A 57,671-nucleotide genomic window follows, 5' to 3' on the forward strand; every position below is an offset into this window, starting at 1 on the left:
GATCTCGCCTTTGGCGATAGGAATGCCGTAGAAGGACAGCGCTCGGCCGATCGTCAGAAACATTTTCTCGAAGTCGACCAAATAATTCTGCGTCCGGCTTCCGTCTATCGGCAGCACGAGCGAGACGTTCGCGACGCCGGCGTCGAGCGGAACCGCCGCTCCCCCGGAATGGCGGACGAGCACGGAGTAGCCCGTGCTCCGAAGCCGTCGGGCCGCATCGGACGCGCCGGGCAGCCGGCCGTCTCTCGCCCCGATGGCGAAAGCGCGCGGATGCCGCCAGAGATGGCAGACCGGCGTCCCGCCGCTCCCGACCTCCCTGCCGAGCAGCTCGTCGATCGCGAAGGAATACGCGATGTCCTGTCCATGCGCAAGCTCCGCCGTCCGGTCCAGAATCCTCATTCCGTTCGTCCACGCATATTCGTTTTCACTCATTCGGTCCACTCTCCCGCAGGCTTCTATCGCTCAAGCATACCCGATACTTTCGCTCGGCGACAATCGTTCGGGCATTTGCCCGGCCTCAGCCTTATGTGGCCTTCTCCTCGACCTCAGCCTTATGTGGCCTTCTCCTCGACCTCAGCCTTATGTGGCGTTCACCCGGCCTCAGCCTTTCGGGACCTCAGCCTCTCGCAGCTTTCGCTCAGCCGCGTCAACCTCGCGGGGAGGTTGGGTTTCTTGCGCCGTTTCTGTTATCATGAATCGCATATCGACCATGCGCGAGGGAAGGCAACAGGATGAAACTCGGGAAGCTGTACCGCAACTATTTCCGCAACAATCTGTTCGTTAAGGTGATTCTCGTGTTCGCGCTGATCGTCAACGCCACGATTATCACGTTTTCTTATTTGCTGTACCGGCTGATGTCCGCATCGGTCGCCGAGGGCGAACTGAACAACCAGAAGCAGGCGATGGACCGGGTCAACCGCTATATCGAGCAGAAATACGATTGGCTGCAGGATACGGTGTCGGAGCTGTACCGCAACGGCGTGCTGGCGAGCAACGCGTCCTATTTTCTGAAGCATTCCTACAACGATTACGTGCAATACATGCTGGATCAGAATTACGAAGGCGGCGGTTCGACGGACGTCTTGAATTACTTGGCCGGACGGATCGAGTCGGATTCCGATATCCAGAACGTCATCCTGTACAGCTCGCGAAAGCAGTCGATGTACGTCTACGATTCCAAAGGAACGAAGCGGCTGTACGACGTGAACGCGACCCGCTCCTACGTGCCGGAGATCATGGCTGCGGAAGGGCCGGCCGCATCCGTGCCCAACGTCTGGATCCGCAAGACGATCAACCAATGGAACCCGCAGCTGTACGGAATGAGAATGCGCCTGAACGACAAAAACTCTCTCGAAAGCATAGGGCAACTGCTCGTCTATTTCGACGCGGGCATGGCCGGCAGAGCGCTGGAGGAGAATCGCGCCCCGCTCAAAGGCACGATCCTCGTCCTCACGCCGGACGGGCAGGTGATGATGGATACGTCCAACCGCTACTACGGCGCGCCCTTCCCCTACATGGAGCAAATCCAGTCCTTGAACGCCGTCGAGACGCTGGGCGAGCCGTCTTATATTTCCTCGCTGACGCAAAACAAAGCGGGCTACATCGTCGTCGGCATCGCGCCGGTCGATGAAATCGCCGAGGCTTACGCCGGACTCCGAAGGACGATCGTTCTCATTGCCGCGATCTGCATCGTCGTCGCCGTCGTCATTCCGTCGCTCGTCATCGTCAGCATCTCCAGAAGGACGAATCAGATCGTCCTGTTCATGAAGAAGGTCGAGGGCGGCAACCTGACCGCGCGCCTCCAGGATCCGCGCGAGGACGAGCTCGGGCAAATCTCGCACAGCTTTAACGAGATGCTGGACGAGCTGAACCGCCGAATCGACCGGGAGTACAAGGCGGAAATCCGCTTGAAGCAGACGGAGCTGTCTGCGCTGCAGGCGAGAATCAAGCCGCACTTCCTGTACAACACGCTGGAGGTCATCCGGATGCGGGCGGTGTCGCGGGGAGCCGAGGACGTCGCGGAGATGATCTACAGCCTGGCCGCGCTGTTCCGCAATTCGGTCAGCGCCAATCCGGAATGCACGCTGCGCGAGGAACTGGAGATGTGCCGTCTTTACCTGGAGCTGTTCCGCATCCGATATAAAGATAAGTTCGCGTATTCGATCGAATGCGAGCCGGAGCTGGCGGGCATCGTCGTCTTTAAGCTGCTGCTGCAGCCGCTCGTGGAAAACTATATCGTGCATGGGCTGGACCCGGAGCGCAAGGACAACGTGCTGGACATTCGGGCGTTCAGAGACGGCGGGCTGATCGTCGCGCGGCTGCGCGACAACGGCAAGGGAGTCGAGCCGGACCATTTGCAGCGCATTATAAGCGAGTTGGGTACATCGGAGGCCCCGGAAGGAAAATCGTTCGGTCTGCGCAGCGTCAACGACCGGCTGAAGCTGACGTACGGGCCGTCCTACGGAATAAGCATCGAGAGCGAGCCGGGCGAGGGCACGACGGTGACGGCGGTCTGGCCGGCGGAGAAGGAAGGGGAGGAAGCGGACGATGTATAACGTATTGCTCGTCGACGACGAGCCGTTTATTACGGAAGGGCTGATCGACGCGGTGGATTGGTCGGCGTTCGGTCTGGAAGTCGTCGGCAGCGCGGACAACGGCAAGCGGGCGCTGGAGCTGCTGCGTCAGGTGCCGGCCGACGTTCTGATCACCGACATTTCGATGCCGGTCATGGACGGTCTTACGCTGATCCGGAAGGCCCGTGAGCTGCTTCCCGCACTGAAGGTCATCATTCTGAGCGGCTACAACGAATTCGATTACTTAAAGGAAGGCATGCGTCTCGGCATCGAAAATTACTTGCTCAAACCGGTCAACTTCGAAGAGCTGCGCTCGACCTTGGGCGCGACGGCCGACAAGCTGAACGCCGCGAGACCGGAACGGGCTTTCGGCGAAGACGAGATCGGCATCTTGCGCGACAACGTCATGAAGCGGTGGCTGACCGGGCGCATCGGTCCCGCTGAGCTGGCGGAGAGGCTGGGGATGCTCGGCATCGGGGCGATGAAGCCGTATTCGGCGGCAGCGATCATCCGTTTCTCCGGGGACGAGGGAGATGCCTACGAGGAGACAGCGAGAGCGCTGGCCGGCGAGGAAGACGTCGTCTTATTCCGGGATACGGAAGGGGACGACGCGATCGCCGCGTTCGGCATGGACGATCCCGAGCTGGGCAGGAAGCTGGCGGAGAAGAAGCTGCTCGCGCTCGCCGAAGCCGGGGAAGGACGCATTCGCGTCGCGCTCGGCGGGGCGAAGCCGACCGCGGCGGCGGGAGAGAGCTACGAGCAGGCCCGGCGCGCGCTGCAGCTGTTCCTGATCGCGCCCGACCGCCGGTACATCGATTGCGACTCGCTGCCTTCGGCCTCCGCGATCTCGCTGCCCGAAGGCGTGCTGGAATGGGACGCCTACGCCAGAGATTTCGTCGCCAAGGACAAGCCGGAGCTGCTGCGCCGGATCGGCGCCGACTTTGCCGCCATTCGCGCCGCCGCCGATCCGATGCGCGCCAGGGGAGCCGCTGTCGAACTGATCATCCGCATGAAGCTGGAGACGGACAAGCTGAACCGGCCCGACGCGGCCGAAGCGTACCGGAGCGCCCTCGATCTGGCCGTCGGAGCGGAGTCGCCGGGCGAGCTGGAGGAAGCGGTGACGGCCGCGGCGACGTACTCCGTCGATTCGTTCGCCGGGGAAGACATGAGCCCGGTCGTCAAGCAGGTGCTGCGGCACATTCAGGAGCATTACGCCGAGCCGATGACGCTTAAGTCGCTCGGGCAGATGTACCATATCCACCCGAACTACCTCGGTCAGCTGTTCCACAAGCAGACGGGGGAGACGTTCGCGGATTACATCAACAAGTACCGTATCGGCAAAGCGAAGGAGCTGCTGCTGGAAAGCCCGCTGAAGGTGAACGAGATCGCCCGGCAGGTCGGCTACTGGGAGATCGGTTATTTCTACAAGCAGTTCAAGAAGCACGTCGGCATCGTTCCCAGCGAGTACAAGGGATTGATCTGAAGCCGGCCTCGCAATAGCGCATCATCTATAGCCATTCCAAGATAAACGACTCAGTCCCTGAAACTTCGACAGTTTTGGGAACGGCGTCGTTTATTTAGTTTGTCCATGGAATCTTTGGTTTCTCGTATTTTTGAAAATGGTTTCATCCTTTAATATTCAAGGTGCAGTTGCAACATACTTATGCAGACAGATAAGGGAGGCCATACAACATGAGCAGCACCCGTAAGAAATTAACGTTCGGTCTGACGTCGATTCTGGCCGCTTCGCTCGTTCTCGGAGCTTGCGGCAACAACAAAGCTTCCGACAACTCCGCCGCTTCCGGCAACGGTGACAAAGGCGAGACGGTCGAGCTGAGCTGGTACACGATCGGCACGCCGCAGAAAGACGTCGACAAGGTCATGGAAGAAGTCAGCAAGTACACGAAAGAGAAGATCGGCGCGACGGTCAAAATGACGATGATCGACTGGGGCGACTACAACCAGAAGATGCAGGTTCTGACCGCTTCCGGGGCTTCGATGGACATTATGTTCACTGCTTCGTGGGCTTTCGACTACGTGCAGAACGCGCGCAAGGGCGCATTCGCTCCGATCGACGAGCTGCTGGACCAATACGGCAAGGGCATCAAGGAAACGCTGGACCCGGCGTTCCTGGAAGGCTCCAAGGTCGACGGCAAAAACTACGGCGTTCCGGCCAACAAGGAGCTTCCGGCTCAAGAGGTATGGCGCTTTAACAAGAACATCCTCGACGAGAACAACCTGAGCTTCGAAGGCGTCCGCACGCTGGAAAGCCTGGAGCCGCTGCTGAAGACGGTCAAGGAAAACAATCCGGACGTCATTCCGTTCCAAGTGGACAAAAACTTCATGCCTTACGTGCCTTACGACTACTTGATCGAGAAATTCCCGCTGGCCGTCAAGCTGGACGACACGGAATACAAAGTCGTGAACGTATTCGAGACGCCGGAGATGAAGCAGGCGCTCGCGACGATGCACAAGTATTACAAAGCGGGCTACGTTCCGACCGAAGCGGCAACGCTCGAATCTTCGAGCGACGTGCAGGCGACGGGCCTCTGGTTCGCCGACAAGGCGACGACGCAGCCGTTCGCGGACAACGTCTGGTCGACGAGCTACGGCTATCCGATCATCTCCACGCCGCAGAGCGACGCGCTCGTGTACAACCTGTCCGTTATGGGTTCGATGCAGGCGATCTCGGCCAACTCCAAGCATAAGGAGAAGGCGATGGAGTTCCTGAACCTGCTGAACACCGATCCGGTATTGCGCAACATGGTCGACTCCGGCATCGAAGGCACGCACTACAAGAAAGTCGACGACACGCACATGGAAAACCTGCCCGAGTCGAAAAACTACGACATGCCGACGTTCTCTCTCGGCAACGTGATGCTGACTTACCTGAACCCGGGCGACCCGGACAACAAGTGGGAAGAGTTCAAGAGCTACAACGACGCGGGCCAACCGGCTATCCTGCTCGGCTTTAACTTCGATCCGTCGAAGGTGTCGACGGAGATCGCGGCCGTGCAGAACGCGAAGGAAGCGTTCTGGGCTCCGCTGATGACGGGTACGGTCGATCCGGAATCGTACGTGCCGAAAGCGATCGAGAAGCTGCAAGCGGCCGGTCTGGACAAGATCATGGCCGAAGCGCAAAGCCAGCTCGACGCCTGGAAAGCCGCCAACAACAAGTAAAAATCAATAGCGCGGGCGAATGATCGGCATTCGCCCGCTTTTCACAGTGATTCAGAAAGTATAAAATTCGCTATCCTTTTCTGAATCACCTCCGACAAAAACTCAATTTTGCGTCTGGAGGACGTCAAAGGCGTTTTTGCTTGATTAGGCTTGTCTTGCATTTCACAGCGCAAGGGGGATTGTTCATGAAAGCCTTAGGGCGCCATCTGAAAGATATTAACCGCAACAAGGCCATGCTGCTGATGGTTCTTCCCGCCAGCCTATGGTTCATCTGTTTTTCTTATTTGCCTATGCTCGGAACGATCATTTCGTTTAAGGAGTATCGTTTTAGCGGCAGCTTCCTGTCGAGCATCATCAACAGCAAGTGGGTCGGCTTCGACAACTTCAAGTTCCTGTTCCGCACCGACGACGCTTATATTATTACGCGCAATACGATTCTCTATAACGCCGTCTTCATCTTCATCGGCCTCGTGCTGGCCGTGGCGATGGCGATCGTGCTGTCCGAAATCGCAAACAAAAGACTGGCGAAATGGTACCAGACGGGGATGTTCATGCCGTACTTCCTGTCGTGGGTCATCGTCGGCTATTTCGTATATAGCTTCCTCAGCTACGACCGCGGCATGATCAACAAGATCGCCGTCACTCTGGGGGCGGATCCGACGCAGTGGTATTCCGAGCCGAAATATTGGCCGCTGATTATCGTGCTCGTCTTCCTGTGGAAATCGCTCGGCTATAACAGCGTCATCTATCTGGCCGCCATCATGGGCATCGACAAGTCGCTGTACGAAGCGGCGATGATCGACGGGGCGAACAAATGGCAGCAAATCCGCAACATTACGCTCCCGATGCTCACCCCTCTGATGACGATCCTGACGCTGCTGGCGATCGGCCGCATTTTCTACGCCGACTTCGGTTTGTTCTATCAGGTAACCCGGGATTCCGGCACACTGTATTCGGTCACGAACGTTATCGACACTTACGTGTACCGCGGCCTGAAGACGACCGGGGAGATCGGCATGAGCACCGCGGCGGGCCTGTACCAATCGTTCGTCGGCTTCGTGCTCGTCATTACTTCCAACTATATTGTCCGCAGATTCAACAAGGACAACGCGCTCTTCTAATCTCTGCAGAAAGGAGCAACCCTCATGGCCTCTTTGGCGAAATCGCGCGACTTTCACCGGCTTTCCCCGGTCTGGAACGTCACGTTTAATCTGATCGCGGGCTTGTTCTCGCTGGCTTGCGTATTCCCGTTCCTGTTCGTCATGATCTTGTCGTTCACCGACGAGAAGACGCTGGCGCGCAACGGCTATTCTCTGTTTCCGGAGAAATGGAGCTTGGCCGCGTACGAATATATTTTCAAGGCGGGCGATCAGCTGCTTCGTTCCTACGGGGTGACGATTTTCGTTACGGTCGTCGGCACGGCGCTCAGCCTGATCTTCATCTCGCTGTTCGCTTACGCCATCTCGCGTAAAAGCTTCAAATACCGGACTTATTTCGCTTTCTTCGCCTTTTTCACGATGCTGTTCAACGGGGGACTCGTCCCTACCTATATCGTTACGACCAAGCTGCTCGGCTTGCAAAATTCCATCTGGGCGCTTATACTGCCGCTGACGGTTAACGCTTTCTACATTATGATCATGCGGACGTTCTTCTCCACGATGATTCCGGACGCAATTATCGAATCCGGCAAAATCGACGGCGCGGGCGAGTTCGGCATCTTCTTCCGGCTGGTCATTCCGCTGGCGCTGCCGGGCCTGGCCACGATCGCTCTGTTCAGTACGCTGGGCTACTGGAACGACTGGTTTAACGCTTTGCTCTACATCGAGGATCCGAGCATCGTGCCTTTGCAGTCGATGCTGATGCGGATCGAGAACAGCATGCAGTTCATTTTGCAGAATACGAACAATCCGTCCCTTGGCATGGGGGTGCTGCAGTCGATGCCGCAGGATACGTCGCGGATGGCGATGGTCGTGCTGGCGACCGGACCGATCGTGCTGGCCTATCCGTTCTTCCAGCGCTACTTCATTCAAGGCTTAACCGTCGGCGCCGTGAAGGAATAACGGGGCTTCGCGCAGAATCGATAACGCTATGGAGGGATTCATACAATGGAACAATTCAGATTGCCCAAAATTTCCATGCCCAAGCTGGAACTGCCCCAATCGGTACAGGACGCGCTGACCGAGGCGGAGAGCAAGCTGGCTCATCGCCCCAAGCTGCTGAAGCTGTTCAAGAACTGCTTCCCGAACACGCTGGAGACGACGACCAAGCTGCAGGACGACGGCACGACGTTCGTCATTACCGGGGACATCCCGGCCATGTGGCTGCGCGATTCCGTCGAGCAAGTGATCCATTACGTGCCGCTGGCCAAGGACGACGCCGATCTGCAGCGGATTATCGCCGGACTCGTCAAGCTTCATATGAAGCTGATCCAGATCGATCCTTACGCCAACGCTTTTAATGAAATGGACAACGATTGGCATTGGAACGCGGACGACGTCACGGAGATGTCGCCGTGGGTGTGGGAGCGCAAGTTCGAGCTCGATTCGATCTGTTTCTCGATGCGGCTTGCTTACGCCTATTGGAAGGAGACGGGGCTGGCGGACATCTTCGACTCCGAGTTCAAGAAGGCGATGCGGGCGGCGGTCGATCTGTGGAAAAGGGAGCAGCGGCATTTCGAGCAGTCTCCTTACCGCTTCGAGCGGAATAACGGCATTGCCACCGACTCGCTCATGAACGACGGATTGGGCATGCCGGTCAACTATACGGGCATGGTCTGGTCCGGTTTCCGTCCGAGCGACGACGCCTGCGACTTCCATTACAACATTCCGGACAACATGTTCCTCGTCGTGACGCTGCGGCAAATGCGGGAAATCGCCGAATTCGTGTTCCGCGACCTGTCGTTCGAGAACGAGATGGCCAAGCTGGAGCGCGAGGTCGATCACGGCATCCGCCTGTACGGCGTCTACCGGCACCCGGAATTCGGCCCGATCTACGCGTACGAGACGGACGGCTTCGGCAATTACTGCCTGATGGACGATGCCGGAACGCCCGGCCTGATCTCGATTCCTTATCTGGGTTACGTGTCGGAGGACGATCCGATCTACGAAAATACGCGACGCTTCGCCCTGAGCAAGGAAAACCCGTTCTATTACGAGGGCAAGGTTGCCAAAGGCATAGGCAGCCCGCACACGCCGCCGGATTACATCTGGCATATGGCGCTGTCGATGCAAGGGCTGACGGCGAAGTCGGCCGAGGAGAAGCTGGAGATGATCGCCTTGCTGGAAGCGACGGACGCGGACACGGGCTTCATGCATGAAGGCTTCCATGCGGACGATCCGGGCACGTTCACGAGAAAATGGTTCGCTTGGTCGAACAGCTTGTTCTCCCAGTTGGTCTACAAGTCGATGAAGGCGGGATTGCTGGATGGCTAAAACGATCCTATTTTACGATCCTTCGTTTCCGGGCGCCGCGGCGCTCGGGGGCGAGGCGATGGAGAGGCTGCGGGCGATCGGTACGGTCGTCGACGCGGCCGATTTGGCAGCGGCGCTTAAGGCGGCGGACGGGGGAAGCTTCGTCACGCTGCACGCCCCTTATTTTCCGGCGGATGCCTGGGAAGAGACGGCGGCTTTCCTGAAACGGGGAGGCGGACTGGTCAGCGCGGGCGGAGCGCCGTTCCGCAGGCCGGTGCGTTCGGTCGAAGGCCGTTGGCACATCGAACCCGAGCAAACCGCATATCATCGGCAGCTTCGCATTCACGAGATGCTGCCGGTCCAATCGAAGCCTGTCGCGAAGCTGGAAGCGGCGGGCGATCTTCCGTTGTTCGGGGGCAGCGAGGCGCTGCTCGACGTTGCGGATACATGGAACCTCGTCCCGCACGTGACCAAGTCGAGCGACCTGCCGCACCAGATGGGCTCCGCCGGTCCGATGGACGCGGTTATTCACGCTCTGGTGAAGGGCATCTCGTCCGATGGACGGGAGGTTGCCGCTCCGGTCGTGCTGTGGGAGAACATGCGGGGCGAATTCGGCGGAGGGCGCTGGCTGTTCGTCAACCAGCCGCTCGGGCGCGGGTTCGCCGAGTCCGGCGGTTTCGAGGCGCTGGCTCGCTGGGCTTCGTTCTGCGCGGCGGGCGTGACCGAGCTGTGGGTCAAGCCGAGCTACGCCTCTTACGAGCCGCACGAGCGTCCGCTGCTGACGCTTCAGGCGCAGAAGCTCGGACGCGGCGGAGAGGCTCGCGAGTGGACGTTCTCGATGCGGGTCGTCCGGGAGAAGGACGGGGCCGTCGTATTCGAGCATCGGTTGGCAGCCAAGGTCGGAGAAGAGATTCGGTTCGAGCGCATTCCGGTGCCGATCGATCTGGAAGGCGGCTACTACGCGATCGTGTGCGAGGCCGAGGCTTCTGACGGCGAGAAGCGCATCTTGCGTCAAGGCTTCTGGGCCGTCGACGCGGAGCTGCTGAAATCGGGCAGTCCGATCGGCGTCGGCAGGGATTACTTCGAGAAGGACGGGCAGCCGCTGCCGATCGTCGGCATGACGTACATGACGTCGGACGTCGCGCGCAAGTTCCTGTTCCTGCCGAACGTCTCGGTCTGGGACAAGGATATGGCGCAGATGCGCAAGGCCGGCATCAACTGGATTCGCACGGGCATCTGGACCGCATACCGCAACGTGATGCAGGTGGACGGCCACGCTTCGGAGGAAGTGCTGCGCTCCATCGACGCCTTCTTCCAGACGGCGAAGAAGCATGATTTGCAGGTGACGTTTACGTTTTTCTCGTTCACTCCGGAGACGTGGGAAGGGAAAAATCCGTACCTTGACCCTCGCAGCGTGGAGGCGCAGAAGCGCTTCATTCGCTCGATCGTCAGCCGTCATCGGGAGACGACAAACGTCGATTGGGATCTGATCAACGAGCCTTCGATGTTCGATCCCGAGCAGATTTTCGCGGACGGTCCCCGGTCTTGTCGGGATGAATTCGAGCGGCAGGCTTATGTGGAGTGGCTGACCGAGCGGCACGGCACGGTCGAGGCGCTGCGCGAGCGCTGGGGCATGACGCGAGGAGAACTGCCGGACTTCGCCTCGGCAGCCGTTCCCGAAGCGCGCGACATCAACTTCGACATTCAGGATATGCATCAGGGCAAGAGAGGGACGCGCTGGCTGGATTACGTTCTGTTTTCCATGGAGATGCACAACCGATGGGCGAAGGAACTGTACGACGCGATCAAGGACGTCTGCCCGGACCAGCTTGTCACGGTCGGTCAGGACGAGGCGCTTGGGGCGCAGCGGCCCTCCCCGTTCTTCTATCAGGAAGCGGCGGACTACACGACGGTGCATAGCTGGTGGTTGAACGACCATCTGCTGTGGGACGGAATTTTTGCCAAGACGGCTGACAAGCCGAATGTCGTCCAGGAAACGGGCATCATGTATGTGGAGACGCCGGAAGGCTTCGCCAAGCGGAGCGAGGAAGAGCTGCGCGCCATGCTGGAGCGCAAGTACGCCTACGCGTTCTCGACGGGCGGCGCGGGCGCGATCCACTGGATCTGGAACACCAACTTCTATATGGACAACGCCAACGAATCGCATATCGGCGCTTTGCGCGCAGACGGCACGGAGAAGCCGGAGGCGGACGTGTCGTATCGGTTCGGCAGCTTTATGGAAGAGATTAAGGGGCTGTTCCGGGACCGCGAACTGGAAGACGTCGCCGTCGTGTTCCCGTATTCCAACGACTTCTCGAACCGCAAGCTGGCGTTCGACGCCACGACGCGGCTGACGCGGGTGCTCGGCTACGAGCTGAATGTGCCGTTCCGCGGCGTGTCGGAATACCATCTGCACGAGCTGGAGGCGGCCCCGGCCAAGCTGGTCATCGTGCCGTCCGCGCATAACGTCGACGACAAGGCGTTTGCCGAGTTGCTCGATTACGTTGCCCGCACGGGTGCGACTTTGCTGTTCACGGGGCCGATGGGAATCGACGCGTACTGGCGCTCGGCGGAAAGGCTGTCCGATGCGTTCGGGAAGCGGAAGCTGAGCAACGTCGTTCGCGAGGAGCGGCTGGTCATCGGAGGCGCATCCTATCCGGTGTCTTACGGCAATCGGAGGATCGCCCAGGTATTCAAGGAGATTGCCGTTGAGGGCAGCGGCTCGGGTTCGGCGGGCGATGCGGTCGTCGAAGCGGCTTACGGCCAAGGGCGCGTCATCTGGTGTCCGCTGCCGGTGGAGCTGAACGACCGGGTCGAACCGATCTCGGCGCTGTATGCCCATGCGCTGAAGGCGTCCGGGTACGAACCGGAGCTGGAGTGGCTGGAAGGCGACTTGCCCGGCGTATACGGACGCAGATTGAAGTTCCGAGACGGCTCGCTGTACGTGTTCGTGTCGGAGTACGCCTTCGACACGTCCGTTCGGGTGAAGGACGCGCTTACGGGTACGACTTACAGCTTCGAGCTGGAACGGGAAAGAGCGGTGCTGTTCGCAACGGATGGAGAGGGACGCATCGTATCCGTCTACCGGCCGGAGGAAGTGCGGATAACCGCAAATGCATAAACGGTGAGGAGCTTGCGGCATGACAGACAAGACGAATAGACGAACGGCTCATATCATTTCGCATACCCACTGGGATCGCGAGTGGTACTTGCCTTACGAGAAGCATCACGTTCGGTTGATCGAGCTGATGGATACGCTGATGGACACGCTGGAGCGCGAGCCGGAGTATCGCAGCTTTTTCCTCGACGGACAGACGATCATTCTGGAAGATTATTTGCAAGTTCGGCCCGACCGCAGGGAGCGGCTGGAGAAGCTGATTCATGAAGGCCGCATCCATATCGGACCGTGGTACATTCTTCAGGACGCGTTCCTGACGAGCGGCGAAGCCAACGTGCGCAACTTGCAGATCGGCCATCAGGACGCCGGGCGTTACGGGACAATCTCCAAGATTGGCTATTTCCCGGATACGTTCGGCAACATCGGGCAGGCTCCGCAATTGATGCGGCAGGCGGACATCGGCAACGCCGTGTTCGGCCGGGGCGTCAAGCCGACCGGGTTCAACAATACGGTCGCCGATTCCGACTACGAATCGTCCTTCTCCGAGCTGATCTGGGAAGGGCCGGACGGTTCGCGCGTGCTCGGCATCCTGTTCGCCAACTGGTACAGCAACGGCAACGAGGTGCCGGCAGATCCGGAGGAGGCGCGAGCCTATTGGGAGCGCAAGCTGGCGGACGCGGGCAAATACGCGTCCACCGGGGAGCTGCTGTTCATGAACGGCTGCGACCACCAGCCGATCCAGACCGATCTGCCGGAGGCGATTCGAGTTGCCCGCGAGCTGTATCCGGACACAGACTTCGTGCATTCCAGTTTCGCAGACTATCTGGCTTCTGTCGAAGGGGCGCTGAAGTCGGAGCTGTCGGTCGTCCGGGGCGAGCTGCGCAGCCAGCACACGGACGGCTGGTCCACGCTGGTTAACACAGCTTCGGCAAGGGTTTATTTGAAGCAGATGAACGAGCGCGGGCAGACGCTGCTGGAGAAGGTGGCAGAGCCGCTGGCGGCTTACGCTTCCGTGGCGGCGGGCCTTGCTTATCCGCACCATCTGTTCACGTACGCTTGGAAAACGCTGATGCAGAACCATCCGCACGACAGCATCTGCGGCTGCAGCGTGGACGAGGTGCACCGCGAGATGGTAACCCGCTTCGACAAGAGCCGGCACGTCGCCGAGACGGTTGTAGACGCGAGCGCGAAGGCGCTGGCGGAGGCGGTCGATACTTCGCCGTTCGCCGAGTACGGAGAAGATGCATTGCCGTTCGTCGTCTTCAATACGACGGGCTGGGAGCGCGCCGGCACGGTGGAAGTGGAGCTGGATGCCGAGCGTATCTATTTCCGCGACGGCGTCCCCATGGACGAGATGATCCGGAGAATGAACGAGGTGGACGTGACCGGCCGTGTCGTCGTAGACGTGGAAGGCCGTGTCGCCGTCCATACGCTGGAGGATCTCGGCCTGCAATTCGGCTATGATCTGCCCAGCGACAAGTTCCGCCAGCCTTACTGGGCGCGCCGGGTGAAGCTCGTGCTGCAAGCCGACCGCGTGCCTGCGCTGGGGCATAAGGCGTATGCCTGGGTGAAGGGCTCCGCGGGGGTTGAAGACGGCGCATCGCCCGAAGTCTCGGCTGAAGCTTCTCTGGTGTCGGAAGGGCGCGTGCTGGAGAACGAGCATCTGCGCGTCGAGATCGCGGACGACGGCTCGCTCTCGGTGACGGACAAGGCGTCCGGGGGCGTCTATCGCGATCTGCTCGTGTACGAGGACACGGGCGATATCGGCAACGAGTATATGTACAAGCAGCCAGACGGAGAGACTCCGCTCACGACCAAGGGGCTGGAAGCGGAAATTACGGTGCTGGAGAATACGCCGTACCGGGCTTCGATCGAGATCGTCCATTACTGGGCGGTGCCGGCTTCGGCGGACGAGCTGTTCGAGAAGGAGAAGCGGGAGGCGGTGTACTACCCCGAGCGCAAGGCTCAGCGGGTGGAGCATACCGTGCCGCTGACGATCCGCACCATGATTAGCTTGGAGCGGGACGGCAGAGGCGTCGGCGTTCGCGCGACGTTCGACAACCAGGCCAAGGATCACCGCGTCCGCGCGCTGTTCCCGACCGATCTGATCGCGGACTCTCACCGCGCGGACGCGATCTTCGAAGCAGCGGTGCGCGCCAACGAGCCGTCCGCTGAATGGGAAAATCCGAGCAACGCCCAGCACCAGCAAGCGTTCGCCGATGTCGGCGACGGCTCTCGGGGGCTTACGGTCGCTAACCGCGGATTGAACGAATACGAGGTGCTGCGCGACGGCCGCAATACAATCGCCGTGACGCTGCTGCGCTCGGTGTCCGAGCTCGGCGACTGGGGCGTCTTCCCGACGCCGGAGGCGCAGTGCCTGGGCGAGCATAGCGTTGAGCTGATGATTATTCCGCATGCCGGAGACGGAGCGGCTTCCGGAGCGTTCGCGCTGGCGTACCAGTTCCCGGTTCCGTGGACGGCCGCGCAGACCGGCGTGCACGACGGCAAGCTGGCCGCGATCGACGCGCCGCTGCATTGGGAGGGCGAAGGCATCGCCTTCTCCTCGATGAAGCTCGCGGAGGACAGCGGCGATCTGATGCTGCGCTGGTACAACCTGCAGCCGGAGGACGGAGAGCTGAGCGTCTACGCGACGGGCGACTTCACGCGCCTCTACAAGAGCGACGTGCTCGAACGCTCGGGCGAAGACGTCACGCCTTCCGATCGAGACGAACCGCTGAAGGTTCGCCTCGGCAAGTGCGAGATTTACACGCTGGGCGTAGCCGCAACCGAATAGGTCGCATCAACAGCAAGGGCTGTCGCTTCCGGTCATCGGAGGGGGCGGCCCTTTTCTGCGCGCGCCGAAAGCGTTTCTGCTTGGCGATTGCAATGGCGGGCGATTCAAATTAGAATCAACTCAGACACTTACGTTATCGGCACGAAGGGAGCACTCGGATTTGGAGTCCGCTTTACTCGGAAGTTTTATTTCGGCCATGGCCACCGTGCTCGGAGCCGCGCCCATCTTTTTTATCCGCAGGCTGTCCGAGAAGTGGAAGGACGTACTGGTCGCCTTCACGGCGGGAATTATGGTATCGGCTTCGACGTTCGGTCTGATGCCGCAGGCGATTAAGGAATCGGGGATACTGGGCTTGACGCTCGGTCTGCTGGTCGGAGTCGTCGCGCTCGATCTGATCGAGAAGAACATTCCTCATATCGACGTGGAGAACGACAGCAGGGTCAGCTCGTTCGATTCGAAGTCGCTGCTCGTCATTATCGCTCTGTTCATTCACAATATTCCCGAGGGTCTGAGCACCGGCTTCAGCTATGCGAGTCAGAATCAAGGGCTGGGACCGATGGTGGCGATCTCGATCGGAGCCCAGAATATGCCGGAAGGGCTTATTCTCGCCGTTTTCCTGATCAACTCGAAAGTGAGCAAGCTGCGGTCGTTCGCCATCGTTTTCCTGACCGGCTTGATGGAAGCCGTCTCGGCGGTCGTCGGCTATTTTACGGCAAGCGGCATCGCCGGGATGATCGGCTACGGATTGGCTTTCGCCGCGGGCGCGATGCTGTTCATCTCCTATAAGGAGCTGATCCCGGAAAGCCATGGGCACGGATACGAACGGTCCTCTACTTATTCTTTTATCCTGGGATTGTTGATCATGCTCTATATTAGTCAGTGGTTCGGATGAAGGGGGCGCGTCGGAGAAAATGAAGCTGTACGGCATGCGGTTAAATCCCGCGTTCGAGGGGCGCTTCGAGCGATTCTTGGAAGACAACTACGTCAGCATCGGCTACCCGGGCATCGGGGATTTGGAGGAAGCGGACAAGGACGAGATCGAGAGGAGACTGAGCGGTCTGGGCGGGTATGCCGGGCATGAGCTTCGGGCGGCTGCGGAGGAGATCCATCTGTTCGCGAGCGGAGTACGGGACGGCGATTATCTGTTGTTCGCAGATGGAGATACGGTCGTATTGGGCGATGTAGGAGATTATTTTTATGCAGAGTCGTCGGATGTTCCCGCGGACGGGGCTTGCCATCGCCGCGGCGTCACCTGGCTGCACCGGATCGCGCGCTCGGAGCTGAACGGTCTCGTGCAGGACCTGCTGGACGCTTCGGGCGTCATCCAAGCTTTTCCTTACCCGATTCAACTGGCCCAATTGGACCGATGGCTCTCTCCGCAGGGTGTTCAGCCGCCTGGCGCCGACCGTCCGAAGGTCGACGACGAGACGATCGCCGAAGCGCTGGAGGTGCTGAAGATGGCGCTTCGCAGCGACGACCCGGACAGGCGGGAGCGCGCCGCCGCAGCGATTTTGGGTTACGCCAAGTGAAACGTTGAGCGGGATGATGGAACGTGTGGAACATGATATAATATCCTTATACGCCGATGCGGAAGCACCGATGGAGCGTGGCATTTTATGCCGACTAACCATACGGGAGAGTGGATGTATTGGCTATCGTTCGTTTGAAACCGAAAAACGATTTTATATTCCGCCATCTGTTCGGAAAGCAAGCATCCGAGGAAAGCTTGAAGGCGCTGCTGAACGCGATTCTTCGGCCGGACGGGAAGGATCCGATCGCGTCGCTCACGATTGCGGGGAACATCGAACTGGGCAGCGATACGCCGGCAGGCAAAAACGGGCGCCTCGATATTCTGGCTGAGCTGTCCGGCGGAGAATTGATCAACATCGAAATGCAAATGGTTGATCGCGGCAACATGGTGAAGCGCACCTTGTTTTACTTGTCGAAGCTGTTCGCCTCAGCACTCACTGCAGGCAATCCTTACGAAAGCTTGAGGAAGACGATCACGATTAATCTCCTTAACTTCAACCTTTTCCCATATGATAGATTTCATAGTACGTACCACTTCTACGAGGATCACGAGGAACGCGCGCTGCTGACCGACGCGCTCGAAGTTCACTTCATCGAGTTTCCCAAGTTCGAGCGAATCGAGAAAGATACAAGCATCGCCTTGCACAGGTGGCTGATGTTCATGGACGAGAAGCTGCCTGAAGACCAATTGAAGGAGCTGATGGACATGGATCCGATCATTGCCAAAACGGAAGAGAAGCTGGAAGAGCTGAGCTTAGAGGAACGCTTCAGGGATTTTCTCGATGACAAGGAGAGGTATTTGCGGGATTGGGTGTATTCGGTGGACGTAACGGCGAAAAAAGCTGCGGAAGAGGCTCGAAAAAAAGCTCTTCTCGATAGCCGCACAGAGATGGCGCAAAAGATGCTGGCCAAAGGAATGGACCTCAAAACGATCGCCGAAGTCAGCGGGATGAGCGAGGAGCAAATCCGACAGCTGCAGGACAAGTAACGGCAGGCGGAATTCATCACGAATGGACGAGTCTCAAGGCGTCCGCATAAAAGGGAATGTCTCGAGCTATATACGAAAGGACCTCAAACTCCACCGCAACCGCGGAGGGCGAGGTCCTTTTTTCGTGCTTATATGGCTGAGGCTCAGCTCCGCTTGTCCGTCGAGTATTGATCGCCGTCCCCCAAGATTTCCCGCACGACATTGCGAACCATTCGAACCTGGTCGGGTTTCTGATCGCGCAGCGCCGACAAAATTTCCAGCAGATCGTTTCCCGAGTCGGTGCGCCGCTCTTCTCCGTCTACGTAGGCGAACAACTGCGACAAGCTGACCTCCAGCGCTTCGGAGATTTTCGCCAAGTTCAGCAGGGATACGTTCTTCTCGCCGCGCTCCACTTGTCCGATGTAGGAGTAGTGGAAGCCGCCCTTCTCCCCGAGCTGCTCCTGCGACAGTCCCCGTTCCTTGCGCAAGCTTCGTATGCGTTGGCCGACGAGCTTCAGAATATCGTTCGCCAATCGTTCACACCTCTCATTCGTTCCTTCTCAGTGTAGAAAAGTAGCGTGAGGGAATGAAGCGGTAGAAAGATACAGACCAAATCAAAAATAGTATTCATAAATCGTATTTAAAGCTATAATCAAGACATTGAGTTCCTGTTACTGCTTTAACTGCGATCTATATGTATCATCTCCGAGCCGAAATAACTTATGCGCTAGTGACCATCAAGGAGGGGGAGACGGATGCTGCTGCCGCTGCTGAACTCAAGAGGAGAGCATCGATTGCTCGATGTGAAAGAAATCGTGTACCTTCAAACGGACGGCGCCGGGAAGATGACGATCTACTCGTACGACGACGAGTACAAAATGATATCCACGGTCAAAGATTTGTCCGATCTGCTGCAGGAGTCGGGATTCGTTCGGACCGATCGGGGAACTCTCGTTCACCCGAAGCGCGTGGAGACGTTCGACGGGATTCTGAATATCGTCAAGCTGCGCACGAGGAACGGAGAGGTGATCGCTCCCGTGTCGGGCAAAGCCCAGAAGCAAATTATGAGCTACCTGAAAAGTTTGAGAGAAGTGAAAATGGACGAGGAATAATCGGCCGGTGAGCGGCCTGGGAGGGTTTAGCGGGCGCGATTCATGACCATTCTAGTAATGAATTCATATACTAGACGGGGTGATCGCATGATCTTGCTGTTATTCGCTGCCGGAATGGTTTCCGTCGCTTGCTTGATGGTGTTCGGTATCGGCTCCCGCTCTTCGGCGGGCAAAGCGTTGGGGATGCTGTCCGCTGCGATGGGAGTCGCGCTCGGCGTAACCGCCGGATCCGTGACGGCAAGCCTCGGAGCGGACGAGGGGACGGTGGCAGCCGTCGGCCTGCTCGGCTGCTCCTTGGTCATGATCGCGGGCAGCGCCGCCGCCCGCAAGCTCTTGCGGAAAGCGGATCTCCGGCGCCATCTGTAGAATCGATAGCGGCTTGCCGGCGGAGGCGAAGCGTCGTTGATGGCTTTTAATCGATACGCAATACGACTTTGCCGCGGCCGTGTCCCCGCTCGATCTCGCGATGGGCGTCCGCGGCTTGTTCCAGCGGGAAGGTTCGGCGCACGTGAAGGCTCATCAAACCTTGACGGTAGAGCTCGACAAGCTCGCCCAGCCGTGCGGCGGAACGCTGGCTGCGAATGACTCGCACGCCCAGAGACGCGCCAAGCTCGAAGGAGACGATCGTGCCGATGCGGGCTTTGTCGGCGACCAGCTCGGCGGATGCGCGCAGCGCTTCTTCGCCGGCGGCGTCCAGAGCGGCGTCGACGCCTTGCGGGGCAAGGGCGCGGATTCGATCGGCCAAGCCGTCTCCGTAGGCCGCGGGAATGGCGCCCAGCGAGCGCAAATAATCGTGATTGCGCTCGCTCCCTGTGCCGATGACCGTGGCGCCCCAAGCGCGGGCAAGCTGCACGGCAATCGTGCCGACGCCGCCCGCGGCCGCATGGACGAGCAGCGTATCGCCGGCGCCGACCTTCAGCTCGCGCAGCGCGGTGTGCGCCGTCTGTCCGGAGGCGGACAAGGAACCCGCCTCCTCCCACGGCATGCCTGCAGGTTTGGCGACGATCTGCTCGGCCGGTACGACGACGTATTCGGCGTAGCAGTTCAGCAGCCGGTAGCCGAGCACTTCGTCGCCTTCGGCCCAGTCCGGGACGCCTTCTCCGACTTGGTCGACGATGCCGGAGAACTCGTTGCCCGGAATTTGCGGCAGCCGGATTTCCGCTCCGGGCGGAGTCCACCCCATACGCACCGACAGATCGGCGGGCTGAACGCCCGCCGCTTTGACGCGCACGCGAACCTCTCCGGGACCGGCTTCGGGCATTGCGGCCGTGACGGTCTGCAAAACTTCGGGAGGACCGAAGGCGGAGAACGCCGCGGCTTTCATCGTTTTCCGAGAATCTGTCATCTTAATCATCCTTTCAGGAAATGGAAGTTGCCTTCGTCGCGTTGACTCCGTCACGCTTGATTCCTCCGAATTGCAGGAAGTAGACGGCGATGAAAATGGCAAGCAAACCCGCTAACACCAAGTAAAGGTTGCTGTATGCGAATGCGCTTGGATGGGTATTAAGCGGATTCCAGCCGCTGCTGGCTCCCCGATCGACCACCCCGCCGAACAGACTGGCCGACACGGCGCCCGCGATGAAGTTAAGCATCGATAACAGCCCCATCCCGATTCCGACCTGATCTTGCGGCAGCGTGCGGGAAATTCCGTTGGACAAGGCGATGTACATGAACGAATGGCCCACAGTTCCGAAAATGAGAAACACGGCGATCCACGCCGGGGCTATGCCCGCGAAAGCCGATAACAGCAACAGGCAAAAGCCGAGCAATCCCGTTGACGCGTAGAACAGGAACGGGTTGCCGCGAGCATCGGCGAGTTTGCCCGCCGAGCGTCCGAGCAAGGCCGTTACGGCAGCGGCCGGAACCATCGTCAGACCGACCCAGGCGGGCGAGAGACCGTTGACGTGAGTCAGCAATTGCGGGCTGAGAAACGGCAGCGAGTAGGCGACGCCGGTCGCGGCGAACGCGGTCGCGATGCCGACGGAGTAGCTTTTGTTGCGCAGCAGCTCCAGGCGAATGAACGGCGACTTTGCCGAGCGGATTCTGGCGTAGAAGACGATCAGCAGTACGGCGCATCCCGCTGCGTACGGCCAGGCGGCGTTCGTGATCGCCAGCAGCAGCGCCGCGACCGCGCCGGTCAGCAATCCGCCGCCGAGCCAATCGATGGAGGAACCCTCTTTGGCAGGCTCCTCGTTCAAATATTTGCGATAAAACGGCAGAGCCAGCAGCCCGAACAGCGGCATGCAGAACAGCCAGCGCCAATGTACGGCGCTTACGACGAGCGCGGCTACGGCCGGTCCGATCGCGCTGCCGATGGCCAGCCCCGTCATGGCGATGCCGAGCGCGCGGCCGCGGGTTTCCGGCGGGAAGAAGCGGGCGGGGATAATGCCTGCTGTGGCGGGAACGACGGCCGCCCCGATTCCCTGCAGCACCCGGCCGAGCAGCACCATCCAGTAGTTCTGGGCGGCGAGCCCGATCAAGGAGCCGAAGGCGAAAAAGACGAGGCCGAAGGTGAGCAGGCTTTTCAGCTTGTAGCTGTCCGCGAGCTTGCCGTAGAGCATCGTTCCGATCGCGTAGACGAGCAGGAACGACGACGACACCCAGCTGACTTGCGAGATCGTCAAACCGAAGTCGTCGGCGATCCGGGGCAGCACGATATTGAACATGGTCGCGCTCATGACCGTGATGACGAGGGTGAATGCGAGAACGCGGATCAGCTTCTGTCCGGCGCGGGATTGAAATTCAGCGTCCATGCGATAACCTTCTTTCTGCGGAGCCAGTTGCCTGTTGTTCTCCTGCAAGAAGTATTTTATACTGAGCATGAAAATAACAAAAATACTTCTTAAACCATAATGCTTATATACTTGAGGTTATAAGGAGCGTGACGAGTGATGGAGCTTTTGCAATTGCGGTATTTTCGTACGGTGGCCCGAATGGAGCATATGACGAAGGCGGCAGCGGAGCTGCTTGTCGCCCAGCCCGCGCTGAGCAAGACGATCTCACGGCTTGAGGCGGACCTCGGAGTGCCGCTGTTCGACCGCCATGGCAAGCAGATCCGGCTGAACGAGTTCGGCAGGGCGTTTCTGAAGAAAGTCGATATGGCGCTGGCGCTGTTGGAGGAGGGGAAGCAGGAGGTGGCCGAGCTGGCGGGAATGGAGCAGGGCAGCATCCATCTCGCCACCTGGACGCTGGAGCGTCTGTCGGAGCCGATCGGCAAGTTCGTCGCGCAATATCCCGAAGTCCGCTTCCGGATTACGCAGGCCGCGGACGAAATCGAGCAGATGGTCGAGGCCGGAGCGGCGGACATCGGCTTCACGCCGATGCCGCTGGAGGGTCGCGCGGGCATTAACGGGATGACCGTGCTGAGGGAAAGCCTGTATTTGGGCGTTGCTAACGGGCACCGCCTCGCTTCCCGGAAGAGCATCCGTCTGGAGGAGGCGGCGGGCGAGCCGTTCATCGGGTACAAGGAAGGGTTTCCGTTCCAGCGGATGAACGAGCGCTTTCTTCGCGAAGCCGGCATAGCTCCGAACTTCATTTGCAGAGCCGACGAGCCTTCGTCCATCGTCAGTCTGGTGAAAACCGGGTTAGGCGTGGCGATGGTGGGCAGCTGCGGGCCGCAGTCCGCCGATTATCGCCGCATTCCGATCGAGCATCCGGTTTGCCGGCGAGACTTCCAGGTCGTCTGGAACGAGAACAAATACCTGTCCAAGGCGGCTGTTCGGTTCCGCGACTTCCTTGCCGATTACTTCAAGGAAGAGGAAGCGCGCGAAGCAAAGAACCCGCCGGTTCAGGTTCAGTCCCCGGCAGGTTCCTATCAGCGTCCTTCCGTCATCCGACGAGATCGCGCCGCAACGTAAACAGATCCTTCAATTCTTCCGTCGACAGCTCGGTGATCCACCCTTCGGAGGAGGAGACGACGTTGTCGCTGAGCTGCTGCTTGCTCTCCAGCATCTCGTCGATCTTCTCCTCCAGCGTGCCGAGCGCGATGAACTTGTGCACCTGCACGTCCCGCGTCTGTCCCATCCGGTAGGCCCGGTCCGTGGCCTGGTTCTCGACAGCGGGATTCCACCACCGGTCGAAGTGGAAGACGTGGTTCGCGGCAGTCAGATTCAGCCCTACGCCCCCCGCCTTCAGCGACAGGACGAATACGCCGGGACGCCCATCCTCCCCTTCAGCAGGCTCCGCGGCCGATTGGAACTGTTCGATCATGCGGTCTCTTGTCGCTTTCGGCGTGCTTCCGTTGAGGTAGAAGACGGGCTCCTGCAATTCCTGCCCGAGAATCCTCTTCAGCATATTCCCCATGTCGACGTATTGCGTGAAGATCAGGCAGCGATCGCCTTCCTCGCGAAGCTCCTTGACCATCGCCAGCAGACGTTCCAGCTTGGAAGAGCGGCCGGCGAGCGCTTCGACGTCCACGATCGGATTTTCCTCCGACACGGCTTCGGGCACGGCTTCCTTGGTCAGCAGCAGCGGATGGTCGCATAGCTGCTTGAGCCGGGTTAACGCGGCCAGGATCGCCCCTTTGCGCTCGATGCCCTCCAGCTTCTGCATTTTCTCCATCAGCTCGTTCACCGTCTGCTCGTACAGCGCGCCTTGCTCGGCGGTCAGATGGACATACGTTTTCATTTCGTTCTTGTCCGGCAGGTCGAGCTGGATGGCCGGGTCCTTCTTCTTGCGCCGCAGCATGAACGGCTTGATCAGCTTCTGGAGCTCGGCCGTGCTCTGCTCGTCCCTCTCCCGCTCGATCGCCGCGGCGAACCGGCTGCCGAATTCCCGCGAGCTTCCCAGATAGCCGGGATTGATAAAATCGTACAGCGACCACAGCTCGGACAGCCGGTTCTCGATCGGCGTTCCGGTCAGCGCGATGCGATGCCTGGCCGGCAGGCTGCGCACGACGGCCGATTGCTTCGTCTGCGCGTTTTTGATATTTTGCGCTTCGTCCAGACTGATCGAGCTCCAGGTCAGTCCCTGGAGCGTCTCCTGATCGAGGGAGCAGGTCGCGTACGACGTCAGCACGACGTCGGCCTGTTTGGCCTCCTCGACGAAATCTTCCCCGCTCAGCCGCTTGCTTCCGTAATGCAGCATCACCTTCAGCGAAGGGGCGAAGCGGCTGATCTCCTTCTGCCAGTTGCCGAGTACGGACGTGGGGCAGACGATCAGCGACGGCATCGGCCGTTCGCCTCCGACCGCGCTTTCTTGAATGTGCAGCAGGTAAGCGATAAGCTGCACTGTCTTGCCCAGACCCATATCGTCCGCGAGGCACGCGCCGAGCCCGAATCTGCGCAGGAAGCTCAGCCACGCGTAGCCTTCCTGCTGATAGGAGCGGAGCTCGGCGCGCAGTCCGGCGGGAACGGGGAGCTTCGGCTGCTCCGACTGCTGCGTCAGTTGGCCGATCAGCCTCGTCAGATGCTCGTTCAGCTCGATCTCCAGCCGGATGCGATGCTCCCGGTCGGCTTCCGACTCTTCGTTTTCTTCCTGCTCGGTATTCCACTCGCCTTCTCCTCCGAGCAGATGCAGCTGAAGCACTTGCTGGAAGGACAGACCTTGCCGTCTGTCCACGGAGGACATCGCCTTGCGGATTTGCGCCAGCAGCGCCGGGTCGAGCTGAATCCACTGCCCGCGGAACCGGACGAGTCTGGCGCCCCGGGCGACGAGTTCGGCGAACTCCGCTTCCGACAGGTCGACGTCGCCGATGGCGATCCGCCAGTCGAAGTCGACGAGCGAGTCGAGTCCGAACAGCGACCCGCCGGCGCGGCTTCCTTCGCCGGAGCCGACTTTGGCGCGGAGCCGCGGCTTCTTCCGGCTGGCCGTCTCCCACCAGGCGGGCAGCAGCACCTGCCAGCCTGCCGCCAGCAGCCGCTGGCTGTCCGCCGTCAGGAAGCGCCAGGCGGCTTCGTCGTCCAGAGGCTCCGCGAATACGTCGCGGGGAGAGCCGTTGAACCGGTCGTCCGGCAGCAAGGCAAGCAATCGCTCCAACCATTGCGGCGATCGCTGCGCGACATAGGGAGACCACTCGCGGGGCCATGTGTCGAGCAGTTCTCCGGTCGCGGCGAGCCGCGCGGGGAAGACGGCCGACTCGTCCCTCTTGTCTTGAAGAACGAGCCGCAGGCGCCAATCGTCCTCCTGCTCGCCCGGCTCCAGCAATTGCAGCGCGGGACGGAAAGGAGCGTTGTCGGCTCTCCACCCGATGGAGACGAGCCAGTCATTCTCCGTCAACCCGGCTTGAACGAGCTTGTCTTTGGACGAGAAGAGCAGCGGGTATTCTCTCCGCAGATCGCCCGCCGATGTCGGCAAGCCGTACTGAATGGTATAGACCGCCGCGGAGAACGCCGCCCGAAGCCCGGTCATGAAATCCTCGTCCGATGCGGCCTCCTCCAACAACGCCAGCTCTTCCGAAGCCAGCGAATCTTCGTCCCATGTCCACTCCAGCTTGTCCGCCAAAAAGGCTTCGTAGCTCGGGTGATATTTTTTCTCCTCGATCCGCTTGACCAACAGGGGGGCGATTTCGAGCAGTCGCGAGGCAAGGTCGTCCCAGGCCCACTCGATATGGCGAAGCAGATTCAGCTCGGCGAAGAAAGGAAGGACCATCTCGGACGGCAGCACGACGGCTTCGATGTCCTCGAGCCGATGGACGAACAGCTCCGTTCCGTAAAAAGAAGGCTCGTGCCAGGCGAATAAGGCATGCTTCAGGTTGAGACCGGAAACGGAGCCGTAGCCGCCTTCGTAGTAGCCGTGAAGCAGAGCGTCTCCATAACCTCCGAGCAGCGCGCGAACGTTTATTTTTCTCTCGATCCGATTTTGCATCATGTCAGCAGCTTTCCTTTCCTAAGCTCCTCCTGAAGCGCGCGCAGGCGGCTGTGCCTGTCGGCGAACGCATCGATAAAGGCCTCCCAGAGCGGTTCCCTTTTCAGTCGCTTATACAGCTTCGCCAATCTCTTGAGCAGCTTGACGGCCGTTTTGTAGCCGTCCCTGTTTTTGAGCAGGACGTAACGTTCGACCGCTTGGTGGTAAAAAGGCAGCAGCGCTTCGGGATCGTTCTTCTCGATCGGCGCGAGGTCGGTCACCCGGAATTCCAACGGATCGCTGCTCATGCTGAGCTGGAAGTCCATCCATCGCCGCCATTGACCGGTTTCCAGCAGCTTCTCCTCGTACAGCTCCCGGGTATGGGGCAGCAGAGAGACGAGACTGTCCCACATTCGCGGCCCGGCTTCCGGAAGATGGCGAACGGCCAGATCCCAGTATTCGGAATAGGCGCGCACGCCGCTTGCCTTGCGGAGATTGAGCAGCGGGGCGACTTCCACCAGCCAGTCGGCGAGCCTGGGCCAGCTTTCGACTTGAGCGAGATAGTCGAGGAAGCCGAGCAGAAACTCCTCCGGGATGTTCGTCCGTTCGTCGATCGCCCGCAGCTGGTTCCAAGCTTCCTCGTCGTTTCCTTGAAACGTGCGCAGGGCGGCCCGGGCCACGTTAAGGGCAAGGGAAGAGGGCGAATCGGCGGTTTGGGCCTCGTTCAAGCGGATGAATTCCTCCTCGCTTGCGAAGGAGCCGTCTGCCTGGCCGATCAACCACTCCTTCCAAGCTTGCAGGTAGTGACGCAGATAGTAGTGATTCTCGTTCGTCTCGGCCAGCATTTCGCTTCGCAAGTAAAACAGCGTCTGCCGCGTTCTCGCCTCGTTATCCGGCCGAACGGCCGTGCCGGCCATCTGGACGATGCGCTGGGCGACTTTGCCCTGCAGATCGGATGCCGCGTGATGCGTGTGGAAGGCTAAATAAGAATACATATAGCCGGACAAATCCTGCGGCTGCTTGGTCAGTTTCCCGAGCACAAAGAGATGCGCGTGCAGGAGGAAAAAAGCGTCGACGTCCGCGGGAAGAGAGGGTTTATAGCGATAGATCGCGGCGAGCGCGTCGTTGACGAACTGCGTGTTTCTCGAGCTCTGCATGAGCGAAGCGGTCGCCAGCGCAAACCATTCGTGCCATTCCTTCACGCTCAGCTCCGCGATCCGCTTGGCTTGTTGCTGCAGGAAGGCAAGATCTTCCGCCGCTTTCTTCGCCGCGAGCTGCCGCGCTTCGTTGTAGGAGGCTGCGCGGGCTTTGGGCGCCGCAGACCCTGTGACGGACTTGGCGTTAATCAGCGTATGGACCGAGCGATTGTGCATGTCGGCATACCGAAGAATCGAAGCGAACATATGCTTGCAGTAATAGCCGACGGGGCAGTCGCAGCGGCTTGACGAGAAGGAGTCCAGGTTCACCGAGACGTGGTACAGATCCCCGCCTTCCACGACGGCTTTCACGATGCGTTCGGAGGGGAGGGTGAGCTTCACCACTTTGCCCCGCTTGAAATAATTGAAGCCTCTGTTGATCGTCACTTCGCCGAAATGCTTGGCGACGTCGCGGACGAGCCGATCCCATTGATCGTCGTCCAATTCGTAGGTCGGTATCATCTTTTAAGTCTCCCGAGTCGTCGAAATCAGTAAGCTATCTCTTAAGTATAACACGTTCGGAGGTGTTGTGCGCTTCGTTTTCGTACATATGTTCGGTCGGAGAAACGTTCACATATTTGACCAAAATCAGGTCGCAAATTGGAAATCCATCAGGGAATCTTCTGCTATGATGGTCTGAGAGAGTATAGGTAAAATTAACTAGATAATATGGGTCGGAGGGCTTGGTTATGTCGAAAACCGCTAAATATTCACGTATGCTCACGATTAGAAAAAAGCTGTTGGCGGTTTGTTTCTTTCTGTTGATCGTACCGATTCTCGTACTGGGCGTTGTCGCCTACCGGGTGTCATCTGACGAAACGAGCGATCTGATCGAAAAAAGCCTGAGAAATAACGTGAGAATGGCAAGCGAGATGCTCAACGCGCTGGATCAATCCGTCAAACTGGGCTCGATCTCGCGGGAGGATGCGGAAGAGAGCTTGCGGATCATGCTGCTGGGCGAGAAGCAGGCGGACAATACGAGACCGATCAACAGAACGATAGATTTAGGAGAAAACGGGTATTTCTACGCGATGGACGACAAGGGGAACCTCCTGGCCCATCCGAGCCAGGAGGGGGAGAATATATGGGACAAGCAAACCTCCGACGGAACTTATTATATTCGCGACGTCGCGGCTGCGGCGCTTGGCGGAGGAGGGTTCACCTATTACGATTGGCCCTTGCCCCATTCCGACAAGGAAGCGAGGAAGATCGTCTATGCCGAGGTCAATCCCAACTGGGGCTGGGTCATCGCTGCCGGCTCTTACGTCCAGGATTACAATGAAGGGCAGAAGGCGATCCTCTGGGCGATCACGGTTACGCTCGCCTGCTGCCTGTTCGGCGGCATGATCGCTCTGGTGCTGTTCAGCGAGCACATCTCCCGTCCGGTCATCCGGATTACGAAGCTGGCCGAACGAATGTCGCAAGGCGACTTGACCGGAGAGGAGCTGTCGGTCCGCAACCGCGACGAAATCGGCCGCTTGGCCGCCGCGTTCAACCAGTTGGCGAATAATCTGCAAGAGCTGGCGGGCAACCAATTGCTCAGCGCCAACGCGCTTGCCGTCTCCTCGAGACAGCTGTCGAGCGTCATCGGCGATACGGTGAAAGCGGCGCACCAGACGTCCGATTCGCTGGCTGAATTGGCGGCGACCAACGAAGCGCAAGCGAAGGGCGTCGAGGAAACGGCCAACGCGATGGAAGAGATGACGATCGGCATCGGCCGGATCGCCAATTCGGCAGGAACGACTTTCGAGACGTCCGCCGCAACGCTGAGACAGGCCGAGGAAGGCCGTTCCCTCCTCTTCGCATCCGAGAACCGGATGGTTACGATCAGCGACACGGTCGGAGAGCTTGGCCAGGTCGTCTCCCGGCTCGAAGACCGTTCCCAGCAGATCGCCGATATTTCCCGGGCGATTCGGGAAATATCGGCTCAGACGAATCTATTGGCGCTGAACGCGTCCATCGAAGCGGCGCGGGCGGGCGAGCACGGCGCGGGCTTCTCCGTCGTCGCGGGCGAAATCCGCAAGCTGGCCGAACGTTCGGACGAGTCCGCCGTCCAAGTCGCGGAGCTGATCGAAGCGATCGTCGCCGACATCGAATCGGCGGGCGTCTCCATGGAGAAGGGCGAGCGGGACGTGCACTTGGGCATCGCGTCCATCCGCCAGACGGGAGAAGCCTTCGCGAGCATCGTGGAAGCGGCGCGCAGCGTTACGGATCAGGCGGAGGAAGCTTCCGCCGCCGCCGAGCAGATGTCCGCCGGCGCCCAGGAGGTCGCGGCATCGCTGCAGCAGATGGAGAAGGGCTCGGCCACGGCGGCCGAGACGGCCGGCTCCATTTCCGCGGCGAACGAAGAACAGCTGGCCGCCATGGACGAGATCGCTTCGTCCGCGGAGCGGTTAAGCCAGATGTCCGTAAACATGAAGGAGCTCGCCGGCAAGTTCAAAATCAGCTGAACCGAAGCCGACTTGCCGCTCGCCGCGCCGGAAAGCGTTCCCGGGGTTAATCTTCGTCCGCGGGAGAGAACAGCTCCCGGTATTTCTCGTAATCCGCTTCACGGCAAGTCATAGACAGCTTGGTGCCGTTCTCCTCGTGACTCATCGCGTGGATGACGGCATTCTCTTTGAAATAAGAGACGAGTCTTCCCTGATCGTACGGGATCAGCACCTCGCAAGTTTTGTCGTCCGTGAAAATCCGTTCCCCGATCAGCCCGACCAGCTCGTCGATTCCGGCGCCCTTCCGCGCGGACAAGTAGATGCCGCCGTCGGCTTCCTCGGGATAGCTCCGGCCTTCCGCCAAGTCCGCCTTGTTGTAGACGTACAAGGACGGAATGTCGCCGGCTCCGAGCTCGCGCAGCGTGTCGTTCGTCACTTCGATCCGCTTGGCGCTCTCCGGATCGGAGCAGTCGACGACGTGGAGCAGCAGGTCGGCGTCCGTCACTTCCTCGAGCGTCGAGCGGAACGCTTTGACCAGATGATGCGGCAGCTGGCTGACGAAGCCGACCGTGTCCGCGAGCAGGAACGAGCGGCGGTTCGGCAGCGCGATGCTGCGGACCGACGTCTCCAGCGTGGCGAACAGCATATCCTTCTCCAGCACTTCCTTGTCCGAGTCGGGATCGACTTTGCGGATGACGGCGTTCATCAGACTGGACTTGCCTGCATTCGTGTAGCCGACCAGGCAGACGAGGGGGATTTCGTTTTTGCGCCGCTGGTTTCTCTGCACTTGACGTCTCGCTACAAGCTTCTCCAGATCGTCCTGCAGCGCCGCGATTCGGTCTTCGATCCGTCTGCGGTCGAGCTCCAGCTTCGTTTCGCCCGAGCCCCGGTTCTTCAAGCCCGCGCCGCCGCCCTGACGACCGAGCGACTCGCGCAGCCCGATCAGGCGCGGCAGCATATACTGAAGCCTTGCGACTTCGACTTGAAGCTTGGCTTCCCTGGTCTGAGCCCGACTCGCGAAAATATCGAGGATCAGCAGCGTCCGGTCGATGACCCGGCAATCCAGCTCGGCCTCGAGATTGCGAATCTGCGAAGGGGACAGCTCATCGTTGAAGATGGCGACGCCGGCTTCGCTTGCGGCCATCGCTTCCTTCAGTTCCTTGATTTTGCCGCTGCCCATATAGGTTCCGGTAATGATTCTCTCCGCCTTCTGCGTCACTTCTCCGACGACTTCCAGTTCGCATGCGTCGGCCAGGTTGCGCAGCTCCTCCATCGAGGCGGGGAAGCCCGGTTTCTGATTCAACTGCACGCCGACCGTAATTGCTTTATCTCTAATTCGTTCCATATTGAAATTCCTCCATTCGTAAAAAAGCAATAAAAAAACACAGACATCTCTCTGCCTGTGCGGTCGTATGACGATAGAGGTTTCCGAATAGCCAAGCCTACACCTGCGGCGCAATGAAAAGAACATGCCCGAAAAACGGATGGCGATTCGCATCTCGCCACCCATCATCCGTTCCGCGCATATCCGTTCGTTCGCCGATATAAAGGGGTTATAGGACAGACTTACTCCGAGTCCTCTGCACGCAGGCAGAGCCTTAAGCGCTATTCAATTAGCGACGCAAGGATCTAACTCGGATGTAGTCGTTCACACGTAACCCCTCCATTTCCTGTAAGTACGAGTAAGTGTAGCACAGATAACGAAGGCAAGTAAAGGGAAGAAAATGTCCGGGACGAAACTTGCTTTTGTCCCCGGACGTATTATAGGTGATAATAAAAGCAGCTATACAGGTTGAACCAAAGATGCACCGAAGAGCGGACCCAATGAAATGGAGAAAGGGAATGGTTTTGCCGCGAGTTTTGGCTTTGAGTTGCCTACCTATGAAGATCTTATCGATCAGAGCAACTCAAAACAACCTGTCTGAAGCCGGCAAAGCCATCCCTTTCGGAATGCAATGGGCTTCCCGTTTCATTGGTTCAATCTGTACAGCTATCGAGCGTAACGAAGGGAGTCCGACGTGGATAAAACCAAAACCAGATCGTTGCTGATGGGAGTCGGCGTATTCTTGTTGGCGAAGTTCAAATGGGTGCTGGCCATGCTCAAGTGGACCAAATTCGGCGGCACGCTGATCACGATGATGGTGAGCTTGGGAGCCTATGCCGCCTTGTACGGATGGAAATTCGGGGCAGCGGTCATCTATCTCATTTTCGTTCACGAGATGGGACATGTCGTCGCGGCGAAGCGCAAGGGAATTGCGACATCTCCGGCGTTCTTCATTCCGTTCATGGGAGCCTTCATCTCCATGAAGCAGATGCCCCGGGATGCGGCTACCGAAGCGTATTTGGCTTATGGAGGGCCGCTGGCTGGACTGATCTCGTTTCTTCCCGCCGTCGCGCTGTACGAGTGGACGGGCGATCCGTTCTGGGCGCTGGTCGTTTTCCTGGGCGCGTTGATCAATCTGTTTAACCTGATTCCGGTGTCTCCGCTCGACGGAGGCCGCATCGTCTCCGTGCTGTCGACGAAAATCTGGCTGATCGGCTTGATTCTGCTGGGCATCTATGCCTTTATGGCGGGCAGCCCGCTCATGGTCATTATTTTGATATTCGGCGTCGTCACATGGTGGAACCGGGCGAGGGAAGGCTACCGGGGAGGCTTGCTCGCTTACGAGAAAGGGAAGCTGACCGAATTCCGCAAAGAGCTGCTGCGTTGGCCGAATCTATTGAGCACTTGGGAGCTTAAGCAAGCGTTAATGGCCCAGATTGAGACGGCCAGACGGGCGCAGGAGGAAGGCGGCGGCAGAAGGCTGATTCCGTTCCTTCAGGACGAAGAGAAGCTGGCCCGGGAGCAGGTGCGGTTGGATCGGGAGTACGCCGAGCGGATGCTCACGCGGCTTCAGGAGTGGGAGTACGAGCCGGTTCAGTACGAGGACGGCGATCCCGACAAGCCGATTCCGTCCCATCTGCTCACGGAAGAAGTGCGGAGAGCGGACGAGGCGATCGCGGGAATCGACGAGGAACTGCATCGCTACCGGACGTACTACGAGGCTCCCGCATCCGTGAAGTGGAAGGTGTTGGCCGCCTATCTGGCGCTGGCCGGGGTGCTGTCCGTGTTCATGCTGTACGGGCACCGGATTATGGAACTGCATAGGTAGGAGGAGAACAAGGACGCTTGCCGGACAATCGGCGGGCGTCTTTTCTCTGTCGGGAGGACGTCGTTTTTGTTAGCGGAGTTAACTTTCGTCAATCGAATTGCGCGTTTTCCCTTCGTAAAATGGAAGGAGGTATGTACAGGCTGTAGAAACGAAGAGGAAGGATGGAGAGGAAAATGTCGCGAATCGCTAAAATAGGGTTGAGTTTGTTGGTTCTGCTGGGGGTCATTCCGCTCCTGCCGGGTAAAGCGGTCGAGGCGGCGGAGCCTTATGTCGTTGCCCCGCAAATCGTTCAGGGGTATTACCATGGCTTGGCGCTCGTTTCGGACGGGACGGTGTGGGGCTGGGGGCGGAATGATTACGGACAATTGGGCGATGGGACCGGGATAGGGAAAACGGGAACCACGCGAGTTTCTGGTCTTGAGCGCGTGAAATTGATCGGTTCCGGCATACGGAGCGGCTATGCGGTCAAGGAAGACGGAACTTTGTGGGCGTGGGGACAAAACGGAGACGGTCAACTGGGCGACGGGACGACGATTGAACGTCTGCTGCCGGTACAGATTACGGGCATTACCGGCAACATAATCGGCTTGTCGAACGGTCTCAGCTACCATGCGCTCGCGCTTACGGACGACGGGAAGGTTTGGGCGTGGGGCAACAACGACGGCGGAGGGCTGGGAGACGGGACGACGATCGATCGGACGACTCCCTTTCAAGTGCCGGGGGTGGACAACGTCGTCGCCGTTGCCGCGGGAGGCTGGCACAGCATCGCGCTCAAAGCCGACGGGACCGTCTGGACTTGGGGAAGCAACGACTACGGGCAGCTCGGGGACGGAACGACGACGAACCGTGTCGATCCGGTTCAAGTTAACATCGGCGATGTGATGGCGATTTCCGCGGGGAATTTCCACACCTTGGCGCTCAAAAGGGACGGCACGGTATGGAGCTGGGGAAGAAATACGTGGGGAATGCTCGGAGACAGCTCGGGCTACGATCGTCACGAACCGGTTCAGGTCAGCCTGGTCAACAACGTTAAGGCTGTTGCAGGAGGCGGTTATCATAGCCATGCCGTAACGAATGACGGCAGGGTGTGGTCCTGGGGCCTTAACTATCAGGGGCAAATCGGCGATGGGACATGGGAATGGCGTTATATCCCCGTAGAGATCGGGGTGTCGGACGTTGTGGCGGTCACTGCCGGGGGGTTCTCCGGTTCGGCGATGAGGTCCGACGGATCGATGTTAGGCTGGGGGCTCAATTCGGGCGGGGAGCTGGGAGACGGCACGACTTTGGAGCGCCGCAGTCCAGTCGTCACTAGAGCGGTCACGGATGCTACCCCGCCGGCGATTGCCGACCGGGAGATTACGGCAAGCGGCATCACTCACTCCGATGTGACGCTCGCTTGGACGAAAGCGTCGGACAATATGACCCCGTCCTCCGAATTGGAGTACCGGGTTTACAGAATAGGGGGAAATAGCGCGGACACGGTCGCCGCCGTCGAATTGGGAACGCCGCTCGGTTCTTATGAAGCGGATATTTCGTCTAAGCAGATTAGCGGCTTATACGGAGGACAGACCTATCATTATGCGGTTGTGGTCAAAGATAAAGCAGGCAAAAAGAGCGTCTACGCCAAAAAGGCCGTCAAAACATTGCCCGAGCCGACCTACATCGTGACTTACGAGGGCAACGGCAATACGGGAGGCGAGCCGCCTCTCGATCCGTTCGAGTACTGGGTGGACGAGTATGCCGAAGTGATGGACAATCTGGGCAACTTGGAGAAGACGGATTTCACCTTCGGAGGCTGGAATACGCTGCCGAACGGCAGCGGGGTCGCTTACGCTCCCGGGGATATACTCGTGATGCCCGCGGCCAACGTGACGCTGTTCGCGCGCTGGATTGCCGGCCCTGATACGACGCCTCCGCTGGCAGCCGCTTACGACCCGGCTCCGAACGCCGTTGGAGCATCTGTGAGCAACCCCTTGGCGATCAGCTTTAACGAGCTTGTCACGGCGGTTGCGGGCAAGACGATTACGTTGTCGAGAACGGACGGAAGCTGGGAGGAAACTTACGCGGTGACGGATACCGCCAAGGTGACGGTGGCTGGAGCCAGAGTGACGATTCGCCCTTCCGTCGAATTGGAACGTTCGGCGGAATACGCCGTACGGATCGATCCAGGCGCTTTCGCGGATGCCGCGGGCAACCCTTATGCGGGCATCGCGGTCAACACGACGTGGAGATTTACGACCGAGGGAGAGCCGACTGCGCCGCAGAGCGACGATGCCACGTTGGCATCGCTGAGCTTGACTGGCCTCGGAGGAGGCGCAGTTCCGCTCAGCCCGGCGTTCGCCCGATTGAATAAGCTGTATTCGGCCAGTGTGGCTGACGCCGTGTCGTCGGTGTCGGTTACGGCGGCGACTTACGATTCGAGGTCCAGCGTGACCGCGAGCGTATACGGCAGCGACGGACTTGCGACCGTGGGGCCGATCTTGCTGACGAGCGGCGCTCCCAGCCAGCAGCTCCCGCTGCAGACGGGAATTAACCGGATCGGACTGAACGTAACGGCGGAAGACGGTTCTTCGCTCGGCTACGACATCGTCGTGTTCCGCGCTGCGCCTTCATCGGGAGGCTCCGGCGGGGGCGGTGGAAACGGCGGAGGTGGAGGCGGAGGCTCCGGGGGTGGCGGAGCAGGCGGTGTGCCAACGCAGCCCGCGGTTGGGGTCAAAGCGACCATGAACGGACACACGCTGTCGGAGATTGCTTCGGAACGGGAAACGCCGAACGGCTTAACGGTGTCCTTGCGCACCGAAGCTTTCCTTGAGCGGCTGGCCGCGGGAGGAGACAAGCCTACGGTGGCGATTGAGGCCGACCGGGCGGATACGAACGTGCTGCTGGAGCTGACAGGCAGCGTCGTTCAAGCGATGGAGAACCGTTCCGCGATGCTGGAAGTGCGGACGTCGTACGGAAGCTATCGTCTTCCGGCGGCTCTTCTGGATATCGGGACGTTGGCGGAGAAGGTCGGGGGTAGTTCCGCGTTGGATGAAGTGCTCGTGAGGATTACGATTGCTCGTGCGGACGCGGCGAACACCGGCATTCCGAATCTTGTCGGCCATCCGATCGAATTTTCCGTTTCGGCGGATTACAAAGGAACGAATGCGGAGATCGAGGAGTTTGCGGGATTCGTGGAGCGGGTTCTGCCGATTCCGGCGAGAACGAGTGGAGTAACGACCGTCGTCGTACTGGAGCCGGACGGATCGGTCCGGCACGTGCCGACCCGCATAGAGTCGATCGGGGGCCGGCGCTCGGCGGTGGCGAGCAGCTTGACGAACAGCGTCTATGCGCTTGTCGCGCATTCGGCGGCTTTCCCGGACGTTGAGAACCATTGGGCAAAAAGCGAGATTAACGGTCTTGCGTCGCGTTTGGTTGTACGCGGCAACGATAACGGCGCTTTCCTGCCAGGGGCGTCGGTGACGAGAGCGGAGTTCGCGGCGATCTTGACGAGAGCGCTCGGGCTGCCCGAGCGAGGCGGTGAGTCCGGCTACGCGGACGTAGCGCTGAACGCTTGGTATGCCGGGGCTGCGGCGCAAGCCCGGAAATACGGTCTCGTCGAAGGAGACGGACAGGGCCGATTCCGGCCTTCGGCGGCGATTACGCGGGAGGAAGCGGCCGTCATGCTGGCCCGGGCCATGAAGCTGACGGGGCTGAACGACGGGACCGCGGCGTCCGAATCGTTCGTGTCCGAGAAGTTGGCCGGATTCCGGGATGCGGGGGACGTCAGCGCGTGGGCACGCCAGGCGCTGGCGATCGGAGTCAGCGAGCGCCTGCTGCAAGGCAATCAAGCCGCGCTGCTGCCTAAGAACGCTATCACGCGAGCGGAGACTGCGGTTATCGTAAGCCGGCTGCTGCAGCGTTCCGGTCTCATCGACTGAAGGAAATACGCGATATGAAGAAGGAAGCCGCCTTGTCTGGGTCTTGCGACCCGGGGGCGGCTTCCGTTCTTTTCGCCTAATGATGTGCCTTTCTTCAACCGATGATACTAGTAAGCCATGAACTGAAAGTCACGGTTTGGCTTCGATTAACATCAGGGTGGGCTACGATGGAACTAATCAATTGCGGCAGATGCGGCAGGCTGCAGGTGCAGAAGCCGGACACGCTCTGCAAGGAATGCCAGCAAGTCTATATCGCGGAGTCTCATCTCGTCAAAGATTATGTGAAGAACAACCCTGGCGTAACGCTCATGGATGTCGTAAAGCATACGGGGCTCCCCCTAAGATGGATTAAGGAGATGCTGAAATAAACTCCGGAGATTGACCGGCCCTAGGGCGTGTACGCATACACGCCCTAGCAGAGACATTCGGGCCCGTCCGATTGCGCCGCCGAAGTTCCGTCTTTCGGGGAGGCGGGCGCGTTATCGGGCATCGGGTCATTCCGTTCGAAGGCGATTAAAGCCTGCGTGGCGTGGCTAAGCACCGCACCGGCCCGCGTGGAAGCGGCGACGAGCACGGCTTCGACGATCTCTTCGCGCGTGCCGCCCAAGCTTCGGTATTTTTTGACGTGGTTGTCGATACAGTACGGACATCCGGTCACATGGGCAACGGCGACGGCGATCAACTCCTTCGTTTTTAACGGTACGGCATCCGAAACGCGGTAGACGTCGTGCTCGAATTTCAGGAACGAACCCGCGGCCTGCGGGGCAAGCCCGATCAGCTCCGGAATGCGTTCGAGATTAGAAGGTTTGTAATAAGCGTCCATGAATAATCCTCCCTTGGCTTAACGATCTCGCACTGATCGTAACGCAAGGGAAGCGCGGATTACCGTGACTAAGTCACGCCCGCGACTCGGCGATCCGCTGCAGTCTTGCGGGATCGAGCAGGACAATCTGTCCTCGGCCCAGATGGATCGCTCCTTGGCTTTGGAACGCTTTTAGCGTTCGAGAGACGACTTCCCGGGCGGTGCCGAGCTCGGCCGCGATGCGATCGTGCGTCAGGCGCAAAGGGGTATCGGCATGTTGGACGAGCGATTGCGCGAGCAGAAAATCGGCCAGCCGAACCGGGATCGGGTGGAACGCGATTCTGCCCAGCAACGAGGCGACGTCGGTAATCCGGCCGACAAGCTGCTTGTAGACGAACTGCCGAACCGGCTTCCATTCGTCGATCCAGGAGACGAACTCCTTGGCCGGCACGGCGACGACTTCTGTCGGCACTTCGATCGACGCGGAAGCTTCGTATTCCGTCTCCCCCACCACGCTGGCCATCATCAGAGGGCAGCATTCGCCGCCGAACACGCGGTAAAGCGTAACCTCCCGTCCCGTAGAAGGGCACAGCTTATAGATGCGAACCCCGCCGCTGACGATAAACAGGGCATGCTCCAACAGTCTGCCTTCCCGAACGGAGTGCGGCGTTGCAGGCGTGATCGAGACGAGCTCCGAACGCTGCCATTTGTCGTCGGGAACGGAAGAGAAGCAGGGGAACGACAGGCGGATGCGGGATAATTGAGCGTTAGGGATCATACGGATACAGGCTCCTTAAGGTTTATGCTATAAAAAATTCCACTCTGCCGAGCCGAATCCTTTTATTCGGATGATAGTCTATTGCATGAGGGGCTTGTATTCGGATATAATTAGACCAACTGGTCGGTCTAGGGGGTTGAGTATGGTCAAGGGAAGGTCCGACGGAGAAGAGACGAAGAAAAGAATTATCGACAAGGCGAAGCATCTGTTTATCCGCAAAGGCTACGGAGCGGTGTCGATGAACGAAGTGTGCGAGGCGGCCGAGGTCAGCAAAGGCAGCTTGTATCATCACTTCAAGAGCAAGGACGAATTGTTCCTGCAAGTCATCGAGGAGGATTCTGAGCACTGGAGTCTCGAGTGGGAGAAGATCCGGGCGGGGGCGAGCACGGTGGAGGAACAACTCTACGCGCTGGCTGAGCATTATGCCAACGATTTTCAGAACCCGCTGCTCGCGGCCCAGGAAGAATACTCCCGAAGCAGGCTCATTACGGACGACGTCTTGGATAGGCTGCTGCGCCTTGCCGAGACCAACTCGCAGGCGTGCCGCAGCGTGCTGAGCGAAGGAATGGAGAAGGGCGAGCTGGCGCAAGGAGATGTTGATCGTCTGGTCGTTCTTGTCAGCAGCATGCTGGAAGGGCTGGGCAAGCTCTACTATATGCCCGATCCGGGCAAGGATCACGGCAAAATCAGTCAGTATTACCGGGATGCAATACGGCTGTTGCTGGAAGGCATTCGTGCCAAGCAGGCTTAGATATTCGTCGGCTTGGCGTTTTTTTCACTCATTAATTAGACCGGGTGGTCGGTCTATGTAGAGGAGAGAGGCCCATGTTGTTCAGAAATCGAACGTTCCGGATTGTATTCGTCTCCGATCTGCTGCAGCAGCTTGCGATCTGGATACGGAACATGGCATTGCTGTATTTCGTTCTGGAGCGGACCAATGGAGATAAATTCGCCGTATCCTTGCTGTCTATCGTCGAATACGCGCCTATATTCGTCTTTTCCATCGTAGGCGGGCTGTTCGCGGACAGGTGGAATCCGAAGCGGACAATGATCGCGGGAGATTTGCTCAGCGCGGCTTCCATCCTCGGCATTATGGTTCTGATCGCCGCGGACGCGTGGCAATCCTTGTATGCCGCCGTATTTTTGTCCGCCGTCCTCAGCCAATTCTCGCAGCCGTCCTCCGCCAAAGTTTTCAAGGCCCATATCCCTGAGGATCAGGTTCCAACGGCGATCGGGTTGTCGCAGAGCATGGGCTCGCTGTTTCTCATCCTGGGGCCGGTCGCGGGAACGGCGATCTATCAGTGGGCGGGACTGAACGCGTCCTTGCTCGCCTTGCCGATTCTGTTCCTGATCTCGGCGGCGGTACTGTCGTTTCTGCCGAAAGGCGCCGGCGCCGGACAACCGTCTACGTCCACGCTTCGCGAGGACATGCGGGAGGGAATCCGCTTCGTGCGGTCGGAAAGCGGCCTGAAGAAGCTGTTGGCGGCGTTCGCGTTGATCGGGCTGGGAGCCGGACTGGTGCAGCCGCTTGAGATCTTCATCGTGACGGAGCGGCTCGGGCTGTCGCCGGACAATGTGCAATGGTTTGCGGCTGCGGACGGTCTGGGCTTGCTGATCGGCGCACTGGTGGCGGCGTCGTTCACGGCGCTTCTGAACTTCCGCTATCTGTTTCCGGCGGCGGTCGTGTTTCTCGGTGTGACCTATGTCGTCGAAGCATTGTCCGTCTGGCCCGTGTTGACGGGAGGATTCCGGTTCGCGAACGGCATTCTGCTCGCGATTCTCAATACGGCGGTAGGGACTTACGTGATCGCAAAAATCCCGAGCGAGATGGTCGGAAGGGTAAGCGGCATCGTTACTCCGCTCTCGATGGGGGCGCTGCTGATCGGTACGTCGCTGTCCGGTCCTCTGAGTCATAACGCGGGGATTCTCCCCGCTTACTTCGCCGCGGCCGCTCTGTGCGTTCTCTCCGCTATGCCTGCTCTGAGGGTGAGATTCGCGCGGCAGCCGTCCGACGCCAAAGAGGTGAAGGAAGCCATATCTCACGGTTAGAAGAAAAGAGTTGAATCACCAAGTAATCCGATGTAATGTGTAAACTTAAGAGGTTGAAATGTTGAGCATATGAATGTATAACGACGTGAAGGAGCGGAATGAGAGATGACGACGACGGGAACCAAGCTGTCGCAGTGGGACGCGCTGCTGCTGGAAACTTTGAGATCGCTCGGCTGGACGAACGAGGAGCTGCTGGGCAAAGTCAAGGCCGGGGAGCTGCCGGAAGCCAAGTACGGAGCGCTCGCCGAGCTGGCGAACAACGAACCGGAGACGTACGAGACGGCGGTTACGCAGGGCTATCAGATCAAGTACAATACGGTGCGCGGCATTCGCAGCTGGATTGCCGTCCGTTTCGGACGCGAGCCGGAGCTTCGGCTGGAAGAAGGACAGGAAGCGGTGCGCGCGGCATTGTCTGCGGAGGAAAAGGAGCTGCTGGCGTCCGTTCTGTCGTACGGATGGGCGATTCGGGAGGACGGGGAAGGCGTGTGCCTGATCGAGCCGATACAGCGCTAATACGGAGATAAGCGCGGATTCGAACCTTTTTCTCCCATCGGGCCAATATAGGGCGAGACCCACTTAGGAGGCGCCTTATGCAGGATCACGAATATCAACCATGGCTCGAACGGATGATCCAGGGAGACTCGGATGCTTTCCGGCGCATCTACGAGCTGACCAAGGACGACGTCTATCGCTTGCTCGTCTTTCTGTTGAACGACAGGGAGGATGCCGGCGATGTCTTGAGCGAGGTGTATCTCAACCTGTACCGATCGCTGCCCAGCTACCGGCCGGAACAGCCGTTTCGCAAATGGCTGAACGGAATCGCGGTACGTCAGGCAAGCAGTTGGAAGCGCAAGCTGTGGCGCAGAATGAGGCTGTTCGAGCGAGTGAGCGCGACGTCGACCGACGGCCCGCAGGGACGCCTGCCGGCCGAAGAACGGGCCATTGCCAGGGAGGAAAGCCGGGAACTGCTGGCTCTGGTCGACAGACTGCCTTACAAGCTGAAGGAAGTCGTCGTGCTCCGGCACTATCGCGAATACTCGCTTGAGGAGGTCGCGGAGACGCTGGACATCCCGGTCGGCACGGTCAAGTCGAGGCATCATTCGGCGATCGGCAAGCTGCGCCAGTGGATCGGACAAGACACGTTCCTTGAGGAGGCTGCGTTTCATGCGGATTGAGGAAAACATGAAGGTCGCTTATCGGGAAGCGGCAGCGAAGCTCGTCGTCCCGACGTTGGCGGATCGGAAAGCGAAGGCCGCGATCGATCGGATGCTCGAAGCGAGAACGAGAAGAAGCTCCATACTGCGCCGAAGATCGACGCAGTGGGCGATTGCCGGATCGCTCGCCTTGCTGATCATGGGATTCACCACGCAATACTTCGTTAAGATCGGCGATGATCGCTTCAGTCTGGAAATGACCGTGAACGATCAAATCCGGTTCGACGAGCATACCGCAAGCGTCGTGCGCAACCAGTTGCAAACAATAAGGAGTCAGTTAGCGGTCGGAGAGAAGGCGCTCGTCTATTCCCCGGAGATTGAATCGTTGTTGCCGGACTACCGGAGCAAAGGGCTGTTTTACGCGGAATACGTAAGCAATCCCTATCTGTTCAAGGACTACGGGGAATGGAAGGAACGGTTGGCCGGGCTCGTGCCGGAGCTTGCGCTTCCGGATGCGGAGAAGAACGGGCTTGTCTTCGTTGACGGCAAGGATGAGGCGGCGTATGGAGGAAGCGTCTTCGAGATGGAGACGGCCAAGCGGCTTCAAGCGGAGGTGACGGAGCAGGGCAAAGCTCTGGCCTGGGAAAAGATCGAACGGGAGGAAGAGCGGCTGCCCGCCTACACGACCTCCTACCGGGATGCCGGAGGTCATGAACTCATCTTCTCCGTTCAGCTGTTCGGGGAGAAAATAAAGCTTGTCGGCCTGACTCAGGCGCAGCAGGAGAAAATCCGATTGAGCGACGGACGCGAAGCGCTGTATTCGGTGAATGACAAGTTCTTGTACGCCGATTCGAATCGGTATGCGAGTCTGAGCTGGATTGACACGCAGGAGGAGGCTTCCGTTCTTTACACGGTCGGCAGCTTCTCGGACGCGGCAACGAAGGAACAGCTCATTGCCGTCGCGGAGTCGGCGATTTCGCAGCAAGCAATAGTGAAGCCGGCCGCTTAGGGCCGGGCAAGAGGCTGTCCGATAAGCAAAGAGGCTTGAGATGATGGATAGAAAAAAGGTATGTACCTTTATCATCGATTATCTTTCAAAGCAACTTGATGGGCTTATGGGACAGCCCCTTTTTCATGCGGGGGTAGGCTAGCGGAATTCGCCTGCATTCATAACGTTACGCCGTAGCGCTAATTGACCGATTCGGACTCAGGGAGCGGCCAATAGAGCGACGGCATAACGCTATCTCTTCCGTACGCCCACCCTATCGCCTCTGCTCAACACAATAGAGTTACGCCATAACGTTAACCTCACTTCACCCGTCGGTCCGCCAATTCAATAACGTTATCCCATCGTCCTACGCGATTCCATGTCACTCGATCCCGAGCATTTGCTCATTAACTCCGGGAGAGGAGCTTCATTTAATCAACGAATGAGGAAGGGGCCGTCTCATAAGTCAGGCAACTTGCGTTGCGTTCGAACGACTTATGGGACAGCCTCTTACGATTTTCTCACGCTCAGATTATCCTTCACGGAACGCCATTCCGACAGATGCTTCTCCAAATCCGCGATCAGCGTGTCCACGTCCCGAGCGAACTGCTGCAGCTCTACGCCCTCCAGATCGGGCAGGTCGGACGGGGACAGATGGCTCGGAGCAGGCAGGGTGGCGAGCAGCAGGTTCAGCATGTCCTCGACGTAGCTGCCGGACGTTGGTTCCTCTTCTTCCGGTTCGGGCTCCGGCGCCGCTTCCGTCAGGCCGGCCAGTCCGGATATGGCGAGCTGGACCGCTTCCGGGGTCGCTTTGGTTCTCGGCTTCGGCGGTTCTGCGCTCGGGACAGGGCTTGCGCCTTCGTCCGGCGCCCCCGCCGCGACAATCTCGCCCCCTTGAACGCCGCTCTCCGCCGCCGTACTTTCCGGCGCGATGTAAGGCTCCTCCTTGGGCAGCGCGTTTTTGGCCCTCTCCTTGCGGTTATGCTCGTAGGTCGACCACGTTTCGAGCAGTTGATACCCTGTTTTGAACAGCAGCTTCCCCTTCGTCGCGTCGGAAATTTCCTTGTCCTTGAACAGGCGCGCGATTCGCTTCACGTCGGTGACGGCCATCTCGTCCTCGGCCATGATGAGCGCCAGAGAGTCACGGTACTCCATCGGCAAATCCTTGAGCGGCATCAGTTGGTCTTCCGTCAGCCTGCCCTTCTTGATTTCGGTGCCTGCGGAGATCAGCTGGCGGACGGAGGGGCTGAATTTCAGCAGATCCAGCTTGTTCTTGATATAGTTTTCCGGCTTGCCCAGCTTGCTGGACAAATATTTGATCGAGCTGCTGAATTTCGGATCGTTCAGCAGCTTGTTGAAGGCTTCGGCTTCCTCGATCGGAGAGAACCCTTGGCGGGTCAGATTCTCGGCGATCTGCTCCAGATAGATTTCCATCTCGTCCGTCGCTTCGGACACGATGCACGGAATCGTCGGCAGATTCAGCGCCGTGCAGGCTTTGTAACGGCGGTTGCCGTAAATGATTTTGTAGCGGCCGCCCTCGGTCTTGCGGACCTTGATCGGGGACAGCAGCCCCAGCTCCCCGATGCTGTTCATCAGCTCCTGGAGCGCTTCGTCGTCGAACTGGTAGCGCGGCTGCTCTTTATCTTCATCTATCAAATGCGCAGGGATCGGAATAATGTCCATGCTTGGTCTCCTGTCTATGATCTCTTATTAGGACGAGCCAGTGGGAACATCTGTATTATAGCTCAGCGGCGCGGCGATGGGAATAAAGCTTGAAGTTTCAAAACGGCTCGTACTATGATAGGAAGAATGCGGAAAGCAGTGGGCTTCCCCCTTCGTTGGTTCAACTTATCCTATATGGAAACACAAGGAGCCTTTCATTTTGAACAAATATCAAGACAGACTCGCGGCCGGAGCGAGGGACAACGGAAAAGCCGGACTGATCTGGTACGTCCTTCTGCTCGGATCGTTATCGGCCTTCGGGCCGTTATCGCTTGATTTGTACTTGCCGGCGCTGCCGAAGCTGGCGGAAAATTTGAATACGAGCTCGTCGTACGCGCAGCTCAGCCTGACCGCTTGCATGATCGGATTATCGGTCGGCCAGCTGTTCGCCGGCGCGATCAGCGATTTCCGCGGCCGCAGGGGACCGCTGTTGATCGGAGTGGCGGTTTATGCCGTCGCGTCGATTCTGTGCGCCTTCAGTCCGTCGATCGGCGTGCTGGTCGCCCTGCGGTTCGTGCAAGGATTGGCCGGCTCGGCGGGCATCGTTATTTCCCGGGCGATCGTCAGGGATATGTATTCCGGTTCCGAGCTGACGAAATTTTACGCGATGCTGATGCTGGTGAACGGAGCCGCCCCGATTCTGTCCCCGGTTATCGGCGGACAGCTGCTGAAGTTCACGTCGTGGGAAGGGCTGTTCGTCGTGCTGGCCGGATGGGGCGTGATTACGCTGCTCGCCGTCATCTTCGGCCTGCGGGAGACGCTGCCCGCGGAGAGAAGGATGACGGGAGGGCTGAAGACGACGTTCTCGACGTTCCGCAGCTTGCTCGGAGACCGTCTGTTTATGGGCTACGCGCTGTCGCAGGCGCTCGTAACGGCGGCCATGTTCGCGTACATCTCGGGATCGCCGTTCGTGCTGCAGAACATCTACGGCGTATCTCCACAGCTGTTCAGCCTGTTTTTCGCCATTAACGGCGCAGGGATTATTATTGCCGGTCAAGTGACGGGGAGGCTGGCCGGGAGGATCGGGGAGAAGAAGCTGTATCTGACCGGTCTTCTGATCGCCTTAAGCGGAGGCTTGGCGCTGCTGGCGGTCATTCTCGCGGGAGGCGGCCTGACGGCGGTGCTCGTGCCGCTCTTCTTCGTCGTCTCCAGCGTCGGCATCGTGGGAGCGACCGGCTTTACGCTGGCGCTGAGCAAGCACGGGCATGCGGCGGGGAGCGCTTCGGCGCTGCTCGGGCTGCTGGCGTTCCTGTTCGGGGCGGCGCTGGCGCCGCTGGTCGGCATCGCGGGGAGCGCGAACGCGCTGCCCATGGGCATCTTGATCGCTGCGGCGAATATCGGCGCAGTGGCCTGCTACATTTTCATGGTACGTAAAGTTGAGCAAAAGGCCCAAAAGTTGTAAGGTAAGAATAGTGAAGCGAGCGACGAATCGCGAACGGAAAGAAGGAACGGCGGATGACGGTACAATCTCCTTACGATATCGAACAGCTGATGAAGATCGGCAAAATCGTGGCGTTAACAATAGAGGAAATGAAAAACCGCACAAGACCGGGAATGACGACGAGGGAGCTCGATCTGATCGGCAGAGACGTGCTGGCCGCGCACGGGGCGTCGTCCGCTCCGATGAAGGACGTTCGATTTCCGGGCTATACGTGCATCAGCGTGAACGAAGAGGTGGCGCACGGCATTCCGGGAGAACGGATCATTCAGGCGGGCGATCTGGTGAACATTGACGTGTCCGCGGAGCTGGGAGGCTATTACGCCGATGCGGGGCGGTCGTTCCAGGTGGCTCCCGTGGCGACCGAGGTGGATCGTCTGTGCCGGCATGCGTACGACACGATGATGAAGGTGATCTCCGGCTTGAAGGCCGGAGTGAAGCTGAACCAGATCGGCAAAACGATGCAGGAGGAAGCGAAGCGGGGCGGCTACCGGATTATCGAAAATCTGTGCAGCCACGGCGTGGGCAAAGGCCTGCATGAGGAGCCCTTCGAGATATTGCCTTATTTCGAGCCGCGCGACCGGAGAGTGCTGAAAGCCGGGCAAGTCATTACGATCGAGCCGTTCGTCTCGACGGGAGCGACCTATGTCGACCAGCAGTCGGACGGATGGACGCTTAAAGTACCCGACAGCAGCCGCGTCGCGCAGTTCGAGCATACGATTATCATTACGAACGGCAATCCGATCATTACGACCGTGTGTTAGGGCGTGTATGCATACACGCCCTAGCAGCGACTGCCGGAACGGGAGAGTAACGATAGATGACGAAGACGAAGCATTATGTCGTGTGGGTCGGCCGCCAGCCCGGGGTATACGCCAGCTGGGCGGAATGCCAGAAGCAGATCAATCAGTTCGACGAGGCGAAATATAAATCGTACGAATCCAGGGCCGCCGCGGAGCAAGCGTATCGCGAAGGCTGGAAGAAGCATTGGGGCAACGGAAAATCTTCCGGGGCGAAAAAGGCTCCGGCCGCCGCGCCCGGCAAGATCGATTACGACAGCATCTCCGTGGACGTGGGGACGCAGGGCAATCCGGGACCGGTCGAGTACAAGGGCGTCGATACGCGGACGGGCGAAGTGATTTTCTCGGTCGGACCGGTCAAGAAAGGGACGAACAACCTGGGCGAGTTTCTCGCCATCGTTCACGCGCTGGCCCATCTGAAGAAAATGGGCAGCTCCAAAACGGTGTACAGCGATTCCGTCAACGCGCTCAAATGGGTGAAGCAGAAGGAAGTGTCGTCCACGCTCGTCCGCGACGAATCGACGCGGGAAATCTGGGATCTGACCGACAGGGCTGTCCGCTGGCTGAAAACGAACGACTACCCCAACAAAGTGCTGAAGTGGCAGACGAAGGAATGGGGAGAGATTAAGGCCGACTACGGACGGAAATAGGATAGAAAATCACGAATAGCAGATATGGATAGCGCCCTTCACTGGGGCGCTATTTGCGTTGAATGCGCCGACAACAAACGGTTCGCCGGGAGTCGGAAGGAGAAGCGAACGGTTTTTACAAACCCAATCATCGCGCTTAATCTCTCGGAAATAGACCGGCCCTATAGTGAATGTGGGCAGAACACAACAAGAATATAGAGACACCCCACAAAACACCACATAGGAGGAAAAGGGAATCATGAGAAGCGGACTGAGAAGCAAATTGTCTGGCGGACTTGTTCTTGTGTTGCTCGCCGGGTTGATGGCGGCTTGCGGAGGTGCGAACGATAAAGGGAACGACAACGCTGCCGGAGCTCCGGAATTGTCGCTGAGCGAGATCGAGGCCAAGGCGAAGGAGGAAGGCGCCATCGTCAGCGTCGGCATGCCGGATTCGTGGGCGAACTGGAAGGACACGTGGGCGGACATGCAGTCGAAGTACGGACTGTCCCACACCGACACCGATATGTCCAGCGCCGAAGAGATCGCCAAGTTCGAGGCGGAGAAGGACAAGCCTACGGCCGACATCGGCGACGTGGGCATCGCGTTCGGCCCGGTAGCCATCGAGAAGGGCGTCACCCAGCCCTACAAAACCTCCTACTGGGACGAGATTCCCGATTGGGCGAAGGACGAGGACGGTCACTGGCTGCTCGGCTACCAGGGCACGATTGCATTCCTGACGAACAAGAAGCTGGTCGCCAACCCGCCGAAGAGCTGGGAAGATTTGAAGAACGGCAATTATAAAATCGTAACGGGCGACGTCACGAAGGCGGCGCAGGCGCAGATGGCGCTGCTCGCCGCTTCCATCGCGTTCGGCGGGGACGAGTCGAACATCGAGCCGGGGCTGGCCTTCTTCGAGGACCTGGCCAGAAACGGGCGCCTCTCCAACGTGGATGCGACTCTGGCCAACATCGAGAAGGGCGAAGTCGAAGTGACGCTGCTGTGGGACTTCAATGCGCTGAACTATCGCGATCAGCTCGGCAAGGATCAATACGATGTCGCCATTCCGAAGGAAGGCAGCGTCGTGAGCGGCTACGCGACAATCATCAACAAGTACGCTCCGCATCCGAACGCGGCCAAGCTGACGAGGGAATATATTTTGAGCGATGCGGGGCAGATCAATCTGGCCAAGGGCTACGCCCGTCCGATTCGCGACAGCGTTAAGCTGCCGGACGACGTCGCGGCGAAGCTGCTGCCGAAGGAAGAGTATACAAGCGCGAAGCCGGTCGGCGACTACAAGGTGTGGGAGCAGACGTCCAAGGACATTCCGCTGCAATGGCAGGATCGCGTTCTTGTCCACATGAACTAGCTGGACCCGTTTTGACGGCGGATGCCTGCCCTGCGCGGGCGCCCGCCGTATTCCGTCTCGGGAGAGTGGAAGGCATGAAGCAAAGAAACCGCTGGATGCTGCTCGGTCTCGTTCCTTTCGTCGTCATGGTGCTGGCATTCCAGCTGGCGCCGATCGCGTCCATGCTCGCGGGAAGCGTGCGAGGACCCGGAGGATCGGGGATTACGTTCGGGCATTACGTGAAAATATTCGAAAGCGCGTATTACTTGAAGGCGATCAAGAACAGCCTGCTGATCTCGTTCTATTCCAGCTTGATCGGCATTGTCGTCGGACTGGCGTGCGCGTACTCGATTACGCGGTTCACGCCGAAGATCAGGGACAGGCTGCTGATGCTGTCCAACATGACCTCGAATTTCGCAGGCGTACCGCTCGCCTTCGCTTATATTATTTTGCTCGGCAACAACGGCATCTTTACGCTGCTGTTCAAGGAATGGGGCTGGGATGTATTCGCCGGCTTTAATCTGTACAGCTGGACGGGGCTCGTGCTCGTCTACGTGTATTTCCAGGTGCCGCTGGCCCTGCTGCTGCTCTACCCTTCCTTCTACGGCATCCGCGACCAGTGGAAGGAAGCGGCGATGCTGCTCGGCGCCAGGCCGTGGCAGTTCTGGCGCACCGTCGGCCTGCCGATGCTGACGCCGGCGATCTTCGGCACGCTCGGCATTCTGTTCGCCAACGCGATGGGCGCCTATGCGACGGCGTACGCGCTGGTCGGCGGCAATTACAACCTGCTGGCGATCCGCATCGGCTCGCTCGTGACGGGGGACGTCGCCAACCAGCCGGAACTGGGCAGCGCGCTCGCCGTTCTGCTGGCCGTATCGACGATCGCGGCCGTCATTCTGAACCACTGGATGTCCAAGCGCTCCCAGCGGTTTACCGCCGCGCACGCCTCATCCGGCCGAGCGTCCGGACAACGCCGGGCTAGCCGCGCGAAGCCGTGGCGCGCCGTCAAGAAGGAGGCCGGAGCATGATCAAGTCGAGAGCGGGCTGGTCCCACCGGGCCTTGATGCTGCTGCTCATGGTCTACTTGCTGCTGCCGCTGGCGGCGACGCTCCTGTACGGCTTCGCCAAGCAGTGGCAGACGACGGTGATGCCCGAGAGCTGGACGCTCGAATGGTTCGGCGAGATGTTCCGGGATTTGCGGTTTCTGGAGGCGCTGTGGACGTCTCTCTATCTGTGCGCGATCAGCGTCGCGCTCAGCCTTGCGGTAATGCTGCCCGCAGTGTTCGTCATCACCGTCTACCTGCCGAAGTGGGAGACGTTCATGAAGGGCATCGTCGTCCTGCCGTACGCCGTCCCGGGAGTCGTCGCCGCGGTCGGACTGATCCGCGCGTATTCGGGCGGACCGATCGATATCGCCGGCACGGCTTACATTTTGATCGGCGCCTACTTCATCGTCGTTCTTCCTTATATGTACCAGGGTATCCGCAACAGCCTGATCACCGTATCCGCCGTCGAGCTGCTTCATTCCGCGGAGCTGCTCGGAGCGTCCCGCAAGCGGGCGTTCGTTACCGTCATCCTGCCGAACATCTGGCCCGGCGTCATCATTTCCACGCTGCTGAGCTTCTCGGTCCTGTTCGGGGAATTCGTGCTGACGAACATGCTGGTCGGCGGACATATTCAGACGATTCAAGTGTATCTGTACCGGCGCGTCGGGGAGAGCGGACATCTGGCGAGCGCGATCGCCATTACGTATTTCCTGTTTATTCTCGCGCTGTCGACCGTCTTGATGAAGCTGGGCAAAAAAATGAACGGGGTGGCGGAAAAATGAGCGCGTCTTACTTGGAGCTGAGAGGAATTCGCAAAATGTTCGGAGATTCGACGGTGTTGAACGATGTCGACCTGTCGATTAACGAAGGGGAACTCGTGACGCTGCTGGGGCCGTCGGGCTGCGGCAAAAGCACGCTGCTGCGCTGCATCGCCGGCTTGACCGAGCCGGACGGCGGCAGCATCATGCTGGGACCGACCAACATCGGCGAGCTTCCGCCGCGCAGGCGCGAGGTCGGTATGGTCTTTCAATCGTACGCGCTGTTTCCGAATCTGACCGTCTACGAGAACATCGAGTACGGGCTGAAAATGCGGGGAGCGGACAAGAAGGAGCGGCAGAGCCGGTGCGAGGAGCTGCTAGCGCTCGTCGATCTGGAGAACAAGAAGGATGCCTATCCGCAGCAGCTCTCGGGTGGACAGCAGCAGCGGGTCGCGCTGGCGAGATCGCTCGCCGTGCAGCCGAAGGTGCTGCTGCTGGACGAGCCGCTAAGCGCGCTGGATGCGAAAATCCGCAAAAGCCTGAGAACGGAAATCCGCGACATCCAGAGGCGGCTGAAGATGACGACGATCTTCGTCACCCACGACCAGGAGGAAGCGCTGACGGTGTCCGACCGCATCTGCATCATGAACAACGGGAACATCGTCCAGGACGGCTCTCCCGAAGAGCTGTATGCGAAGCCGCGCACCGAGTTCGTGGCGCGCTTCATGGGCAGCTACAACGTGCTTTCCCGCGAGGAGGCCGGCCGGCTGTTCGGCGTCGCGGTCGGCTCCGCGGCCAGCTACGCGCTCCGGCCGGAATCGGTCAGGCTGCTTCCCGCATCGGCCGGCGAAGCGCGCCGCGACCGGCGCGTCGCCGACGGCACGATCGAGTCGATCAGCGTGCTCGGCAACATCGTTCGCTATTCCGTCGTGTCCTCCGGCGTCAAGCTCACCGTCGACGCGCTTAACGACGGACAGTCCCATCGCGGAGAAGAAGGCGCGGCGGTTGCTCTGGAGCTCGATTCCTCCCAACTGCTGGCCTTGGAGAAGGAAGGGGCGTAGCCGGCATGTCGGTATCGTCGGAACAGCGGAAACGAATCATCATGGAGCGGCTTCGGCTGGACGGCCAGGTCAAGGTGCCCGATCTGGCGCTGCGCTGCGCGGTGTCGGAGGAAACCGTGCGCAGGGACTTGATGCTGCTGGAGCGGGAAGGCCAGGCGCGGCGGGTGTACGGCGGAGCGGTGCTGACGAAGCCGGCGGGCTTCGAGCCTCCGTACTTGCATCGGCAGAAGGTCAAGGCCGAGGAGAAGGCCCGAATCGGGACGAGGGCGGCCGAGCTGATCGCGTCGGGAGACACGATCGTCATCGACGTCGGGACGACGACGCTGGAGATGGCCAAGGCGATCAAGGACAAGGAGCGGCTTACCGTGCTGACAAATTCCATCGCTGTGGCGTATCACCTGATGGAGTCGTTGAACGAAGGGCGCTTCTCCGGCAAGATCATCGTAATCGGCGGGCAGTTGAATCCCGAGCAGCAATCGCTGACGGGAGCTTCGGGAGAGCGGGAGCTGGCGCAATTCCGCGTGGATAAGGCGTTCATCTCCATCGGCGGCATCTCGATGGAGCGCGGCATCAGCGATTACGATCTGGACGAGACGATGCGGTCGCGGCGAATGGTCGAGTCGGCAGCCCAGACGATCGTGCTGACGGACGACTCGAAGTTCGGCAAGGAGGCTTTCGTCGAGATTGCGCCCATTCGCGACGTCGACGCGATCGTCTGCAACGGGGCTCCTCCGAAGGAATGGCTGCCGACCCTTAAGCAGCATCGCATTCAATGGATCGAGGCGAAGGGATAGGCGGGAAGAGACAGCGGTACGGCAAAATCCCCCGGCCGGGCGGAGCAGACGATCAGGTCTGGCCGCTCGATTCGGGGGATTCGCGTTCTGCCGGGCTCTCTCCTGCCCGAAGGATCAACTCTTCGGATTCACCTTATAAACGACGAGAATGGCGCTTCGTTGTTCGCTGACGTTGTTCAAATTCGGTTTGCTGATCGAGCTGTAGCAGATGTTGATCACTTGCTCGTCCTCAAGCTCGGCGAGAAATTCGTTGACTCTCTTCTCGGCCAGGGAGCTGTCGCTATCCAGGAATTCTTTGACTCTGATCACGGGAAATCCCCTTTCCGGCGCTTCGCCCGACATCAAGACACGCATTCCGCCGACTTGCCCCGGAATGCCTGTACAGCTCCACCGTATCATTGACGCAATCGGGTGTCAAATCACGTCCGCCGCGCGTCTTAACGGCGATCCTGCCCGATGCGCGGGAACGTGTTCCGTTCCCAGAATACGCCGTTCGAATAGCCTTGGATCGAGGCGTCCCGCTCGGCCATCCGCAACCTTTTCTCTGCCAGGCAGCAGTATGTCTCGTCGATCTCGACGGAGACGTACCGCCGGTTCAGCTTCTTGGCGACGACGGCTGTCGTGCCCGCCCCGCCGAACGGGTCGAATACGACATCGTGCTCGTCGGAGCTGGCGAGAATGATTTTGGCCAGCAGCTTCTCCGGCTTCTGCGTCGGATGGTCCGTATTCTCGGGCATCGACCAGAAGGGAACCGTCAGATCGGTCCATAGGTTGGACGGATGCGTCAGGCGATACTTGCCGTCCGAGGCTTCGTTCCAATCCTTCGGCGCGCCCTGGGCCGTCCGGTACGGGGCGATCACTTTGCGCTTGAGCTTGACGCGGTCGACGTAAAACTTGTAATCCGCCGATTTCGTGCAATGCCAAATATCTTCCGAGGCGTTCTTCCAGTTGGAGAGCGCGCCGCGGCCTTTTTCCCGTTCCCACGTAATTCGATTAATGACGTTTAAGTAGTTCGAGGCGACTTCGAAGATCGAATGGCTCGAACGCCAATCGCCGCACACGTATACGGTCGCGTCGGGCTTCAGAATGCGCATGAGCTTGGCGAACCAGCCGTCCAGCCATTCGGCGTATTCCCGATGGTTCATGCGGTTGAAGGTTTTGCCGTTGAAATTTTTCGTCAGGTTGTACGGAGGGTCGATGAACAGCAAATCGACGAAAGCGTCCGGCAAGTAATCGATCGCTTCGAACAGATTCTGGCAGATCGTTCGATCCAGCAGCTGTTCCGCCTTCGTCGGCGCGTCTAGCGAAATGAGCCTGGAACGGTATTCCGTTCTCTCGGCCTCGCTGAGCGTGATCGTTTTATTGCGCTTCGCCCGTTCTCTTTCGCCGTCGGACAAGGAGCAGCACCGCCTAATCGGATGGTAATCTTTGTTCCCCTATCATATAAGATACGGAAGCGGGTTATCAACAGGGCCCGTTTATTTTTCGGGAAGGAATGAACCATTTCGACAGGAATTGCGTCTATAAAATAGGGAAGGCTTCTTAATAGAGAGGAAGATTAAGATGAATACATCGAACGGAACAAAAAGAACGAAAGCGATGCTGGCATTGGCCGTCGCCGCGGCGATCGCGGTTGCTCCCCTGCTCCCGTCCGGAGATGCGGCAAGCGCGGCGGCAAGCCGGTACAAGATCATCGAGCAGGCGATCGACGCGAACGGCACGTCGGTCACTCTGCCGGCGATCAATACGGGCAGCACGACGTACGTCGCTCTGCGCGGCTTGAACAACGAGCTCGGCTTGAATACGCGTTGGGACAAGGCAAGCAATACGGTGACCGTGACCGGCCGGGACCGGGAACTCGTGCTCAATCTGGGCGACGGCGGCGCGACGCTGAACGGCCAGAGCATTTACGGCCTGCCGTCCATCGTGCAGAGCAACACGACGTACGTGCCGTTCCGCTTCCTGCTTGAGCGCATGGGCTACGGCGTCTCGTACGATCCCGCGACGAAGGCGATCGGAATCGAGATGATTCAGGAGAACGCGCTGAAAATCGAGACGGAGGCGATCAAGGAAGACGGGAAGCGCAAGTCGATCGCCGTGCATTATCCGCGGATAACGGGCTACGTCAACGAGGAAGTGCAGAAGAAAATCAACGAGACATTGAAGAAGGACGCCGAGCTGAACGTCGATCTTGCGCGTCAGTCGCTTGACGGCGCTCTCGGAGAGGGGAGCGAGTCCTACGAGGTTTCCTTCGAAGGGACGTATACGGTCACGTACAACGAGCAGGACAAGCTGAGCCTGTACGTGGACTATCACATCTATACGGGCGGAGCTCACGGCACGACCGCGCGCGTGACGTACACGTTCGATCTGAAGACGGGCAAACAGCTGACCTTGACGGACGTCACTGGAGGCAATACGAAGTACGTCTCGATTATTAACGGCCACATTCAGAACCAGATCAAGGCGCGCGGCATCGGCCTGCTGAATCCGTTCAGAACGATCGAGCCGGACCGCGACTTCTTTCTGAAGCACAACGGCGTAGTCGTCTACTTCACCCAGTACGAATATACGCCTTACGCGGCGGGCATGCCGGAGTTCGAAGTTCCGTTTTCCGCGTTCGAATAACCGGGAGTTAATCCTCCGATAACATTCGCGGGTATAATGAATGGGATAACGATTAAAGGGAGCAAGCGCATGTCCGGTTCACCGCTGGTTGATATCGCCTATGAGAAAATACGCCACAATCTGCTGAACGCGGATTACGCTCCCGGGGTGCTGCTGTCCGAGAGCGAGCTGGCGGCGCAATTGAATATGAGCCGGACGCCCGTGCGCGACGCCATTCGGCTGCTGGAGAAAGAAGGCTTCGTGCAGACGCTGTCCAAGCGCGGAATCCGCGTGAACGCGATCGAAGTTCAGGAGCTGTTCGACATTTTCGACCTGTTGAACGCCCTGTACCTGTATGCGCTGGACGTCGTCGAGCAGTATCACGACGAGATCGACCTGCTCAAGATGAGAACGTATTTGGACAGGCTGATTGAGGCGAGCGATCGTAAGCGTTACCGCGAATATTACGAGAACGGGCTGCTGTTCATGCGAACGCTGCTGGAGGCGACCCACAACCGGCACATTCTGCAAACGTTCGACGCTTACAAGGACAAAGTATTGTTTTTCGTCGTCGCTCATCGTTCTTACAAGAGGCCGAACCGGCCGTACACGGGAAGAGCGGTCTATTCGGAGATGTATCGATGCTTGACGGACGGGGACGTTCGCGGGGCGCGAACGACGCTTCGAAACTCCAAGTGGCATGTGCGGGATGAACTGCTAAGAGGCAGCGGAGATTATTAACGGGATTGTTAACGGGATGACAAAGAGCCATGCGCGCCATGAAGACGAACGGTCTTCGCGGCAGGCATGGCTCTTGTTTATCGTTCACGATTACTGAATGATCTCCGGCTCCGGAATGGCGGCGCCGCGAGTGTCCACGGTTACCTTCTTCATGACCTGAGGCGTCTTCGGGCGATCGCTGGCGCCTCTGGGCGTATTCACGATCTCCTGAGCGACTTCGATGCCTTCGATCACTTTGCCGAAGGACGCGTACGCTCCGTCCAGATGGGGAGAATCGGCAACCATGATGAAAAACTGGGAGCCGGCGCTGTTCGGATTTTGCGCGCGGGCCATCGAGAGAACGCCGGTCGTATGCTTCAAGTCGTTCTGGAAGCCGTTCTGCGTGAATTCTCCTTCGATCGAATATCCGGGACCGCCCATGCCCGTTCCGTCCGGGTCTCCGCCCTGAATCATGAAGCCGGGAATGACGCGGTGGAAGATCGTTCCGTCGTAGAAACCTTTGTTCACGAGAGAAATAAAGTTGTTCACCGTGTTCGGCGCGATTTTCGGATAGAGCTCGACTTTGATCGTTTTGCCGCTATCCATCTCGATCGTGACGATCGGATTGTCGCCGGATGTGTCTGGTCCGCCCAATGTGGAATCCTCCTTTTGTTTGCCTCCGCATCCCGTTGCGATCAACAGAAGCGCGAATAACGCAATTAGAGATACGGACAATCGTCGACTTGTGGATTTCAAATTCATGTCCTCCTTGTCCAACTATATCCATTCGTATCATATCATCTGCGCGGACAGGAATCCACTGTCCTCCGGCGGCGATAAGGGGTAGAATAGATAAAGAGGAAGCATATGTATAGGATGACATAGGATCGATCGGGACGACCGGATCCCGACGGTTCGTTGGAACGGCGCCAGCCGTTTACGCTTGGTCGGAGGACAAAACAACATGAAATCTATTTTTCGGGTGCTGGGCAAATACCGGGCAGCCGCGTTTATGGCGATTGCTCTGATGCTGGTCGAGCTTGCGGTCGAACTGGTCCAGCCGCTGCTGATCTCGAAAATCATCGACGACGGCATCGGTCCGCGCGACGCGCAAGTCGTCATCTGGTGGGGAGCGGTGCTGGTCGGAGGGACGCTGCTGGCGTTCGGCGCCGGAATCTTAAGCTCGTTCTACGCGGCGCACGTGAGCCAGAGCTTGGGCTACGACATCCGCGAGAAGCTGTACGGCAAAGTGCAAGCGTTCTCTTACGCGGTGTTTAACCGCTTCGCTCCTTCTTCGCTCATTACCCGGCTGACGAACGACGTGACGCAAGTGCAGGATACGGTATTCATGGGGCTCAGATTCATGCTTCGCGTTCCGCTCGTCGTCATCGGCAGCATGATCATGGCGCTGGTCGTGCATCGGGAGCTTGGGTTTCTGCTGCTGCTGACCGTGCCGATTCTCGTTCTGTTTATTTTATGGATGGTGAAAAAGGCCGCCGAGCTGTTCGGCAGAGTCCAGCAGCGCCTCGATGCCGTCAACGGCGTCATGCAGGAGAATTTGACGGGCATGCGGCTCATTCGCGTGTTCGTGCGAGGGGACAGGGAGGCCGAGCGCTTCGCCAAACATAGCGGCGAGCTGATGCAGAGCTCGACGTCGGCGCAGCGGCTGACCGAGATCACCCAGCCGTTCATCGTTCTGATCATGAACGCGGGCATCATCGCAGTGCTCTGGTTCGGGCACCTGGACATTCAAGCCGGGAGCGCCACGACCGGGGAAGTGGTCGCGATCGTGAACTATTCGCTGCGGACGGCGGGAGCGCTGTCGGCTCTGTCGATGCTGGTGTCCGCATTCTCGAGGGCGCGGGCTTCGGCCGGACGCATCGAAGAGACGCTGCTTACGGAGGACGGGGGAACGGACGATGCGGCAAGGAGCTTGTCTCCTCGCGGGAGAAAGCCCGGCCCCGGAGCCGGGAGCGTCGAATTCGATCGAGTGGCCTTCCGGTACCCGGATTCGGAGTCTTACGCTCTGGAGGATGTTACGTTCCGGGCCGAAGCCGGCCATACGATAGCGATTCTCGGCGCGACCGGAGCGGGCAAGTCTTCGCTGGTGCAGCTGATTCTCAGGCTGTACGAGGAGGATCGGGGCACGATTCGCATCGGAGGCAGGAACGCCCGCGAATGGGATGTGCGCCAGCTGCGCGATTCGATCGGTTACGTGCCGCAGGAGGTTGTGCTGTTCACCGGCTCCATTCGCGACAATATCGCTTGGGGCGCCCCGGCGGCGAGCGACGAGGAGATCGCGGAAGCGGCCAAGCGGGCGCAGATTCACGAGACGATCGCCGGACTGCCGCAAGGCTACGATACGATGCTCGGCCAACGCGGCGTCAATCTGTCCGGCGGCCAGAAGCAGCGCATCTCGATCGCCCGGGCGCTCGTGCGCAAGCCGTCAATCCTGATATTGGACGACAGCACGAGCGCGCTGGACGTGCGCACGGAAGCTGCATTGCTGGAGGCGCTGGCCGGCATGGCCTGCACGACGTTCCTGATCACGCAGAAGATCAGCTCCGCCGTGAACGCCGATCTGATCCTGCTGCTGGACGACGGCCGGCTGATCGCCCAGGGCAGTCACAGCCGACTGCTGTCCGGCAACTCTTTGTACCGCCGCATCTACGAATCGCAATACGGGGAGGAGGAGTCCCATGTGGAAAGCGCTAAGTGATCCTCTTCAGTATCCGAAGTCGCAGGCGTTGGCCGAGCGGACGGCGGCGCAGGACGCCAAGCATCCGAAGCGCAAGGCGAAAAACTGGCAGGCGACG

48 protein-coding genes (2 of these 48 cut by a window edge) are annotated in these 57,671 nt (G+C 59.2%); 35 read left to right on the forward strand and 13 right to left on the reverse strand.

Translation table 11 applies throughout. The features are described 5' to 3' along the window. Positions 1–432: the 5' portion of a lipoate--protein ligase family protein gene (locus tag B0G52_RS08305; RefSeq protein ID WP_094043055.1), read on the reverse strand. Its footprint begins 417 nt before the window's first position; 432 of the gene's 849 nt are visible here — the first part of the coding sequence; it begins with the start codon at positions 430–432; the stop codon falls past the left edge of the window. 299 nt (positions 433–731) lie between these two features. Here B0G52_RS08305 and B0G52_RS08310 point away from each other — a divergent pair, with 299 nt between their 5' ends. The 11 genes from B0G52_RS08310 to B0G52_RS08360 all read left to right on the forward strand — a co-directional run bounded on the left by B0G52_RS08310 (position 732) and on the right by B0G52_RS08360 (position 17,593). Next, on the forward strand, positions 732–2,555 hold the full coding sequence (locus tag B0G52_RS08310) for a sensor histidine kinase (protein ID WP_094043056.1): 1,824 nt from the start codon (positions 732–734) through the stop codon (positions 2,553–2,555). Continuing rightward, positions 2,548–4,056 carry a response regulator transcription factor gene (locus tag B0G52_RS08315; protein WP_094043057.1) on the forward strand — a complete coding sequence of 503 codons (1,509 nt, stop codon included), beginning with the start codon at positions 2,548–2,550 and terminating at the stop codon, positions 4,054–4,056. Before B0G52_RS08310 ends, B0G52_RS08315 begins: the two co-directional genes overlap by 8 nt. A 209-nt stretch (positions 4,057–4,265) precedes the next feature. Next, positions 4,266–5,753 (forward strand): ABC transporter substrate-binding protein, encoded by a 1,488-nt coding sequence (locus B0G52_RS08320; RefSeq protein WP_094043058.1) that lies wholly within the window; start codon positions 4,266–4,268, stop codon positions 5,751–5,753. A gap of 185 nt (positions 5,754–5,938) precedes the next feature. Then, the gene (locus B0G52_RS08325) at positions 5,939–6,874 is read left to right on the forward strand and encodes an ABC transporter permease (protein WP_094043059.1); all 936 of its coding nucleotides are present in this window, start codon (positions 5,939–5,941) and stop codon (positions 6,872–6,874) included. A 24-nt stretch (positions 6,875–6,898) separates the two neighbouring features. After that, positions 6,899–7,813, forward strand: coding sequence for a carbohydrate ABC transporter permease (locus tag B0G52_RS08330; protein WP_094043060.1), 915 nt, complete (start codon positions 6,899–6,901; stop codon positions 7,811–7,813). Between the two features lie 45 nt (positions 7,814–7,858). After that, positions 7,859–9,184, forward strand: coding sequence for a glycoside hydrolase family 125 protein (locus tag B0G52_RS08335; protein WP_094043061.1), 1,326 nt, complete (start codon positions 7,859–7,861; stop codon positions 9,182–9,184). After that, positions 9,177–12,284 carry an alpha-amylase family protein gene (locus B0G52_RS08340; RefSeq protein WP_094043062.1) on the forward strand — a complete coding sequence of 1,036 codons (3,108 nt, stop codon included), beginning with the start codon at positions 9,177–9,179 and terminating at the stop codon, positions 12,282–12,284. The genes B0G52_RS08335 and B0G52_RS08340 overlap by 8 nt, the downstream gene beginning before the upstream one ends. A gap of 19 nt (positions 12,285–12,303) precedes the next feature. Next, entirely contained in the window at positions 12,304–15,075 is a 2,772-nt protein-coding gene (locus B0G52_RS08345) for an alpha-mannosidase (RefSeq protein WP_094043063.1), read from the forward strand. A gap of 160 nt (positions 15,076–15,235) precedes the next feature. After that, positions 15,236–15,967 carry a ZIP family metal transporter gene (locus B0G52_RS08350; protein ID WP_094043064.1) on the forward strand — a complete coding sequence of 244 codons (732 nt, stop codon included), beginning with the start codon at positions 15,236–15,238 and terminating at the stop codon, positions 15,965–15,967. Between the two features lie 19 nt (positions 15,968–15,986). Further along, complete coding sequence (locus tag B0G52_RS08355; RefSeq protein WP_094043065.1) at positions 15,987–16,604, forward strand: hypothetical protein; 618 nt, start codon at positions 15,987–15,989, stop codon at positions 16,602–16,604. Positions 16,605–16,723: 119 nt separating this feature from the next. Then, positions 16,724–17,593 carry an Rpn family recombination-promoting nuclease/putative transposase gene (locus B0G52_RS08360; protein WP_158223631.1) on the forward strand — a complete coding sequence of 290 codons (870 nt, stop codon included), beginning with the start codon at positions 16,724–16,726 and terminating at the stop codon, positions 17,591–17,593. Positions 17,594–17,736: 143 nt separating this feature from the next. Here the strand turns inward: B0G52_RS08360 and B0G52_RS08365 are convergent, their stop codons facing one another. Then, on the reverse strand, positions 17,737–18,105 hold the full coding sequence (locus B0G52_RS08365) for a helix-turn-helix domain-containing protein (protein ID WP_094043067.1): 369 nt from the start codon (positions 18,103–18,105) through the stop codon (positions 17,737–17,739). Positions 18,106–18,327: 222 nt separating this feature from the next. On the opposite strand from B0G52_RS08365, the gene B0G52_RS08370 reads away from it, so the two are divergent. After that, positions 18,328–18,684 carry a LytTR family DNA-binding domain-containing protein gene (locus B0G52_RS08370; protein WP_094043068.1) on the forward strand — a complete coding sequence of 119 codons (357 nt, stop codon included), beginning with the start codon at positions 18,328–18,330 and terminating at the stop codon, positions 18,682–18,684. An 87-nt stretch (positions 18,685–18,771) separates the two neighbouring features. After that, positions 18,772–19,050: a hypothetical protein gene (locus B0G52_RS08375; protein ID WP_094043070.1), complete on the forward strand. Its 279-nt coding sequence runs from the start codon at positions 18,772–18,774 to the stop codon at positions 19,048–19,050. A gap of 46 nt (positions 19,051–19,096) precedes the next feature. Here the strand turns inward: B0G52_RS08375 and B0G52_RS08380 are convergent, their stop codons facing one another. Then, positions 19,097–20,008, reverse strand: a complete 912-nt coding sequence (locus tag B0G52_RS08380) for an NADP-dependent oxidoreductase (RefSeq protein WP_094043323.1) — start codon at positions 20,006–20,008, stop codon at positions 19,097–19,099. A 34-nt stretch (positions 20,009–20,042) separates the two neighbouring features. Further along, a complete protein-coding gene (locus tag B0G52_RS08385) occupies positions 20,043–21,437 on the reverse strand; it encodes an MFS transporter (protein WP_094043072.1) in 1,395 nt (464 codons plus the stop codon). A gap of 138 nt (positions 21,438–21,575) precedes the next feature. Here B0G52_RS08385 and B0G52_RS08390 point away from each other — a divergent pair, with 138 nt between their 5' ends. Then, entirely contained in the window at positions 21,576–22,541 is a 966-nt protein-coding gene (locus B0G52_RS08390) for a LysR family transcriptional regulator (RefSeq protein WP_094043074.1), read from the forward strand. On the opposite strand, the gene B0G52_RS08395 is transcribed toward B0G52_RS08390, so the two are convergent. Beyond that, positions 22,513–25,491 carry a DEAD/DEAH box helicase gene (locus tag B0G52_RS08395; RefSeq protein WP_233162491.1) on the reverse strand — a complete coding sequence of 993 codons (2,979 nt, stop codon included), beginning with the start codon at positions 25,489–25,491 and terminating at the stop codon, positions 22,513–22,515. The genes B0G52_RS08390 and B0G52_RS08395 overlap by 29 nt on opposite strands. Then, the gene (locus tag B0G52_RS08400) at positions 25,488–27,125 is read right to left on the reverse strand and encodes an SWIM zinc finger family protein (RefSeq protein WP_094043076.1); all 1,638 of its coding nucleotides are present in this window, start codon (positions 27,123–27,125) and stop codon (positions 25,488–25,490) included. The genes B0G52_RS08395 and B0G52_RS08400 overlap by 4 nt, the downstream gene beginning before the upstream one ends. A 227-nt stretch (positions 27,126–27,352) precedes the next feature. Between B0G52_RS08400 and B0G52_RS08405 the strand changes: the two genes are divergently transcribed. After that, positions 27,353–29,113, forward strand: coding sequence for a methyl-accepting chemotaxis protein (locus B0G52_RS08405; protein WP_094043078.1), 1,761 nt, complete (start codon positions 27,353–27,355; stop codon positions 29,111–29,113). Between the two features lie 46 nt (positions 29,114–29,159). Here B0G52_RS08405 and hflX read toward each other — a convergent pair whose 3' ends face one another. Further along, positions 29,160–30,437, reverse strand: coding sequence for a GTPase HflX (hflX, locus tag B0G52_RS08410; RefSeq protein WP_094043080.1), 1,278 nt, complete (start codon positions 30,435–30,437; stop codon positions 29,160–29,162). Between the two features lie 703 nt (positions 30,438–31,140). On the opposite strand from hflX, the gene B0G52_RS08415 reads away from it, so the two are divergent. The 3 genes from B0G52_RS08415 to B0G52_RS08425 all read left to right on the forward strand — a co-directional run bounded on the left by B0G52_RS08415 (position 31,141) and on the right by B0G52_RS08425 (position 36,532). Next, positions 31,141–32,244 (forward strand): site-2 protease family protein, encoded by a 1,104-nt coding sequence (locus B0G52_RS08415; RefSeq protein WP_094043327.1) that lies wholly within the window; start codon positions 31,141–31,143, stop codon positions 32,242–32,244. Positions 32,245–32,417: 173 nt separating this feature from the next. Further along, positions 32,418–36,164 (forward strand): RCC1 domain-containing protein, encoded by a 3,747-nt coding sequence (locus B0G52_RS08420; RefSeq protein ID WP_158223632.1) that lies wholly within the window; start codon positions 32,418–32,420, stop codon positions 36,162–36,164. Between the two features lie 167 nt (positions 36,165–36,331). Beyond that, positions 36,332–36,532, forward strand: coding sequence for a hypothetical protein (locus B0G52_RS08425; RefSeq protein ID WP_094043084.1), 201 nt, complete (start codon positions 36,332–36,334; stop codon positions 36,530–36,532). Between the two features lie 44 nt (positions 36,533–36,576). Here B0G52_RS08425 and B0G52_RS08430 read toward each other — a convergent pair whose 3' ends face one another. Together B0G52_RS08430 and B0G52_RS08435 are read right to left on the reverse strand one after the other, a co-directional pair. Further along, on the reverse strand, positions 36,577–36,987 hold the full coding sequence (locus B0G52_RS08430) for a carboxymuconolactone decarboxylase family protein (protein ID WP_094043086.1): 411 nt from the start codon (positions 36,985–36,987) through the stop codon (positions 36,577–36,579). A gap of 73 nt (positions 36,988–37,060) precedes the next feature. Then, a complete protein-coding gene (locus B0G52_RS08435; protein WP_094043088.1) occupies positions 37,061–37,744 on the reverse strand; it encodes a Crp/Fnr family transcriptional regulator in 684 nt (227 codons plus the stop codon). Between the two features lie 142 nt (positions 37,745–37,886). Here B0G52_RS08435 and B0G52_RS08440 point away from each other — a divergent pair, with 142 nt between their 5' ends. The 5 genes from B0G52_RS08440 to B0G52_RS08460 all read left to right on the forward strand — a co-directional run bounded on the left by B0G52_RS08440 (position 37,887) and on the right by B0G52_RS08460 (position 41,956). Then, positions 37,887–38,495 carry a TetR/AcrR family transcriptional regulator gene (locus B0G52_RS08440; RefSeq protein WP_158223633.1) on the forward strand — a complete coding sequence of 203 codons (609 nt, stop codon included), beginning with the start codon at positions 37,887–37,889 and terminating at the stop codon, positions 38,493–38,495. Between the two features lie 74 nt (positions 38,496–38,569). Further along, complete coding sequence (locus B0G52_RS08445; RefSeq protein WP_094043092.1) at positions 38,570–39,793, forward strand: MFS transporter; 1,224 nt, start codon at positions 38,570–38,572, stop codon at positions 39,791–39,793. A gap of 105 nt (positions 39,794–39,898) precedes the next feature. Next, positions 39,899–40,306, forward strand: a complete 408-nt coding sequence (locus B0G52_RS08450) for a hypothetical protein (RefSeq protein ID WP_094043094.1) — start codon at positions 39,899–39,901, stop codon at positions 40,304–40,306. A 77-nt stretch (positions 40,307–40,383) separates the two neighbouring features. Further along, positions 40,384–40,968 carry a sigma-70 family RNA polymerase sigma factor gene (locus tag B0G52_RS08455; protein ID WP_094043096.1) on the forward strand — a complete coding sequence of 195 codons (585 nt, stop codon included), beginning with the start codon at positions 40,384–40,386 and terminating at the stop codon, positions 40,966–40,968. Then, positions 40,958–41,956 (forward strand): hypothetical protein, encoded by a 999-nt coding sequence (locus B0G52_RS08460; RefSeq protein WP_094043098.1) that lies wholly within the window; start codon positions 40,958–40,960, stop codon positions 41,954–41,956. The genes B0G52_RS08455 and B0G52_RS08460 overlap by 11 nt, the downstream gene beginning before the upstream one ends. Positions 41,957–42,445: 489 nt before the next feature. Here the strand turns inward: B0G52_RS08460 and B0G52_RS08465 are convergent, their stop codons facing one another. Continuing rightward, on the reverse strand, positions 42,446–43,618 hold the full coding sequence (locus B0G52_RS08465; protein ID WP_094043100.1) for a ParB/RepB/Spo0J family partition protein: 1,173 nt from the start codon (positions 43,616–43,618) through the stop codon (positions 42,446–42,448). Between the two features lie 199 nt (positions 43,619–43,817). On the opposite strand from B0G52_RS08465, the gene B0G52_RS08470 reads away from it, so the two are divergent. The 8 genes from B0G52_RS08470 to B0G52_RS08505 all read left to right on the forward strand — a co-directional run bounded on the left by B0G52_RS08470 (position 43,818) and on the right by B0G52_RS08505 (position 51,528). Beyond that, positions 43,818–45,059: a multidrug effflux MFS transporter gene (locus B0G52_RS08470; protein ID WP_094043102.1), complete on the forward strand. Its 1,242-nt coding sequence runs from the start codon at positions 43,818–43,820 to the stop codon at positions 45,057–45,059. 53 nt (positions 45,060–45,112) lie between these two features. After that, positions 45,113–45,859, forward strand: a complete 747-nt coding sequence (gene map / locus B0G52_RS08475; RefSeq protein WP_094043104.1) for a type I methionyl aminopeptidase — start codon at positions 45,113–45,115, stop codon at positions 45,857–45,859. A gap of 56 nt (positions 45,860–45,915) precedes the next feature. Then, positions 45,916–46,545: a ribonuclease H gene (gene rnhA / locus B0G52_RS08480; RefSeq protein ID WP_094043106.1), complete on the forward strand. Its 630-nt coding sequence runs from the start codon at positions 45,916–45,918 to the stop codon at positions 46,543–46,545. Between the two features lie 238 nt (positions 46,546–46,783). Beyond that, entirely contained in the window at positions 46,784–47,890 is a 1,107-nt protein-coding gene (locus B0G52_RS08485; RefSeq protein ID WP_094043108.1) for an ABC transporter substrate-binding protein, read from the forward strand. Positions 47,891–47,964: 74 nt separating this feature from the next. Beyond that, entirely contained in the window at positions 47,965–48,897 is a 933-nt protein-coding gene (locus B0G52_RS08490; protein ID WP_094043110.1) for an ABC transporter permease, read from the forward strand. After that, positions 48,894–49,697 carry an ABC transporter permease gene (locus B0G52_RS08495; RefSeq protein ID WP_094043112.1) on the forward strand — a complete coding sequence of 268 codons (804 nt, stop codon included), beginning with the start codon at positions 48,894–48,896 and terminating at the stop codon, positions 49,695–49,697. Before B0G52_RS08490 ends, B0G52_RS08495 begins: the two co-directional genes overlap by 4 nt. Further along, a complete protein-coding gene (locus B0G52_RS08500) occupies positions 49,694–50,734 on the forward strand; it encodes an ABC transporter ATP-binding protein (protein ID WP_094043114.1) in 1,041 nt (346 codons plus the stop codon). Before B0G52_RS08495 ends, B0G52_RS08500 begins: the two co-directional genes overlap by 4 nt. A 5-nt stretch (positions 50,735–50,739) precedes the next feature. After that, positions 50,740–51,528 carry a DeoR/GlpR family DNA-binding transcription regulator gene (locus B0G52_RS08505; RefSeq protein WP_094043116.1) on the forward strand — a complete coding sequence of 263 codons (789 nt, stop codon included), beginning with the start codon at positions 50,740–50,742 and terminating at the stop codon, positions 51,526–51,528. 114 nt (positions 51,529–51,642) lie between these two features. Here B0G52_RS08505 and B0G52_RS08510 read toward each other — a convergent pair whose 3' ends face one another. Then, the gene (locus B0G52_RS08510; RefSeq protein ID WP_094043329.1) at positions 51,643–51,837 is read right to left on the reverse strand and encodes a sporulation protein Cse60; all 195 of its coding nucleotides are present in this window, start codon (positions 51,835–51,837) and stop codon (positions 51,643–51,645) included. A 128-nt stretch (positions 51,838–51,965) separates the two neighbouring features. Continuing rightward, positions 51,966–52,925 carry a DNA-methyltransferase gene (locus B0G52_RS08515; protein WP_094043118.1) on the reverse strand — a complete coding sequence of 320 codons (960 nt, stop codon included), beginning with the start codon at positions 52,923–52,925 and terminating at the stop codon, positions 51,966–51,968. 166 nt (positions 52,926–53,091) lie between these two features. On the opposite strand from B0G52_RS08515, the gene B0G52_RS08520 reads away from it, so the two are divergent. Both B0G52_RS08520 and B0G52_RS08525 read left to right on the forward strand, forming a co-directional pair. After that, positions 53,092–54,156 carry a stalk domain-containing protein gene (locus B0G52_RS08520; RefSeq protein WP_094043120.1) on the forward strand — a complete coding sequence of 355 codons (1,065 nt, stop codon included), beginning with the start codon at positions 53,092–53,094 and terminating at the stop codon, positions 54,154–54,156. 69 nt (positions 54,157–54,225) lie between these two features. Continuing rightward, positions 54,226–54,876 carry a GntR family transcriptional regulator gene (locus B0G52_RS08525; protein ID WP_158223634.1) on the forward strand — a complete coding sequence of 217 codons (651 nt, stop codon included), beginning with the start codon at positions 54,226–54,228 and terminating at the stop codon, positions 54,874–54,876. A gap of 90 nt (positions 54,877–54,966) precedes the next feature. Here the strand turns inward: B0G52_RS08525 and B0G52_RS08530 are convergent, their stop codons facing one another. After that, positions 54,967–55,617 carry a peptidylprolyl isomerase gene (locus B0G52_RS08530; RefSeq protein WP_094043124.1) on the reverse strand — a complete coding sequence of 217 codons (651 nt, stop codon included), beginning with the start codon at positions 55,615–55,617 and terminating at the stop codon, positions 54,967–54,969. A 202-nt stretch (positions 55,618–55,819) separates the two neighbouring features. Here B0G52_RS08530 and B0G52_RS08535 point away from each other — a divergent pair, with 202 nt between their 5' ends. Together B0G52_RS08535 and B0G52_RS08540 are read left to right on the forward strand one after the other, a co-directional pair. Continuing rightward, positions 55,820–57,574, forward strand: a complete 1,755-nt coding sequence (locus tag B0G52_RS08535) for an ABC transporter ATP-binding protein (protein ID WP_094043126.1) — start codon at positions 55,820–55,822, stop codon at positions 57,572–57,574. Then, positions 57,555–57,671, forward strand: partial view of an ABC transporter ATP-binding protein gene (locus B0G52_RS08540; RefSeq protein WP_094043331.1) — the beginning only. It continues 1,716 nt past the right edge of the window; the window shows 117 of its 1,833 coding nt (coding positions 1–117); its start codon is at positions 57,555–57,557; its stop codon lies off the right edge, out of view. Before B0G52_RS08535 ends, B0G52_RS08540 begins: the two co-directional genes overlap by 20 nt.

The sequence above is a fragment of the Cohnella sp. SGD-V74 genome, assembly GCF_003001675.1.
Lineage (GTDB): Bacteria > Bacillota > Bacilli > Paenibacillales > Paenibacillaceae > Cohnella.

Coding starts and splice junctions, on each gene's coding strand:
- B0G52_RS08310 (WP_094043056.1), top strand. CDS start 732: ATGAAACTCGGGAAGCTGTACCGCAACTATTTCCGCAACAATCTGTTC.
- B0G52_RS08315 (WP_094043057.1), top strand. CDS start 2,548: ATGTATAACGTATTGCTCGTCGACGACGAGCCGTTTATTACGGAAGGG.
- B0G52_RS08320 (WP_094043058.1), top strand. CDS start 4,266: ATGAGCAGCACCCGTAAGAAATTAACGTTCGGTCTGACGTCGATTCTG.
- B0G52_RS08325 (WP_094043059.1), top strand. CDS start 5,939: ATGAAAGCCTTAGGGCGCCATCTGAAAGATATTAACCGCAACAAGGCC.
- B0G52_RS08330 (WP_094043060.1), top strand. CDS start 6,899: ATGGCCTCTTTGGCGAAATCGCGCGACTTTCACCGGCTTTCCCCGGTC.
- B0G52_RS08335 (WP_094043061.1), top strand. CDS start 7,859: ATGGAACAATTCAGATTGCCCAAAATTTCCATGCCCAAGCTGGAACTG.
- B0G52_RS08340 (WP_094043062.1), top strand. CDS start 9,177: ATGGCTAAAACGATCCTATTTTACGATCCTTCGTTTCCGGGCGCCGCG.
- B0G52_RS08345 (WP_094043063.1), top strand. CDS start 12,304: ATGACAGACAAGACGAATAGACGAACGGCTCATATCATTTCGCATACC.
- B0G52_RS08355 (WP_094043065.1), top strand. CDS start 15,987: ATGAAGCTGTACGGCATGCGGTTAAATCCCGCGTTCGAGGGGCGCTTC.
- B0G52_RS08370 (WP_094043068.1), top strand. CDS start 18,328: ATGCTGCTGCCGCTGCTGAACTCAAGAGGAGAGCATCGATTGCTCGAT.
- B0G52_RS08375 (WP_094043070.1), top strand. CDS start 18,772: ATGATCTTGCTGTTATTCGCTGCCGGAATGGTTTCCGTCGCTTGCTTG.
- B0G52_RS08380 (WP_094043323.1), bottom strand. CDS start 20,008: ATGAAAGCCGCGGCGTTCTCCGCCTTCGGTCCTCCCGAAGTTTTGCAG.
- B0G52_RS08385 (WP_094043072.1), bottom strand. CDS start 21,437: ATGGACGCTGAATTTCAATCCCGCGCCGGACAGAAGCTGATCCGCGTT.
- B0G52_RS08390 (WP_094043074.1), top strand. CDS start 21,576: ATGGAGCTTTTGCAATTGCGGTATTTTCGTACGGTGGCCCGAATGGAG.
- B0G52_RS08395 (WP_233162491.1), bottom strand. CDS start 25,491: ATGATGCAAAATCGGATCGAGAGAAAAATAAACGTTCGCGCGCTGCTC.
- B0G52_RS08400 (WP_094043076.1), bottom strand. CDS start 27,125: ATGATACCGACCTACGAATTGGACGACGATCAATGGGATCGGCTCGTC.
- B0G52_RS08405 (WP_094043078.1), top strand. CDS start 27,353: ATGTCGAAAACCGCTAAATATTCACGTATGCTCACGATTAGAAAAAAG.
- hflX (WP_094043080.1), bottom strand. CDS start 30,437: ATGGAACGAATTAGAGATAAAGCAATTACGGTCGGCGTGCAGTTGAAT.
- B0G52_RS08415 (WP_094043327.1), top strand. CDS start 31,141: ATGGGAGTCGGCGTATTCTTGTTGGCGAAGTTCAAATGGGTGCTGGCC.
- B0G52_RS08420 (WP_158223632.1), top strand. CDS start 32,418: ATGTCGCGAATCGCTAAAATAGGGTTGAGTTTGTTGGTTCTGCTGGGG.
- B0G52_RS08425 (WP_094043084.1), top strand. CDS start 36,332: ATGGAACTAATCAATTGCGGCAGATGCGGCAGGCTGCAGGTGCAGAAG.
- B0G52_RS08430 (WP_094043086.1), bottom strand. CDS start 36,987: ATGGACGCTTATTACAAACCTTCTAATCTCGAACGCATTCCGGAGCTG.
- B0G52_RS08435 (WP_094043088.1), bottom strand. CDS start 37,744: ATGATCCCTAACGCTCAATTATCCCGCATCCGCCTGTCGTTCCCCTGC.
- B0G52_RS08440 (WP_158223633.1), top strand. CDS start 37,887: ATGGTCAAGGGAAGGTCCGACGGAGAAGAGACGAAGAAAAGAATTATC.
- B0G52_RS08445 (WP_094043092.1), top strand. CDS start 38,570: ATGTTGTTCAGAAATCGAACGTTCCGGATTGTATTCGTCTCCGATCTG.
- B0G52_RS08450 (WP_094043094.1), top strand. CDS start 39,899: ATGACGACGACGGGAACCAAGCTGTCGCAGTGGGACGCGCTGCTGCTG.
- B0G52_RS08455 (WP_094043096.1), top strand. CDS start 40,384: ATGCAGGATCACGAATATCAACCATGGCTCGAACGGATGATCCAGGGA.
- B0G52_RS08460 (WP_094043098.1), top strand. CDS start 40,958: ATGCGGATTGAGGAAAACATGAAGGTCGCTTATCGGGAAGCGGCAGCG.
- B0G52_RS08465 (WP_094043100.1), bottom strand. CDS start 43,618: ATGGACATTATTCCGATCCCTGCGCATTTGATAGATGAAGATAAAGAG.
- map (WP_094043104.1), top strand. CDS start 45,113: ATGACGGTACAATCTCCTTACGATATCGAACAGCTGATGAAGATCGGC.
- rnhA (WP_094043106.1), top strand. CDS start 45,916: ATGACGAAGACGAAGCATTATGTCGTGTGGGTCGGCCGCCAGCCCGGG.
- B0G52_RS08485 (WP_094043108.1), top strand. CDS start 46,784: ATGAGAAGCGGACTGAGAAGCAAATTGTCTGGCGGACTTGTTCTTGTG.
- B0G52_RS08490 (WP_094043110.1), top strand. CDS start 47,965: ATGAAGCAAAGAAACCGCTGGATGCTGCTCGGTCTCGTTCCTTTCGTC.
- B0G52_RS08495 (WP_094043112.1), top strand. CDS start 48,894: ATGATCAAGTCGAGAGCGGGCTGGTCCCACCGGGCCTTGATGCTGCTG.
- B0G52_RS08500 (WP_094043114.1), top strand. CDS start 49,694: ATGAGCGCGTCTTACTTGGAGCTGAGAGGAATTCGCAAAATGTTCGGA.
- B0G52_RS08505 (WP_094043116.1), top strand. CDS start 50,740: ATGTCGGTATCGTCGGAACAGCGGAAACGAATCATCATGGAGCGGCTT.
- B0G52_RS08520 (WP_094043120.1), top strand. CDS start 53,092: ATGAATACATCGAACGGAACAAAAAGAACGAAAGCGATGCTGGCATTG.
- B0G52_RS08525 (WP_158223634.1), top strand. CDS start 54,226: ATGTCCGGTTCACCGCTGGTTGATATCGCCTATGAGAAAATACGCCAC.
- B0G52_RS08530 (WP_094043124.1), bottom strand. CDS start 55,617: ATGAATTTGAAATCCACAAGTCGACGATTGTCCGTATCTCTAATTGCG.
- B0G52_RS08535 (WP_094043126.1), top strand. CDS start 55,820: ATGAAATCTATTTTTCGGGTGCTGGGCAAATACCGGGCAGCCGCGTTT.